Annotated in this window: 54 protein-coding genes (1 of these 54 cut by a window edge); 29 read left to right on the forward strand and 25 right to left on the reverse strand. The window is 66.2% G+C overall.

Going from position 1 to position 56,006, the window contains the following annotated elements:
• Window positions 1–109: 109 nt before the first annotated feature.
• A complete protein-coding gene (locus ACCQ04_RS13940) occupies window positions 110–814 on the reverse strand; it encodes an HAD family hydrolase (RefSeq protein ID WP_226427561.1) in 705 nt (234 codons plus the stop codon).
• A gap of 240 nt (window positions 815–1,054) precedes the next feature.
• Here ACCQ04_RS13940 and ACCQ04_RS13945 point away from each other — a divergent pair, with 240 nt between their 5' ends.
• Complete coding sequence (locus tag ACCQ04_RS13945; RefSeq protein WP_226427223.1) at window positions 1,055–1,819, forward strand: ankyrin repeat domain-containing protein; 765 nt, start codon at window positions 1,055–1,057, stop codon at window positions 1,817–1,819.
• Window positions 1,820–1,855: 36 nt separating this feature from the next.
• Complete coding sequence (locus ACCQ04_RS13950; RefSeq protein ID WP_226427224.1) at window positions 1,856–3,022, forward strand: Tle-like phospholipase domain-containing protein; 1,167 nt, start codon at window positions 1,856–1,858, stop codon at window positions 3,020–3,022.
• Between the two features lie 183 nt (window positions 3,023–3,205).
• On the opposite strand, the gene ACCQ04_RS13955 is transcribed toward ACCQ04_RS13950, so the two are convergent.
• The 8 genes from ACCQ04_RS13955 to ACCQ04_RS13990 all read right to left on the reverse strand — a co-directional run bounded on the left by ACCQ04_RS13955 (window position 3,206) and on the right by ACCQ04_RS13990 (window position 13,127).
• A complete protein-coding gene (locus ACCQ04_RS13955) occupies window positions 3,206–4,456 on the reverse strand; it encodes a DUF819 family protein (RefSeq protein ID WP_226427562.1) in 1,251 nt (416 codons plus the stop codon).
• 221 nt (window positions 4,457–4,677) lie between these two features.
• A complete protein-coding gene (locus tag ACCQ04_RS13960; RefSeq protein WP_024939372.1) occupies window positions 4,678–4,893 on the reverse strand; it encodes a hypothetical protein in 216 nt (71 codons plus the stop codon).
• A gap of 512 nt (window positions 4,894–5,405) precedes the next feature.
• On the reverse strand, window positions 5,406–6,014 hold the full coding sequence (locus ACCQ04_RS13965; protein ID WP_046343576.1) for a nucleotidyltransferase family protein: 609 nt from the start codon (window positions 6,012–6,014) through the stop codon (window positions 5,406–5,408).
• A gap of 738 nt (window positions 6,015–6,752) precedes the next feature.
• Window positions 6,753–7,769, reverse strand: coding sequence for an XdhC family protein (locus ACCQ04_RS13970; protein ID WP_226427225.1), 1,017 nt, complete (start codon window positions 7,767–7,769; stop codon window positions 6,753–6,755).
• Entirely contained in the window at window positions 7,766–9,973 is a 2,208-nt protein-coding gene (gene paoC / locus ACCQ04_RS13975) for an aldehyde oxidoreductase molybdenum-binding subunit PaoC (protein ID WP_046343579.1), read from the reverse strand. Before paoC ends, ACCQ04_RS13970 begins: the two co-directional genes overlap by 4 nt.
• A gap of 1 nt (window position 9,974) precedes the next feature.
• A complete protein-coding gene (locus ACCQ04_RS13980; RefSeq protein WP_039526229.1) occupies window positions 9,975–10,925 on the reverse strand; it encodes an FAD binding domain-containing protein in 951 nt (316 codons plus the stop codon).
• Window positions 10,922–11,572 carry an aldehyde dehydrogenase iron-sulfur subunit PaoA gene (paoA, locus tag ACCQ04_RS13985; RefSeq protein ID WP_181141115.1) on the reverse strand — a complete coding sequence of 217 codons (651 nt, stop codon included), beginning with the start codon at window positions 11,570–11,572 and terminating at the stop codon, window positions 10,922–10,924. Before paoA ends, ACCQ04_RS13980 begins: the two co-directional genes overlap by 4 nt.
• Window positions 11,573–12,119: 547 nt before the next feature.
• A complete protein-coding gene (locus ACCQ04_RS13990) occupies window positions 12,120–13,127 on the reverse strand; it encodes a zinc-dependent alcohol dehydrogenase family protein (RefSeq protein WP_226427226.1) in 1,008 nt (335 codons plus the stop codon).
• A gap of 270 nt (window positions 13,128–13,397) precedes the next feature.
• On the opposite strand from ACCQ04_RS13990, the gene ACCQ04_RS13995 reads away from it, so the two are divergent.
• On the forward strand, window positions 13,398–14,903 hold the full coding sequence (locus ACCQ04_RS13995) for a sensor domain-containing diguanylate cyclase (RefSeq protein WP_372358546.1): 1,506 nt from the start codon (window positions 13,398–13,400) through the stop codon (window positions 14,901–14,903).
• A gap of 304 nt (window positions 14,904–15,207) precedes the next feature.
• Here the strand turns inward: ACCQ04_RS13995 and ACCQ04_RS14000 are convergent, their stop codons facing one another.
• Window positions 15,208–15,732 (reverse strand): single-stranded DNA-binding protein, encoded by a 525-nt coding sequence (locus tag ACCQ04_RS14000; RefSeq protein ID WP_016902371.1) that lies wholly within the window; start codon window positions 15,730–15,732, stop codon window positions 15,208–15,210.
• Window positions 15,733–16,005: 273 nt separating this feature from the next.
• Here ACCQ04_RS14000 and ACCQ04_RS14005 point away from each other — a divergent pair, with 273 nt between their 5' ends.
• Complete coding sequence (locus tag ACCQ04_RS14005) at window positions 16,006–17,004, forward strand: polyprenyl synthetase family protein (protein WP_016902370.1); 999 nt, start codon at window positions 16,006–16,008, stop codon at window positions 17,002–17,004.
• Between the two features lie 270 nt (window positions 17,005–17,274).
• On the opposite strand, the gene ACCQ04_RS14010 is transcribed toward ACCQ04_RS14005, so the two are convergent.
• The 5 genes from ACCQ04_RS14010 to ACCQ04_RS14030 form a co-directional block, all read right to left on the reverse strand.
• Complete coding sequence (locus tag ACCQ04_RS14010; RefSeq protein ID WP_226427228.1) at window positions 17,275–18,075, reverse strand: dienelactone hydrolase family protein; 801 nt, start codon at window positions 18,073–18,075, stop codon at window positions 17,275–17,277.
• Between the two features lie 159 nt (window positions 18,076–18,234).
• On the reverse strand, window positions 18,235–19,644 hold the full coding sequence (murD, locus tag ACCQ04_RS14015; protein ID WP_226427229.1) for a UDP-N-acetylmuramoyl-L-alanine--D-glutamate ligase: 1,410 nt from the start codon (window positions 19,642–19,644) through the stop codon (window positions 18,235–18,237).
• On the reverse strand, window positions 19,625–20,980 hold the full coding sequence (gene murL / locus ACCQ04_RS14020) for a UDP-N-acetyl-alpha-D-muramoyl-L-alanyl-L-glutamate epimerase (RefSeq protein WP_226427230.1): 1,356 nt from the start codon (window positions 20,978–20,980) through the stop codon (window positions 19,625–19,627). The genes murD and murL overlap by 20 nt, the downstream gene beginning before the upstream one ends.
• Window positions 20,977–21,435, reverse strand: coding sequence for a membrane protein (locus ACCQ04_RS14025; RefSeq protein WP_024939383.1), 459 nt, complete (start codon window positions 21,433–21,435; stop codon window positions 20,977–20,979). The genes murL and ACCQ04_RS14025 overlap by 4 nt, the downstream gene beginning before the upstream one ends.
• Window positions 21,419–24,028 carry a bifunctional aspartate kinase/diaminopimelate decarboxylase gene (locus ACCQ04_RS14030; protein ID WP_024939384.1) on the reverse strand — a complete coding sequence of 870 codons (2,610 nt, stop codon included), beginning with the start codon at window positions 24,026–24,028 and terminating at the stop codon, window positions 21,419–21,421. Before ACCQ04_RS14030 ends, ACCQ04_RS14025 begins: the two co-directional genes overlap by 17 nt.
• Before the next feature lie 184 nt (window positions 24,029–24,212).
• On the opposite strand from ACCQ04_RS14030, the gene ACCQ04_RS14035 reads away from it, so the two are divergent.
• A complete protein-coding gene (locus ACCQ04_RS14035) occupies window positions 24,213–25,091 on the forward strand; it encodes a PhzF family phenazine biosynthesis protein (protein ID WP_226427231.1) in 879 nt (292 codons plus the stop codon).
• A gap of 31 nt (window positions 25,092–25,122) precedes the next feature.
• Window positions 25,123–26,004 carry a PhzF family phenazine biosynthesis protein gene (locus ACCQ04_RS14040; protein ID WP_016902363.1) on the forward strand — a complete coding sequence of 294 codons (882 nt, stop codon included), beginning with the start codon at window positions 25,123–25,125 and terminating at the stop codon, window positions 26,002–26,004.
• A gap of 128 nt (window positions 26,005–26,132) precedes the next feature.
• Here ACCQ04_RS14040 and ACCQ04_RS14045 read toward each other — a convergent pair whose 3' ends face one another.
• From ACCQ04_RS14045 to ACCQ04_RS14065, 5 genes are all read right to left on the reverse strand, one after another.
• Window positions 26,133–26,729 (reverse strand): glycine zipper 2TM domain-containing protein, encoded by a 597-nt coding sequence (locus tag ACCQ04_RS14045; protein ID WP_226427232.1) that lies wholly within the window; start codon window positions 26,727–26,729, stop codon window positions 26,133–26,135.
• A 144-nt stretch (window positions 26,730–26,873) separates the two neighbouring features.
• Window positions 26,874–27,314, reverse strand: coding sequence for an OsmC family protein (locus ACCQ04_RS14050; protein ID WP_016902361.1), 441 nt, complete (start codon window positions 27,312–27,314; stop codon window positions 26,874–26,876).
• 252 nt (window positions 27,315–27,566) lie between these two features.
• Window positions 27,567–28,514 carry an aspartate carbamoyltransferase catalytic subunit gene (locus ACCQ04_RS14055; RefSeq protein ID WP_016902360.1) on the reverse strand — a complete coding sequence of 316 codons (948 nt, stop codon included), beginning with the start codon at window positions 28,512–28,514 and terminating at the stop codon, window positions 27,567–27,569.
• A gap of 15 nt (window positions 28,515–28,529) precedes the next feature.
• Window positions 28,530–28,997, reverse strand: a complete 468-nt coding sequence (gene ruvX, locus ACCQ04_RS14060) for a Holliday junction resolvase RuvX (RefSeq protein WP_024939388.1) — start codon at window positions 28,995–28,997, stop codon at window positions 28,530–28,532.
• Window positions 28,990–29,556: a YqgE/AlgH family protein gene (locus ACCQ04_RS14065; RefSeq protein ID WP_011051924.1), complete on the reverse strand. Its 567-nt coding sequence runs from the start codon at window positions 29,554–29,556 to the stop codon at window positions 28,990–28,992. The genes ruvX and ACCQ04_RS14065 overlap by 8 nt, the downstream gene beginning before the upstream one ends.
• A 78-nt stretch (window positions 29,557–29,634) precedes the next feature.
• Here ACCQ04_RS14065 and ACCQ04_RS14070 point away from each other — a divergent pair, with 78 nt between their 5' ends.
• Window positions 29,635–31,479 (forward strand): DUF4153 domain-containing protein, encoded by a 1,845-nt coding sequence (locus ACCQ04_RS14070; RefSeq protein ID WP_226427233.1) that lies wholly within the window; start codon window positions 29,635–29,637, stop codon window positions 31,477–31,479.
• Window positions 31,476–32,021 carry a DNA-3-methyladenine glycosylase I gene (locus ACCQ04_RS14075; RefSeq protein WP_024940757.1) on the forward strand — a complete coding sequence of 182 codons (546 nt, stop codon included), beginning with the start codon at window positions 31,476–31,478 and terminating at the stop codon, window positions 32,019–32,021. The genes ACCQ04_RS14070 and ACCQ04_RS14075 overlap by 4 nt, the downstream gene beginning before the upstream one ends.
• 136 nt (window positions 32,022–32,157) lie before the next feature.
• On the opposite strand, the gene ACCQ04_RS14080 is transcribed toward ACCQ04_RS14075, so the two are convergent.
• From ACCQ04_RS14080 to ACCQ04_RS14090, 3 genes are all read right to left on the reverse strand, one after another.
• Entirely contained in the window at window positions 32,158–32,832 is a 675-nt protein-coding gene (locus ACCQ04_RS14080) for a YitT family protein (RefSeq protein ID WP_054591432.1), read from the reverse strand.
• A gap of 285 nt (window positions 32,833–33,117) precedes the next feature.
• A complete protein-coding gene (locus tag ACCQ04_RS14085) occupies window positions 33,118–34,248 on the reverse strand; it encodes a PilT/PilU family type 4a pilus ATPase (RefSeq protein ID WP_016902355.1) in 1,131 nt (376 codons plus the stop codon).
• A gap of 112 nt (window positions 34,249–34,360) precedes the next feature.
• On the reverse strand, window positions 34,361–35,398 hold the full coding sequence (locus ACCQ04_RS14090) for a type IV pilus twitching motility protein PilT (protein WP_003489919.1): 1,038 nt from the start codon (window positions 35,396–35,398) through the stop codon (window positions 34,361–34,363).
• 322 nt (window positions 35,399–35,720) lie between these two features.
• On the opposite strand from ACCQ04_RS14090, the gene ACCQ04_RS14095 reads away from it, so the two are divergent.
• The 7 genes from ACCQ04_RS14095 to ACCQ04_RS14125 all read left to right on the forward strand — a co-directional run bounded on the left by ACCQ04_RS14095 (window position 35,721) and on the right by ACCQ04_RS14125 (window position 40,732).
• The gene (locus tag ACCQ04_RS14095) at window positions 35,721–36,413 is read left to right on the forward strand and encodes a YggS family pyridoxal phosphate-dependent enzyme (protein ID WP_104543144.1); all 693 of its coding nucleotides are present in this window, start codon (window positions 35,721–35,723) and stop codon (window positions 36,411–36,413) included.
• Window positions 36,414–36,474: 61 nt separating this feature from the next.
• A complete protein-coding gene (proC, locus tag ACCQ04_RS14100) occupies window positions 36,475–37,320 on the forward strand; it encodes a pyrroline-5-carboxylate reductase (RefSeq protein WP_226427234.1) in 846 nt (281 codons plus the stop codon).
• Window positions 37,321–37,895: 575 nt separating this feature from the next.
• A complete protein-coding gene (locus tag ACCQ04_RS14105; protein ID WP_026064288.1) occupies window positions 37,896–38,321 on the forward strand; it encodes an HU family DNA-binding protein in 426 nt (141 codons plus the stop codon).
• 136 nt (window positions 38,322–38,457) lie between these two features.
• Complete coding sequence (locus ACCQ04_RS14110; protein WP_226427235.1) at window positions 38,458–39,078, forward strand: M23 family metallopeptidase; 621 nt, start codon at window positions 38,458–38,460, stop codon at window positions 39,076–39,078.
• Window positions 39,079–39,171: 93 nt separating this feature from the next.
• Window positions 39,172–39,480 (forward strand): DUF3861 family protein, encoded by a 309-nt coding sequence (locus tag ACCQ04_RS14115; protein WP_024940752.1) that lies wholly within the window; start codon window positions 39,172–39,174, stop codon window positions 39,478–39,480.
• A gap of 75 nt (window positions 39,481–39,555) precedes the next feature.
• Window positions 39,556–40,080 (forward strand): hypothetical protein, encoded by a 525-nt coding sequence (locus tag ACCQ04_RS14120; RefSeq protein ID WP_372358784.1) that lies wholly within the window; start codon window positions 39,556–39,558, stop codon window positions 40,078–40,080.
• A 55-nt stretch (window positions 40,081–40,135) separates the two neighbouring features.
• Window positions 40,136–40,732, forward strand: a complete 597-nt coding sequence (locus ACCQ04_RS14125; protein WP_016902348.1) for a YceB family lipoprotein — start codon at window positions 40,136–40,138, stop codon at window positions 40,730–40,732.
• 144 nt (window positions 40,733–40,876) lie between these two features.
• Here the strand turns inward: ACCQ04_RS14125 and ACCQ04_RS14130 are convergent, their stop codons facing one another.
• Together ACCQ04_RS14130 and ACCQ04_RS14135 are read right to left on the reverse strand one after the other, a co-directional pair.
• On the reverse strand, window positions 40,877–41,419 hold the full coding sequence (locus ACCQ04_RS14130; RefSeq protein WP_046343621.1) for a type 1 glutamine amidotransferase domain-containing protein: 543 nt from the start codon (window positions 41,417–41,419) through the stop codon (window positions 40,877–40,879).
• A gap of 106 nt (window positions 41,420–41,525) precedes the next feature.
• Complete coding sequence (locus ACCQ04_RS14135) at window positions 41,526–41,993, reverse strand: SET domain-containing protein (protein ID WP_016902346.1); 468 nt, start codon at window positions 41,991–41,993, stop codon at window positions 41,526–41,528.
• A gap of 174 nt (window positions 41,994–42,167) precedes the next feature.
• Between ACCQ04_RS14135 and ACCQ04_RS14140 the strand changes: the two genes are divergently transcribed.
• From ACCQ04_RS14140 to ACCQ04_RS14205, 14 genes are all read left to right on the forward strand, one after another.
• On the forward strand, window positions 42,168–42,626 hold the full coding sequence (locus ACCQ04_RS14140; RefSeq protein ID WP_016902345.1) for an SUF system Fe-S cluster assembly regulator: 459 nt from the start codon (window positions 42,168–42,170) through the stop codon (window positions 42,624–42,626).
• Window positions 42,627–42,642: 16 nt separating this feature from the next.
• Window positions 42,643–44,100, forward strand: a complete 1,458-nt coding sequence (gene sufB, locus ACCQ04_RS14145) for a Fe-S cluster assembly protein SufB (RefSeq protein WP_024938771.1) — start codon at window positions 42,643–42,645, stop codon at window positions 44,098–44,100.
• 109 nt (window positions 44,101–44,209) lie between these two features.
• A complete protein-coding gene (gene sufC, locus ACCQ04_RS14150) occupies window positions 44,210–44,974 on the forward strand; it encodes a Fe-S cluster assembly ATPase SufC (RefSeq protein ID WP_039519836.1) in 765 nt (254 codons plus the stop codon).
• The gene (gene sufD, locus ACCQ04_RS14155; protein ID WP_226427236.1) at window positions 44,974–46,236 is read left to right on the forward strand and encodes a Fe-S cluster assembly protein SufD; all 1,263 of its coding nucleotides are present in this window, start codon (window positions 44,974–44,976) and stop codon (window positions 46,234–46,236) included. The genes sufC and sufD overlap by 1 nt, the downstream gene beginning before the upstream one ends.
• The gene (locus tag ACCQ04_RS14160; protein WP_024938768.1) at window positions 46,233–47,477 is read left to right on the forward strand and encodes a cysteine desulfurase; all 1,245 of its coding nucleotides are present in this window, start codon (window positions 46,233–46,235) and stop codon (window positions 47,475–47,477) included. Before sufD ends, ACCQ04_RS14160 begins: the two co-directional genes overlap by 4 nt.
• Before the next feature lie 213 nt (window positions 47,478–47,690).
• Window positions 47,691–48,230 (forward strand): GNAT family N-acetyltransferase, encoded by a 540-nt coding sequence (locus tag ACCQ04_RS14165; RefSeq protein ID WP_226427237.1) that lies wholly within the window; start codon window positions 47,691–47,693, stop codon window positions 48,228–48,230.
• Window positions 48,227–48,556 (forward strand): non-heme iron oxygenase ferredoxin subunit, encoded by a 330-nt coding sequence (locus ACCQ04_RS14170; protein ID WP_024938766.1) that lies wholly within the window; start codon window positions 48,227–48,229, stop codon window positions 48,554–48,556. The genes ACCQ04_RS14165 and ACCQ04_RS14170 overlap by 4 nt, the downstream gene beginning before the upstream one ends.
• A gap of 548 nt (window positions 48,557–49,104) precedes the next feature.
• On the forward strand, window positions 49,105–51,423 hold the full coding sequence (locus tag ACCQ04_RS14175; RefSeq protein WP_065032568.1) for a TonB-dependent receptor: 2,319 nt from the start codon (window positions 49,105–49,107) through the stop codon (window positions 51,421–51,423).
• A gap of 48 nt (window positions 51,424–51,471) precedes the next feature.
• Window positions 51,472–52,158 (forward strand): Fe2+-dependent dioxygenase, encoded by a 687-nt coding sequence (locus ACCQ04_RS14180; RefSeq protein WP_054591444.1) that lies wholly within the window; start codon window positions 51,472–51,474, stop codon window positions 52,156–52,158.
• On the forward strand, window positions 52,151–52,909 hold the full coding sequence (locus ACCQ04_RS14185; protein ID WP_226427238.1) for a tetratricopeptide repeat protein: 759 nt from the start codon (window positions 52,151–52,153) through the stop codon (window positions 52,907–52,909). The genes ACCQ04_RS14180 and ACCQ04_RS14185 overlap by 8 nt, the downstream gene beginning before the upstream one ends.
• A 7-nt stretch (window positions 52,910–52,916) precedes the next feature.
• Window positions 52,917–53,555, forward strand: a complete 639-nt coding sequence (locus ACCQ04_RS14190) for a PepSY-associated TM helix domain-containing protein (protein WP_226427239.1) — start codon at window positions 52,917–52,919, stop codon at window positions 53,553–53,555.
• A 22-nt stretch (window positions 53,556–53,577) separates the two neighbouring features.
• Window positions 53,578–54,093 (forward strand): DUF2271 domain-containing protein, encoded by a 516-nt coding sequence (locus tag ACCQ04_RS14195; RefSeq protein ID WP_039519819.1) that lies wholly within the window; start codon window positions 53,578–53,580, stop codon window positions 54,091–54,093.
• A 171-nt stretch (window positions 54,094–54,264) separates the two neighbouring features.
• Window positions 54,265–55,068 carry a DUF4198 domain-containing protein gene (locus ACCQ04_RS14200; protein WP_102253727.1) on the forward strand — a complete coding sequence of 268 codons (804 nt, stop codon included), beginning with the start codon at window positions 54,265–54,267 and terminating at the stop codon, window positions 55,066–55,068.
• Between the two features lie 67 nt (window positions 55,069–55,135).
• Window positions 55,136–56,006: the 5' portion of an FAD:protein FMN transferase gene (locus ACCQ04_RS14205; RefSeq protein ID WP_226427240.1), read on the forward strand. Its footprint extends 104 nt past the window's final position; 871 of the gene's 975 nt are visible here — the first part of the coding sequence; it begins with the start codon at window positions 55,136–55,138; the stop codon falls past the right edge of the window.

Raw genomic sequence — 56,006 nt, forward strand, 5'->3', positions numbered from 1 at the left:
CTCTGTCATTGCAGGTCGATTGCACAGTCTGGCCCGGTCGGTTGCAGAATGAGAGGGCTGCGATTTCGCCACCATCGACACTGCATCCAAGACGTACTGCCGGCAGCTCTCAGCCAGCGCGTTTCTGCGCCAGCCGCTCGAACAACGCAGGCAGCTCGCGCATATCGTCGAACACCGCCAGCACACCGATGCGACGCAAGGTATCGGCGTGCCCCTGCGGAATATGGCTGGCGCCGGTAAACCCCAGCACCTGCATGCCGGCCACCAATGCGGCAGTGGCACCGGTGGGGCTGTCTTCGATCACCAGGCAGCGCTCCGGCGCAACGCCCAGGGTGCGTGCGGCCAACAGATAGACATCCGGCGCCGGCTTGGGCCGCTCGACCATGTCGGCACTGAAGATGTGCCCCGCCGCGCGTGCGGTGAGCCCTACCCGCTCGACCGAGGCGATCACATTGTGGCGGCGGCTGTTGGAAGCCACCGCCAGCGGCAACGGAATCTGCTCCAACGCGTCACGCACGCCGGCAATCGGCTGTACCTCCGCCTTGATCAAGGCTTCGCTGCGCGCCTGGATCTGTGCCAGCAAGGTCTCCGGCAGCCTTACTGCGAAGTGTTCCTGCACGCGCAGCAATACCTCGCGCGTGGTCTGCCCGAACGTTGTGCCGAGCAACCGCTCCAACGCCTCGGCCGGCACGAAGGCCGCCAGCGCCTCGCGCATCACCCGGTCGGCCAGTATCTCGCTGTCGACAAGCACGCCATCGCAATCGCTGATCAGTAATTCGTAGACCATTGCACCCATCTGCTCGCAAAGCACCATTATGCCGGCCGCGTTGTGACCGTTGGCTGTGGCGGAGTGCATGCGCGCGTGAGGCCCATCGTGATGCATCGGCGACATGCCGATACCACGACGACAAACGGCCTCGACCAGTGAAACCTGTGGCGCCGGCATGTCACAAAATCTTACCGCGCGTCGTCCAGGCAGCTGGTAGGATCGGCCCGGCTGCGGAAGGACACACCGCAGTGCCACCAGGAATGCGATCAGGAGAAGGAGATTTCGATGCAGACGCGATTCCCCACCCTGCTCGTTCTTGCGACCTCGTTTTTCGCGGTCTCATGCACCGCCTCGCCCGGTGCCAAGGAGCAAACCACCATGTCAGCTACGCTGCAGGACCACACCGTCGCCTTCCGCGACCCCGGCCTGACCGACATTGCCAACGCCATCGCGCACGGTGATGTCGCCCGAATCCGCGCACTCGCACCGACAGTCGATCTCGCCGCACACGGCGACCAGAACGTCACCTTGCTCGAGTGGGCGATCTGGAACGAACAACCCCGCTCCCTTGCGGCATTGCTCGATGCCGGCGCAGATCCGTCGTTGCCGGGCATGGACCAGGAAACGGTCGTGCATATGGCGGCCATGGCGAAGGATGCGGAATATCTGAACATCCTGTTGCAGCACAAGGCGCCGGTCGATGTGGTCAGCGCGCGTGCCGGGTGGACGCCGTTGTTCCGCGCCGTGCAGAGCAAGCGCGATGCGCAGATCGCGTTGTTGATCCAAGCAGGCGCCGATGTACAGCGCGTCGACAATACCGGCAACAGCGTGCTGCACCTGGCCGCACAAAGCGGCGCGGCAAGCCCGGCAGTGCTGCAATTGCTCAAGGCCGGGGTGGATCCCACGCTGCGCAACGCGCAACAGAAGACCTTCCAGGCGTATTTCTTCACCACCCCGGACCGCCTGCTCAATGCCGCCGGCCAGAAGACCAGGTCGGACGTGCGCGCATGGTTGAGCGCCCACAACATTCCCGTGGAAAGCAGCCGCTAAGCGGGCTTTTCGCACGACGAACGCAAGGAGCCGCGCATGAGCCCGTCAAATTCCTCGTCCACCCCATTCGCAGAGTCGATGCGGGGACAGCAACCGCAGCCGGAAGACCGCCAGTTCCCGGCTGTGCTGCAAGATCTCTACGCCACTGCCTCGCAGCGACGCGAAGGCGGCGCCGAAACCTTTGCGCAGCTGCCCAACGGCTGGACGCGCATGGACGACAGCACGCTGCAACGGGCGGGCATCGACCCCGGCCTGCTGCACGATGCCAAGAGCGGCTTCGATGCCGCGTTCTACCGCAACGAACAGGGCCAGGTGGTACTCGGCTTCTGCGGCACCGACGAAGGCAAGGACTGGAAGCACAATCTTGGCCAGGGCCTGGGCTTCGACGACGCGCAATACGCGTCTGCCATCCAGCTCGGCAGCCAGGCCAGGCAGGCGTTCGGCGACCAGGTGGTGATCTCGGGGCATTCGCTCGGCGGCGGCTTGGCGGCCGCTTCGGCGATGGTCAACGACATCCCCGCCGTGACCTACAACGCCGCCGGCGTCAACGACCGCACGCTGGAACGCCAGGGCCTGGATGCCTCGGCGGCCAAGGAGTACGCCAGCAGCGAGTTGATCCGCGGCTACCACGTCAAAAACGAGATCCTTACCCATCTGCAGGAAGACAGCATCCCCCTCAAATGGGCGATGCCCAATGCGGCCGGGCATCAGATCGAGCTGCCGGAACCGGACCCGTTGTCGTTCGGGCAGCGCCTGGTGCCGGGCAGAATGTTGATGCACCGCATGGACCTGCACGGCATGGACTCGGTGATGAAGGCGCAGGAGATGCAATCGCCCGGGCAGGCGCAAGGTGCAGGCAGCCAGTTGTTCAACGATGCGGTGGTGCGCCTGGACGGCCAGCGTGAACGCCTGGGTCTGCGCGACGACACCGCGTTTCTCAACACCGCCGCCAGTGTGGCCGCGCGTGCAAGCAGCGACGGCCTGCAGCGGATCGACCACCTGGTGCCCAACCGCGACGGCGACAGCCTGATTGCGGTGCAAGGCCGGATGGACGACCCGGCGCATCTGCGCAGCCATGTGCAGACCGCCTCGGCGGCCAACGAGCCGGCGCACGGCAATGTCGATCAGCTGCAGCAGCACAATCAGCAGCAGTCGCAGCAAAGCACGCAGCAGGAAGCGCAGCGGCGCGGCCTTCAGCAGTAATCATGACCGGGCACTGGCGCTGACCAGTGCCCGCCTTGAGGTGGCTGACAGCACCTCGCACGCGCTCGCCGAAGGGATGCAGCCGGTGCAGCCGGCACTGTGGCAATGCGTGACACCGCGAGGTAATCCCGGCACGTCCTGCCACACCTTCCCGACGACTACACCGACCGTGCGACGGTCCGGTCAGCCCGCTCCGGCCATCGCGCGCAAGGTGATGCCGACCAGATAGGCGAGGTACGTGCCGGTGGCGTAGCCCATCGTGCCCAGCAGCACGCCAACCGGCGCCAGGGCCGGGTGAAACGCGGCGGCCACCACCGGCGCTGAGGCCGGCCCACCGATATTGGATTGCGAGCCGATCGCGAAATAGAAGAACGGCACCCGCAACAGGCGGCCCAGGCCCCACAGCAACCCGATATGTACCGCGATCCAGATCAGCCCGAGCAGGAACAACCAGGGCCGGTCCAGCAGCGCCAGCAGATCCATCTGCATGCCGATGCAGGCGATCAGGAAGTACAGCAGCAGTGAACCGATCCTGGAAGCCCCGGCCCCTTCCAGCGTGCGCGCGCGGGTGAAGCTCAGCAGCAAGCCGATGCTGGTTGCCAGCACCACCACCCACACGAACGGCGTGTCCAGGCTGAACTGGCTGGACCAGCGCAGCTTGGCCTTGCACCACGCAGCCAGCGGACTGGCCAGCGCGTGCGCCAGCCCGACCCCGCCGAACGCCACCGCCACGATCACCATCAGGTCGGCCAGGCTGGGAATGCGCGCGTGTTCGGCCTGGAACCGCGCCATGCGCTCCTGCAGCGCATCCAGCGCGCGGGTATCGGCGCCGCTGCGCGCATCGATGCTGCGCGCGCGCCCGGCCAGGAAGATCAGCGCCGCCATCCACACATAACCGACGCCCACATCCACCACTGCAAACTGCCCGAAGGTGGTGGCATCCACATCGAACACCTCGCGCATCGCCAGCATGTTGGCCCCACCGCCGATCCAGCTTCCCGCCAGCGCGGCCATGCCGGCCCAGGTATCGCCGGCCACCGTGGCCGGATGCACCCAGCCCATCACCCAAAACGCCACCACCGCGCCCAGCATGATGCTCAGTGACGCACCCAGGTACATGGCGACCAGCTTGGGCCCCAGCCCCAGGATGGCGCGCAGGTCGATGCTCAGCGTGAGCAGGATCAGCGCGGCCGGCAACAGCACGTCGCGCGCGATCGGGTTGTACAGGCGGGTATTGGCACCGTCGATCAGGCCGACGGTGTTGTAGATGCCCGGCAGCAGGTAACACAGCAGCAGCGCCGGCACCACGGCGTAGAAGCGTCGCCACATCCCCTGCTCGCGCGAGGAGGTCCAGAACACCGCTCCCAGCGTGGCGGCGATCAGGCCGAAGACCACGATATCGTTTTGGATCAAGGCAGAACCGGCGGCATTCACTAGGGGCGACATTCTCGACAGGGGCCGCCAAGGTGCGGATCGCAGCAAGAATGGCCGATCGGTCGTGTCCAGTCGACTGGATCCGCAGGCGACTCCCGGCGTGACTGCAAGGCCGCCGGCTGGCGCACTGCGCTAGGGTTGCCGGGTGCATGTGGTCGGCCACCCTGCCCGGGCAGGATCGTCAGCGTTTTCCTTGCGCTTCCTGCAAGCGGCCGGCTCGGTCAGCCGTAGCGACGCACCACGCGTTCGCCTTCGGCGGTCTTCAACACCACGCCGCTGGGCTGACCGGTGGTCATGCAATGCAGCTTGGCCATCAATTCGGCATTTTCCAGCGCGCCCTGCTCGCGCAGATAACGCAGCGGCGACCACTGCGGCCGGGTCACCCACCAACCGCCCTGTTCGGGATGAATACGCACAACATAACGGGACTCGTCCATCAGGGCCTCCGGCCGGCAGATGCAGCGGTACAACGACGGAAGTGGGCAGCGCGCAATGGCGCAGCGCACCAGCGATGGGAGTGCCGGGGTCCCGTTGGGGATGCCGGCGCGCCCTTACTCAAGGGGCCGCGGGAGAGTGGCCTAGGGCCCCGCGTCCGGCATAGCCAGCATGTCTTTTTGCTAATGCCAACGCCGTCGGGCGGACACTGGCATGAAGGTAGGAAAATTCTTACGTGACACCGATCGAAGCTGGCGCTAAATTCGCGCTCGAGCGGCGACCAGACGTCGCGGCTGGCCGTCAACGGGCGCAGACGGCGCGGGGGAATTCGTCGCTCTTGAAGATGCCTCGGGGGAGGGGTCACATGCATCTGCTCAGGAAGTTCCAGTTTCCGGTCAAGACCGCAATGGTGGTGGGCTATGTCCTGGTGATCAGGGAAGCGCTCGTGCTGTGGTCGTGAGACAACCTAGCCCCCAGGCTGCCGGATAGCGCGTCAAGCACCCGTCACGGTGTCTCAATCCGCGTCCACCCAGCCACGCTGTTGCGCTGCGACCAAGTCGGCGGGCGTGTCCACGTCCAGCGCGAGCGCCGGGGCGCTGACGCAGCCCAAGCTCTGCACGTCCAGGCCGGCGAACAAGCCGCGCAGGCCGCTGTCACCGTGGAGCGGCACGTCGGCCCAGGCCGCATGGGTGACCACCGCCGGGATACCACGCACACCGGCGTACCCGCTGGTGGCGCATCCGGATGCGGCCCGGTCCGCTTCTTCCAGCAAGGCGCGCAGATGCGGCGTATCCAGCGCGGGCTGGTCGCAGCCCAGGATCAGGCTGCGCCTCAGCGACGTATCGTCCTGCACATGCTGGCGCAGCGCCGCCAGGCTGGAGCCCATGCCGGCCGCCCAGTCGGCATGACGTAGCACTTCCACCTCCAGACCTTGCAGGACCTCGCTCAACGCGTCGGCATCGGCGCCCAGCACCACCACGCAGCGGCGCGGCGCCGTCTGTAGCGCGATGCGTGCGAAGCGCCGCAACAACGGTTCGCCGTCGCGCAACAGCAATTGTTTGGAACGCCCTAGCCGACGTCCTGCACCCGCGGCGAGCAGCAGCGCAACGTGATCGCTGCTCATGCGTCCGATGCCAGGGCGCGCGGCGAACGATGGCGCGACGTGCGCAAGGTCGGGCACACATCGACGAGCGCACTGCTCCGGACCTGGCCGAGATGACCGGCAACAAAAGGCGACGGCAATCGAGCTGCGTCGCAAGAGACGTCGTCGTAGTGATCAAATAATTCGGTCATGGCGACGTGGTGTGCATATTGGGGATGCGCCAGCCTAAAGAGGTAACTGTGCGCGCGGAGTGACTAAATGCAACGCATTCTCCGATCCAGGGAATGACGCTTTCCGACGTCTACCACCCGACCGTTGCGCATTGCACTGCTGCGCCAGCATGACGAAGAAATGTGCGGAGCTGCGGTAGCGCTGCGATCAGGACGGCAGCGACTGATTGCCAGCATTGGATGGCGCAGTTACCGGCAGAAGCGCGGATCACAAGAGCATGCCTTAAAAGGCATATCAAAAATTACTTAACTTCCAGACGGATACTTTTCAGCATCAGAAACTTCATCGACAACCACGCATCCACCATCTGGCGACTGCACATTGAAATTCGTATCGAAGTTAATGCAAACGCGCGATTGCAGTGCCCTGCCCTTTCTCGCGGCGGCACGGCTCGGAGTGGCTAACGGAACGTAGCGAGCGGTCGTCAAGCCGATGCGGATGGCGCCGAGCAATCGCAGTATGAGTGGTACCTACGACTACTGTCCGCGCTCTGCATGGCGGTTAGCGCCGCCGTCTTGGTGGCCATTCCTAGCCAGCCAACGCAGCAGCAGCCTGCCCATCGGCGACCGCCTGGGTGGCTTCGGCAATGATGCCCAGTGCAATCGTATGCGGGGAGGAGCGCCCCATGCGCCAGCCCGCCGGCAACCGTAATCTGGTCAGCGCGGCATCGTCATAGCCGAGCGCACGCAGTGCCTGCAGGCGTGCTTCCCGCTTCTGGCGGCTGCCCAGGATGCCGATGCAGGCAGCCCTGGAGGCGAGCCCGCGGCAGGCGACCTGCAGGTCGCTGTCGCCGTCATGTGCGAGGCTGTAGAGCGCCGTGTCCGCATCCAGATGCAGGTCCTGCAGCGCGTCGCCCAATGCACGGCGATCGTAATGGTCGGCGGCCAAGCCGGGCGGTGGTTCGCTGGGACCATGCGGCCGCAGCACGCGTACCTCGATACCCATCTGGCTGGCCAGCGACACCAGCACCAGCAGCGCAGGATCGGCACCGACCAGCACCAGCCGCAGCGGCGGCCGGTGCGTACGCAGGAATTCATCGGGATGCATGTCCTGCGCGCTGACCGGGTAACGGACGGCGCCGGTGCTCCGATCCAGCGCGACATGGAACGGGCGACGGTGCTGGCGCGCATTGCGCCAGCGCGCCAGATGCTCGCCCAGGTCCTGGACCGGCCAGACCAGCACGCCGATACGGCCGCCGCAGCTGAGCTGGATGTCCAGCACCTGGCTGCCCTCGCCGTAGTCCAGCCAGCGCGGCATGCCGTCGCGCAAGGCGGCGCTGGCCTCGTGCGCCACTGCCGCTTCCACGCAGCCGCCGGAGACGTAGCCAGCTACCCGGCCATCGGCGCTGATGGCCATCTCGCTTCCCAATGGGCGCGGCGACGAGCCTTGTACGTCGATCAAAGTGGCAATGGCCACGCGCTGCCCCGCCCGATGCCAGGCGGTCAGCGTGGGCAGCAGGTCATCGTGCAGTGCATAACTCGGCCATGCCGGCCACGCCGGCTCGGCCGGCGCTGCATGCGTGACCGGGGCCACCACCGCACTCACGCGCGCAGCAACTCGGGCAGATGCGGCAGCAGCTTGTCCAGCGTCACCGGGTAATCGCGAACGCGCACGCCGGTGGCGTTATAGACCGCATTGGCGATCGCCGCTGCCACGCCGCAGATGCCCAGCTCGCCGACCCCCTTGGCCTTCATCGGCGACGACATCGGGTCGCTTTCTTCCAGGAAAACCACTTCCTGATGCGGGATGTCCGCATGCACCGGCACTTCATAACCGGCTAGGTCGTGATTGACGAAGAAGCCCAGCCGCTTGTCCACCGCCAGCTCTTCCATCAGCGCCGCACCCGCGCCCATGGTCATGCCGCCGATGACCTGGCTGCGCGCAGACTTGGGGTTGAGGATGCGTCCGGCCGCGCACACCGCGAGCATGCGGCGGATGCGCACCTCGGCGGTGGCGACATCCACGCCGACTTCGACAAAGTGCGCGCCGAAGGTGGACAGCTGATGTGTCTTGGAAAGCTCGCCGAACTCGATCTTGTCCTCCACTACCAGGGCGCCATTGGCCGCGGCATCACCGAGCGCGATACGCTTGCCACCGGCACGCACATGGCTGTCGGCGAATTCGGCCTTGGCCGGGTCCAGCCCCAGCTGCTTGGCGACGGCTTCGCGCAGTTTCACTGCCGCGGCATACACACCGGCTGTTGAACTGTTCGCACCCCACTGTCCACCGGAACCGGCCGAGGCGGGAAAGCTGGAATCGCCCAGGCGCACGTCCACCCAATCCAGCGGCACGCCCATCATCTCCGCAGCGGTCTGCGCAATGATGGTGTAGGAGCCGGTACCGATATCGGTCATGTCGGTTTCCACCACCACCCGGCCGCCCTGCTCCAACCGCATGCGTGCACCGGAGGTCATCACCGGCGCATTGCGGAACGCGGCCGCCACGCCCATGCCGACCAGCCAGCGCCCATCGCGGTTGCTGGCCGGCTTGGCCTTGCGCTTGGACCAGTCGAAACGCTTTGCGCCGTCTTCCAGGCACTTGACCAACTGACGCTGCGAGAACGGACGCTGCGGGTTTTCCGGATCCACCTGGGTGTCGTTGACGATGCGGAACTTGACCGGATCCATGTCCAGCTTCTCGGCCATCTCGTCCATGGCCACTTCCAGCGCCATCAGACCCGGCGCTTCGCCCGGCGCACGCATCGCGTTGCCTTCGGGCAGATCGAGCACCGCCAGGCGCGTGGAAATCAACCGATTGGCGCCGGCATACAGCAACTGGGTCTGCGCGGCCGCGATTTCCGGGCCGCCCTCGGGCAGGTCGCCGGACCAGCTCTCGTGCGCGATCGCGGTGATCTTGCCATCGCGCTGTGCACCGATACGGATGCGCTGCACGGTGGCCGGGCGGTGCGTGGTGTTGTTGAAGATCAACGGCCGCGGCAGCATCACCTTGACCGGGCGTCCGACCTGGCGCGCGGCCAGCGAGGCGAGCACCGCATCGGCACGCAGGAACAATTTACCGCCGAAGCCGCCACCGATGTACGGCGACATCAGACGCACGTTTTCGCGCGGGATCCCCAGCGTCTTGGCCAGATCGCCCGCGCTCCAGTCGATCATCTGGTTGGAGGTCCATACGCTCAGCTTGTCGCCTTCCCACATGGCGATCGATGCGTGCGGCTCCATCATCGCGTGCGAATGATCGGGCGTGGTGTATTCGGCATCCAGCTGCACCGGCGCTGCCACGAAGGCGCTATCGAAATTGCCGACCGCACTGTTCGGCGCCCCGCCCTCCTTGGTGACCTTGGCGCCATCGCGGGCTTTTTCCAGATCGTAGGCGCCGACGTGGCGACCGTAGTCGACCTTGATCAGCTGGCCTGCAGCACGTGCCTGCTCGAAGGTCTCGGCAACCACCACCGCAATGGCCTGGTGGTAATGCTGGATCTCCGGGCCGCCGAGCAGTTTGGCCGTGTTGTATTTGCCTTTCTGCAACTTGCCTGCATTCTGCGCAGTCACGATGCCGAGCACGCCCGGTGCATTGCGCGCGGCGCTCAGATCGATGCTGCGAATGCTGCCCTTGGAGATGCCGGCGCCAACGATATGGCCATAGGCGGCACGGCCAGGTAGATCGTGATGCTCGTACGCATACGGCGCCTGCCCGGTGGTCTTGAGCGGACCGTCGATACGATCGACCGGCTTGCCGACCACCTTGAGCTGGTCGATGGGATTGGTACTGGCGGGAGTATCGAATTTCATATCAGGCCCTCGTGTCGGCCAGGATCGCGGTCAAGGTGCGCTCAACCAGCGGCAGCTTGAAGGCGTTGTGTTCGGTGGGTTGTGCGCCGTCGAGCAGCACGGAGGCAATCGCACGTGCGCCCTGGCGCGACTGTGCTTCGGCCGCCTCGCTGCGCCACGGCTTGTGGGCGACACCGCCGACGCCGACACGCACGCTGCCATCGCGTTGCACGACCGCCGCAACCGACACCAGGGCGAATGCGTAGGAAGCGCGATCGCGCACCTTGCGGTAGACATGCGTGCCGCCGAGCGGTTTGGGCAGGCTCACCGCGGTGATCAATTCGCCGCGTTCCAGCACCGTTTCCAGGTGCGGCGTCTTGCCAGGCGCACGGTAGAACTCGGATAACGGCACCGCACGCGTCTGTCCATCCGGACGCACCGTTTCAACCACCGCATCCAGCACGCGCATGGCAATGGCCATGTCGCTGGGATGGGTGGCGATGCACTCCTCGCTCACGCCGATCACCGCCAGCTGACGGTTGAAGCCACCGATCGCCGCGCAACCGCTGCCCGGCAGGCGCTTGTTGCATGGCTGGTTGGTGTCATAGAAATACGGGCAACGCGTGCGTTGCAGCAGATTGCCTGCGGTGGTGGCGCGGTTGCGCAACTGCCCCGACGCACCTGCCAGCAATGCGCGCGACAGCACGGCGTAATCGCGACGCACACGGGCATCGGCTGCCAGATCGGTATTGCGCACCAGGGCGCCAATGCGCAGGCCGCCATCGGGTGTTTCCTCGATGGTATCCAGGCTCAACCCGTTGACATCGATCAGGTGCGAGGGCGTCTCGATCTGCAGTTTCATCAGATCGAGCAGGTTTGTACCGCCAGCGATGAACTTGGCACCCGGCTGGCGCGCCGCCTTGGCCGCAGCGTCGGCGGGCGAAGTCGCACGCTCGTAGCTAAACGCCTTCATGCGCGCTCTCCCGCAACATCAGTGATCGCATCGACGATGTTGGAATACGCACCGCAGCGGCAGATGTTGCCGCTCATGCGCTCCTGCAATTCCGGCGTGGTGAGCCTGGTCTTGGCGGTCAGATCGTCAGTGACATGGCTGGGGATGCCGCGCTTGACTTCGTCCAGTACCGCCACCGCCGAACAGATCTGCCCGGGCGTGCAGTAGCCGCACTGGTATCCATCGTGCTTGACGAAGGCCGCCTGCATCGGATGCAACTTGTCCGGCGTGCCCAGTCCTTCGATGGTGGTGATCTTGCCGCCCTGATGCATCACCGCCAGCGACAGGCAGGAATTCATCCGCTGCCCATCGACAATCACGGTGCAGGCGCCGCATTGGCCATGGTCGCAGCCTTTCTTGGTGCCGGTCAGATGCAGGTGTTCGCGCAGGGCATCCAGCAAGGTGGTGCGATTGTCCAGGGTCAGCGTCACCGGCTTGCCGTTGACTTCGAATGCGACCTGGCTCGATGCGTTGGCAGGCTCGACTGCCTGCCGCTGCGACATCGCATTAGCTGCAGTGGCGGCCATCGACTGGGTTGCGGCAACGCTGGCTGCCGACGCCGTGCCAGCGATCAGTACCTCGCGACGGGTCATCTTGATATCTCTCATGGCTGGCATCTCCAACAATGCTGGCTTATACATTTCTTAAATAATGTGCAGCGCGGCCGGTCACAATCGCGTGAGCATGCGGCGAGTGTGTGCGGGCGCGAATCGGCGGTATGGCCCGATTCTAGAGGCGCTGCAGGCGGGCATTGACGGCATGGACTGCATGCGCCTATGAAACGCGCTCATCATTGCTGGAATGGCTTGCGTATTCGCTGCACGACACTGGTGTGTGCCGGCAGTTCGCGTTTTGCAGCGCGCCTCAGGTTCTTGAAGTGGTTCGAGACCTTTCCAAGTGCTGACAACGACGATGTCATCTGCGTGTGCGCGCGTGCTTCCATCTACACGCCGCGGTGCTCCATTGCATCCGGATACGCTGCATTGAGAACATCCGGACACGAACGACCGCTCTTGAGCGGCGGCCAGCGCGTGGCGATCGGCCGTCAGGCGAGTGTGGATAGCGTGGAATTGCGATGTGTGCGAGTGATCCATTCCGATCCCACGCAGCGGCCGCGCCCGCCTGACGGCAAGCGCGGCACGTTTTTAACCGCTTCTAGAATTCCAGCACGATCTTGCCCAGATGGCCGCCTGCCTGCTGCAGCGCGAAGGCGTCGGCGATATCGTCGAGCGCGAAGGCGCGATCGATCACCGGCCGCAGCGGCAAGGCATCCAGTGCACGCACCAGCTGCTGTTGATGCGTGCGACTGCCGACCACCAGCCCCTGCAGGCGCTGCTGCCGGCCCATCATTTCCGCGGTCGGCACCGGGCCCGCGGCGCCGGTCAATACGCCGATCAAGGCGATATGTCCGCCAACGCGCGCAGCGCGGATCGATTGCGCCAACGTGCCCGGCCCACCGACCTCGACCACGTGATCCACGCCACGGCCATTGGTGATCTCCAGCACCTGCGCCGACCACTCGGCATGCTGTCGATAATTGATGACATGGTCTGCGCCCAGCGCGCGCGCCTTGGCCAGTTTTTCGTCGGACGACGATGTCGCGATGACGGTGGCACCCATCGCCTTGGCGAACTGCAATGCAAAGATCGATACGCCGCCGGTGCCGAGCACCAGCACGCTGTCGCCGGCCTTGAGTCCGCCGTTGACCACCAGGGCGCGCCATGCGGTGACGCCGGCCGTGGTCAGGGTCGCCGCTTCGGCATGGCTGTAGCCGGCCGGGGCGTGTGTGAACGCATGGGCGGCGGCCACCACCGCAGAGCGTGCATAGCCATCGACGCCATCGCCGGGCGTGGTGGCAAAGCCGGCATGCAGCGGCTCGCCATCCAGCCACTCGGGGAAGAAGGTGGACACCACATGATCGCCAACGGCGAACCCATCCACCTCAGGCCCGACGGCCTCGACCACGCCGGCACCGTCGGACATCGGGATACGGCCGTCAGCGGTCGGCATCTGCCCTGACACCACGCCAAGGTCATGGAAATTCAACGAGCTTGCATGCAGCCGCACCCTGATCTGACCGCGTGCCGGCTGCCCGGGGTCGGGCAAGGCAACACTATGTAATGCATTCAGGCCTGCAGGCTGAGCTAAACGAATCGCGCGCATGGGGGCGCTCCTTACTGTGATCGATCTTCGGGATAACACGCCGGGCGTTATCCGCATGCAGTCGAGCTGGCTTTCGACTCCGTTATGAGCTGGTGATCTTCGCAGCATTTAGCACGGTGATGAGAGCAGGCGGGACAGCAGCGCAGTCGCACACCGGGCGAGCCGCCTTAATGCATGAGGCATCAATCACAGATCGGCATTGCGCCTCACGATGCAAACGATTCCACCCAGCGCCCACGGCTAAGCTGGCACGGCGGTTGCAACGTTCTGATGTCCAGACAGGTAACTCCCGTGACATCACCCGGCAAGCGGCGACGGCAACGAGCACAACGCATCGCGCTGCACTTCGTGCTGGGCATTTCGTGCCTGCTGCTGCTTGGTTCGGAATACTGGTCCATCCACGACGAGCGTACGAGTGCGCTGCGTACCGCCGAAGCGCAATCGTTGAACCTCGCCAATTCGCTGGCGCAGCATGCCAGCGATACCCTGACGATCGCCGATGCCGTGCTGTCGGGACTGGTGTCGCGGGTGGAGCACGACCAAGGCTCGGCCAGTGCGGGACCGGTCATGCATGACTTCCTGGTGCATGAAGCGCGTCGCTCGGACCGGCTGCATGGCATTTTCATCTATGCAGCCGACGGCGACTGGGTGAGTTCGTCACTGGACAGCACGCCCAGGAAGCACAACAACGCCGATCGCGCCTATTTCAAATATCACCGCGACCATCGCGACGCCTTGTCGCTGGTCGGGCCGCCGGTGCAGAGTCGCTCCGATGGCAGTTGGGTGCTCACCTTGAGCCGGCGCCTCAACACCCCCCGCGGCGAATTTGCCGGCGTGGTCCTGGTCACGCTGCAACTGAAGTATTTCCAGAACTACTACAGCACCTTCGAGGTCGGCCCGAACGGCACCATCGGCATGACCAATGACGACGGCATCGTGCTGGTGCGCCGGCCCGACAAACCGGGCGTGATCGGCACCTCGATCGCAGGCACTTCGATCTACGTCACCATGCGTGCGCGCAGGCATGGCACGGCCACCTATCGTTCGCCGATCGACGGCGTGGAGCGCATTTCCAGCTTTGCGCCAGCGCAGGCCTATCCGTTGACCGTATTGACCGGGGTCGCGGTCGATGACGCGTTGGCCAACTGGCGGCAATCCGCACGTCAGCGGATCCTGATCGCTGCCCTGGGATGCGTATTGTTGTTGGGCGTCGGTATCTGGCTGGATCTGCAACTGCGCCGCATGCATCGCAACGAGGACAAACTCAGCTCCGAAGCCTGGATGGATGCACTCACCGGCATTGCCAACCGCCGTGCGTTCGACCACCGGCTCTCGCGTGCCTTGCAGCAGGCCGTGCATCGACAGGCACCGCTGTCGGTGCTGATGATCGATGTCGATCATTTCAAGCTCTATAACGACACCTATGGTCACGTCAACGGTGACGCCTGTCTGCGCCTGGTCGCAGGCGCGATTGCCGGTTGCTCACGGCGCAGCGAAGACATTGCCGCGCGCTACGGCGGCGAAGAGTTCGGCATGATCCTGCCGCAGACAGATGCCGCCGGCGCACTGCGGCTGGCCGACGCAATTCGCAGCGCCGTCGCCGGGCTCGGGCTGATGCACCAGTCCAGCCCGACCAGCGCACACGTCACCGTCAGCGTCGGCGTCGCGACGTTCGAACCGGGCGAAACGCCACGCACCCCGGATGCCTTCGTGCACGACGCCGACTCGGCGTTATATCGCGCCAAGCAGAACGGCCGCGACCGGACGTCGGCGTAGCGCACCTGACAGTAAAAACTGCGCGCAACGCCAGGTGGGCGCGGCCCATGTCCGGAATCGGCACGTGTCAGGCAGACACCCCATAGGTGCGCGGCGTTCTCAGCCACCTGACGATTGCGCGCGGGGTGCTGTTAGCCACGCTTGGTGGACAGGTCAGTGGCGCCGTCGTACTGGTCAGGCAACCTGCGCGTCCAGGGTGCTTCGGATCCGAACAGCCCGGCCCGCGTCGATATCACCGGTGCAGAGCAAGCAAAAGGCCCGCGCGATGCGGGCCTTTTGAATGACAACCAAGGCTGGCTACCGATCAGAACGGGATATCGTCGTCGGCAAAATCGTCCATCGGCGGTGCCGACTGCTGCTGGGCCGGCTGCTGACGACGCGGGGCGTAATCCTGACCGCCACCCTGACCACCACCGCCACCGCCTTGCTGCTGGCGCGGCGCCTGGCTGCGCTGCGGGCGATCGCCGCCCATGCCGCCACCGCCGCCGCCTTCTCCACGGCCGCCGAGCATCTGCATCTCATTGGCGACGATGTCGGTGCTGTACTTCTCCACGCCGTCCTGGCCGGTGTACTTGTCGTAGCGCAGTTCGCCTTCGACGTACACCTGCGAGCCCTTGCGCAGGTACTCGCCGGCGATCTCGCCCAACTTGCCGAAGAACACCACGCGGTGCCACTCGGTGCGCTCCTGGTTGTTGCCATCGCGGTCCTTGCGCATGCTGGTGGTGGCCAGACTCACGCGCGTGATCGCCATGCCGGCCTGGGTGTACTTGGTGTCGGGATCGTTGCCGAGGTTGCCGACGAGGATGACTTTGTTGATGCCGCGGGCCATAGATGCTTCCGAGATGATGCGCCGGCGCCAATGGGCGCGGCGGTGAATGTCTTGGTGCCAATGTTACCGCACCTGCCGGCCACGGTCCCGGCGGATCGCCGCAGCGCCGGGCCGGGAAATGCCGCGCCGGCAGGTCGGAATCCGGGCGCTCCGGGACAGGCCCGACGCTGGCGCCGCAAGGGTTTGCGGCCACGCTGGAGGCCGTCGGACACGGCCAGCGGGACGGATCTGGCCCAGACACCTATAATCGGCGCACATCACGAACGCCTGCGCATGACCATCGCCGAAGACCTCCCCACCGTCCTGGGCCTGCCCCAGATCCAGTCCCTCGCCGCGCCCGACATGGCCGCGGTCGACGCGCTGATCCGCCGCCGTCTGGCCTCGGATGTCGTGCTGATCAACCAGATCGCCGATCACATCATCTCCGCCGGCGGCAAGCGCCTGCGTCCGATGCTGGTGATGCTGGCCGGCCACGCCGCTGGCGGCTCCGGCCCGGAGCACCATCAACTGGCGGCGATCATCGAGTTCATCCACACCTCCACCCTGCTGCACGACGACGTGGTGGACGAATCGGACCTGCGCCGCGGGCGCAGCACCGCCAATGCGCTGTGGGGCAACGCGCCCAGCGTGCTGGTCGGCGATTTCCTGTATTCGCGCAGCTTTCAGTTGATGGTGGAGCTGGATCGCATGGAAGTCATGCAGATCCTGGCCGACACCACCAACCGCATCGCCGAAGGCGAGGTGCTGCAGCTGCTGCACGTGCACAACCCCGACACCGACGAAGCCGCCTACCTGCGCGTGATCGAGCGCAAGACCGCGGTGCTGTTCGCCGCCGGCACCCGCCTGGGCGCGCTGGCCTCGGGCGCGGATGCGCAGGTGCAGCAGCGCCTGTACGACTACGGCATGCAGTTGGGCTTTGCCTTCCAGATTGCCGATGACGTGCTCGACTACGCTGCCGACGCCGCGGACCTGGGTAAGAACCTGGGCGACGACCTGGCCGAAGGCAAGGCGACCCTGCCGCTGATCCACGCCATGGCGCACTCGGATGCGGGCACCCGGGAGCGCCTGCGCCAGATCGTCGAACAAGGCGATGCGAGCGCAATGCCCGAAGTGCTGGCGGCGATTCATGCCACCGGCGGCCTGGATTACAGCCGCCAGCGTGCCGCCGAATATGCCGCCGCTGCCGAACAGGCGCTGGACACGTTGCCGCCCAGCCCCGCAGTTGCCGCATTGCGCGGCCTGGCGCGGTATGCGGTGCAACGCACGCATTGAGCCGGGCGGCGGCAGGTTCGCCTGCCGTGCTCACTGAACGGGCTGACAGCCGACGGTCACCCTCGCCTTTCCGGCGGAAACGCTGCCGCAACCCATGCCAGGGTTGCGGCGCCTTGTCACACGGCCTCTGAACGCGTCACACACCGATGCTGCGTGCGCCATCCGCTCCATATACGGGATCGGCATCTCGCTCCCGGACCGCGTGTCCGCGCGCCACCCGCCACATCCGACGACTGCCAGTGCGGCGGTCAGCCGCCTCTGGCCACCTCGTCAATCGCCAAAGCGTTCGTCGAAGAAATCGCCGAGCATGCGGTAGGCACGTTTCGCCGCACGCGGGTTGTACAGGCAGCCTGGCGTGCTGTTGGCATCGGCTTCGGCAAAGCAGTGCACCGCACCGCTGAAATTGACGAACTGCCAGTCCGCGCCGGCCGCATTCATCTCGGTTTCGAAGGCGGCGATGTCCGCCTTGCTCACGCTCTTGTCGTCGGCGCCATTGAGCACCAGCAGCGGCGTCCTGGCCGAACCGGCCGTCGCCGGGCTGGGCGTGGCGATGCCACCGTGCAGGCTGACCACACCGGCCAGCTGCGCACCGGCGCGCACCAGCTCCAGCACCGTGGTGCCGCCGAAGCAGAATCCCACCGCACCGATGCGCGATGCATCCAGCGGCGCCCTGCCGGCCTGCGCCTTGAGCACATCCACCGCCTTCAGCGCGCGGGCGCGCAGCGTCGGCGGGTCCTTCTTCAGCGCACCGGCAAACTGCCCGGCCTCGCTGTCGTTGGCCGGACGTTTGCCCTTGCCGTAGACGTCGGCAACCAGCACTACATAATCGTCGCCAGCCAGTTGCTTGGCCTTGGTGACCGCCGAATCGTTGACGCCGCGCCAGTTCGGCACCATCACCAGCCCTGGGCGCTTGGCGGTACCGGCGTCGTCGTAGACCAGCACGCCGCTGAAGGTGTCCTTGCCGATCGTCCATTCCAGCGGTTTGGCCTGCATCGCTGCGGCGGCGGGCAACGCCAGCGACGCCAAGACACCGAACAACCCAACGCCACGCCATCTCCATTGCTTGTGCATGTGCCTGCTCCCGGGAAGGTCCGGCGAGTGTAGGCGCTGCCGCCGTGCACACCGGGTCAGCGTGGACGCAGACGGACCGATCGCATCGGCTTTCTGCCAAGGCCGTCGAAAAAACCCGGTGCGGATGGCGCCGTCGCTCCGCGCGCGAGCAACGCAGCGCTACTGCACGCCCAAGCCGGGAATCGCGCTGATCGCCGCCGGATCGAACCCGGCCAGCTGCGCAAAATGGCGGCCGCGCGCAACGTAGTCGCTATAGGCGCCGAAGCTGGGCGCACCCGGCGACAGCAGCACCACGCCGCCCTGCTCGCCCAGCGCCTGGCGCGCCAGCCGCATCGCGTGCTCCAGGTCGGCGGCGGCATGCAGGCCGAAGCGACCGCTTACGGCCAGCGGCGCTAGCAACGCATGGATCCGCGGCCCGTTCGCGCCCATGGTGACGATTTCCAGCGGCGCCTGCTGCGCCATCTGCGCGGCAAAATCCTGCCAGTCCAACCCGCGATCGTGGCCACCGACCAGCAAGGCCACACGACGTTGCGCAAAGCAGGCCAGCGCCGCCAACGAGGCATGCGGGGTGGTGCTGATGGAGTCGTTGACGTAGCTGATGCCGTCCACGCTGCCGAGCAACTGCAGGCGGTTCGGCAACGGGCGGAAGCTCGCTGCGGCCGGTGCCAGCGCCGCAGCGTCCAACCCCAGGGCTTCCAGCGCTGCCAGCACCGCGCACAGGTTGCGCCGATTGTGTTCGCCGGGCAGCGGCACGTTGGCGGTGTCGAACACCGGCTGCTCGCCGCGATACACCACATCGCCGCGCAGATGCCAGCCATCGGGATGGTTGAACCAACGCACCTCGCTGTCGGGCAACTGCAACTGGGTCAGATGCGGATCGGCGGCATTGAGCAAGGCAATGCGCGGGCGGCCTTCGGTGACCAGCGCCAGCTTGTCGCGCACGTAGCGCGCCTCGTCGCCATGCCAGTCCAGATGCTCGGGAAACAGGTTCAGCACCAGCGCCAATTCCGGACGCGCGCCGCTGCGCCCCACTTCGCCGGTCTGGTAGCTGGACAACTCGATCGCCCAATAGCCCGGCGGCGGTTGCGGCGCCAGCACTTCCAGCAAGGGTTGGCCGATATTGCCGACCAGGGCGGTGCGATGGCCGGCCGCACGCAGCAGATGCGCCAGCAGCGCGGTGGTGGTGCTCTTGCCCTTGGTGCCGGTGACGCAGATGGCGCCAGGCACATAGCCGTCAGGCTGCGCATGCTCGGCAAACCACAATGCGGTGCCGCCGATGAAGTGCGTGCCGTGCTCGGTTGCGGCGGTGTGCGCCTCGGAGCGATACGGGCTGATGCCGGGCGATTTCACCACCACATCGAACCGGCCCAGCGCCTGCGTACTGGCGTCGGTTTCCACATGCAACGCAGCATCGGCCAGCGTCTCGAGCTCGCGCGCTTCGTCGGCGTTGCAGAACACCGTCAGCGTTTGCGTCGGCAACGCGGCGCGCAGTGCGCGGTACGCGGCGCGCCCTTCGCGCCCCCAGCCCCATAACGCAACCGCCTTGCCCTCAAGCTGCGAAATTCGCACGCACGCGCTCCCACAGCGCCGACGGAATCCGGTGTTCGCCGTCGATGGCCAGCAACGGCTCCAGCTGCAGCGCCTGCTGGTCCAGCTGCGGCTGGATCTCGCGGATGAAACGCAGCACCAGCGCGTCTTCCTTCCATTCGGCACGGCTGGCCAGCACCGCCATTGCCGCACGCGATTCGCGCCCTTCACCGACGCATTCGAACGGCTTGTGGTCCTGGAATTCCAGCAGCGCATCGTAGCCGCCGGCCTGGGTTGCATCGTCGAGCAGATTGCGTCCGAAGATCTTGACCAGCCGCGTCTTGGGCATGAACGGTGCCAATGCCAGGAACACGAAATGGCACTTCGGGCAGACCCCGCACCAGCGGTGCACCGGGCGCTCGCCCATGATGTGGAAGTTGCGGTTGCAGCTGGAAAAATGCGCGTCGTAGTGATCGGTCTTGGCGAACTGGCGCGCCACCGCCAGCTCCGACAACGGCCGCAGCAGCGAGTAATAGCGCAGGTCGGCCGCCACATGCCGCTGCACGTAATCGCCGAACGCCTGCTCGAACGCCCAGCCCTTGGACCACTGGTGATTGACCTCGCCGGTGCCGGGAATCTGGCTGCCGTAACTGGCCGAACGTTCGTTGGAAAACACCACCTGGTCCACGCCATTGAGCAAGGCCGACAACACCAGGATGGCCGAGTTCACCGCGGTGACCGGGATATGCCCGTTCCAGGCGCCCTGGCGATTGAGCTCGAACAATTCCGGCGCCAGCACGCGGCCGATATTGAGCACTGGCAGGCCGGTGCGCTCGGCGCAGGCACGGATCAGCTGCGAGCCGCCGATCCAGCTGACGGTCTGGTCAATACCGGCATGCCGCAGCGCTTCGATGCTGACCAGCGAATCCTTGCCGCCACCGATCGCAACCAGGGCATGCTCGCGCAGGCCCAGCGCCGGCGAATCGGCAGCAGCCGGTGCAGCCACCGGCAAGTGGATCTTGCCGTGCAGGTTCAAGCCATTGCGATAGGCGAACTCGCCCAGGCCGTGCAGGTAGACGCTTTCCACCAGCGCAGCGGTATCGGCATCGATGCTGTAGCTGTCGATGGCAATGGTCGGCGGCACTGCGGCCTTGTAGTAACTCACGCCCGCAATGAGGTGCAGCAACTGCAAGGCCTGTTGCACGGCGGCGGCACGCGCGCCGTCCAGCACGAATGGCGCGCCGGGCACGGCAACGGTTTCCACAAGTTCCGGCCCCTGATCGAAGGCATACACCAGCGTCGCCACGCCGGTCTGCGCGTCGAGTGCGCAACGCACGAAACGGAAGGTGGAAATCTGGTGTTTGTCGAAAGCGCTCATGGACTACCTGCAGGAACACGTACGCGACGCAGATAACGCCGGCACAGGACATATTCAATCATGGAAAACGGCACCGCAGCCCACAGCAGCGGCAGGCAACCGAACAGCACCGCCAGCAACAGCACATCCGGACGTGCAGTCGTGGCATCGCCGGACACCGCGAAGGCGATGGCGAGATACAGCGCCACCACCGGCACATAACTCAGCGCGCTCAACAGCACCGTGCGCACCGCCATCCCGCCACTGCGACGCGTGGGACCCCGCGCGTCGCGCCGACGTTGCCAACGCCCGGCCAACCATGCGCCGATACCGGCGGCGACCAGCGCGGGTAGCGCCCATTTGAAGGTGTCGCTCCATGGCATGCCCAGGCTCAGTTGCTGCAGCGCGGTGGCGAACACGATCGCAGCACCACCGGCCAGCGTACTGAGTGCAATGAACTCAGCCTGCGGGCGCATCGATCACCTCTTCGCGCGGCAATTCACGCTGGTTGTAAGTGCTGGCCATCGAGTAACCGTAGGCACCGGCATCGGCCAGCAGCATCACATCACCCGGCGCGGTGGCGGCAGGCAGACGACGGCGCTTGCCGAACACATCGGAGGATTCGCAGATCGGCCCGACGATATCGAAGCTGCCATCGGCTGGCGCATCGAGCTGGCTGAGGTTTTCGATGTCGTGCCAGGCGTCGTACAGCGCGGGGCGGATCAGCGTGTTCATGCCTGCATCCAGGCCCACGCGCTGCACGCCGTCCTTCTCGATCACCTGGGTCACCTGCGCCAGCAGCACGCCGGCTTCGGCCACCAGGTAACGGCCCGGCTCGATCGCCAGCCGGTAGCCCGGATGCACCGCCTTGACCTCGGCCAGGCCCTTGGCCCACAGCTCCAGATCGAACGGCTCGTCCTCGGCGCTGTACGGAATCGGCAGGCCGCCACCGATATCGATGGTCTCCACCGTGCCGATGCGGCGCGCGAAGCCGGCCAGTTCGTCGTACATCATCCGCCAGTGTTCGCCGGTCTCCACGCCACTGCCCAGGTGCGCATGCACACCGGTGATGGTGACCTCCAGCGTGCGCGCCACCTCCACGAACTCATCCACGCGCGTGGACGACAAGCCGAACTTGGACGCCTTGCCGCCGGTGTTGACCTTCTCGTGATGCCCGTCGCCATGCCCCAGGTCGATGCGCAGCCACACGTTGCGGCCACGGAACACCTCCGGCCAGCGCCGCAATGCTTCGACGTTGTCCACGGTGACGGTCACGCCCAGCGCAAATCCCGCTTCGTATTCGGCCTTGGGCGCGAAACTCGGGGTGAACAGCACGCGTCGCGGCGACAGCTCGGGCAAGGTATCGAACACGCGGCGCAGCTCGCCGTGCGAGACGCATTCCAGCCCGAACCCGGCCTGTTCCAGCGCCATCAGGATCGCCGGATGCGCATTGGCCTTGATCGCGTAATAGCGCTGATCCACCGCCGCGATCTGCGCCAGCGCCTGCGCCCGCGCACGCACCGTGGGCAGGTGATAGACGTAACGCGGCGTGCCGGCCTTAGACAGTGTCAGCAGGTGCGCGCGCTCGGCATGCCACCACGGCGTGGGCCGCGGGCGCACCGAGCCGATGATCTCGCGCCAGCGCGGCCCGAACACCTCGCCTTCGCTCACCGGCATCGCACCGCTGTCGATCAGTTCCGCATGCAGGATCGGCAGCAGACCATCGGCATCGGCTTCGTCGATGACGAAGGTCAGATTCAGGTCGTTGGACGACTGCGAGATCATGTGCACGCGCTCCTGTCCGAACGTGGCCCACACGTCGGAGAGCTTGTGCAGCAGCGAGCGCATGCCGCGCCCGACCAGGGTGATCGCCGCACACGGCACAATGATCTTGACCTTGCAGATCTGCGACAGATCGGCCGACAACGCCGCCAGCACATCGGTGTTGACCAGGTTCTCGGACGGGTCCAGCGACACGGTGACATTGGTCTCGGCCGAACCGATCAGGTCCACCGACAGGCCATGTTTCTTGAACAGGGTAAACACATCGGCCAGGAAGCCCACCTGCTGCCACATGCCGATGCCTTCCATCGACACCAGCACGATGCCGTTGCGCCGGCTGATCGCCTTGACGCCCGGCACCGGCTCGGCATTGCCGTCGATGCTGGTGCCGGGCAGATCGGGGCGCTCGGTATCCAGGATCGCCATCGGCACGCCGGAATCGCGGCATGGCTTGATCGACCGCGGATGCAGCACCTTGGCACCGGTGGTGGCGATTTCCTGCGCCTCGTAATAGTCCAGGCGGGTCAGCAGCCGCGCGTCCGGCACGTCCTTCGGGTTGGCGCTGAACATGCCGGGCACATCGGTCCAGATTTCCACCCGGCTGGCGCCGAGCAGCGCACCGAAATACGCCGCCGAGGTATCCGAACCGCCACGCCCCAGGATCGCGGTGCCGCCATCGGCGTGCCGCGAAATGAAGCCCTGGGTGATCAACAGGCGCGTGGGCTGCGCAGCGAAACGCGCGCGCCAGTCGGCGTCGGACTGCCACTGGCAGGACACCGACAGGCGCTTGGACCATTCGCTCTGATTGGGCTGCGGCGGCAGCGCCGACAGCCACTGGCGCGCATCCAGCCAGCCCATGTCCAGGCCGCTGGCATGCAGATACGCCGCACCGATGGTGGAAGACAGCAACTCGCCCTGCCCCAGCACCTCGGCCTGCCAGTCCAGCGTGCGCGTCGCCGCGCGCGCATCGCCGATCAATGCATGCAGCGCGGCAAGGCGCTCGCCCAGCACTGCATCGGCATCCAGTTCCAGCTCGGCCAGGAACTCGCGATGACGCTGCTCCAGCGCCGCCACGCGCTGCGCGCTGTCGGCGGCGCCATCGGCAATCGCGGTGAGTTCGTTGGTCACGCCCGACAGTGCGGACACCACCACCAGCACGCGGCCGCCGGTCTCGTTGGCCCGTTTGCTCGCCAGTTTTCCAATCGTGTCCCAGCGATGACGACGCGACACCGAGGTGCCGCCGAACTTGAGGACGATCCAACGATCGGTAGAGTGGGGAGCTGACATGGAGATAGGCGTTTAGGATGAGGGGGAAGACGCCCGGTACGCCGGGCGGAACCTCCGATTCTACTGCCAATGCCGCCCGCATGACCCCGTGTACGGTCACAGCCTGCCGGCAGGCACGGCCATCACCGCAACGGTTTGCGCTGCAATCATCGACGCGCCTTCCATCGACCGAGATCCATTCCCCATGAGCAAGCACCGCTACCTGCAACTGGATGTGTTCGGCGGCCAGGACGGCCACGGCAATCCGTTGGGCGTGGTCCTCAACGCGCAGACGTTGTCGTCGGAGCAGATGCAGCAGATGGCCGCCTGGCTGAACCTGTCGGAGACGATCTTTTTCCTGCCGGTCAGCGCGCCCGATGCGGATTACCACATCCGTATCTTCACGCCACGCGCCGAGCTGCCGTTCGCCGGCCATCCCAGCGTCGGCGCTGCATGGGCGGCGGCAACGCACGGGCTGGTGGCGTTCAAGCCGGACGGCCGGATGCGCCAGCAATGCGCGGCGGGCGTGCTGCCCGTAGAGGTGATCGACCGGCACGGCGCCGTGCTGGTGCGGCTGCGGGCACCGCGTGCGCAAGCAGTCGAAACCGGCGATGCGCATGTTGCGGCATTGCACGAGGCCTGCGCCGGCCTGCGCATGGCCGAACGCCCCGCCACATTGTGGAACAACGGCCCCGGCTGGTGGCTGCTGGAACTGGCCGACGCGCAGGCGGTACGCCAGGCGCTGCCCGATCTGGCGGCGATCAGCCGCCTGACCCAGGCCAGCGCAGCCACCGGCCTGGCTATCTACGCGCCGCAGGCCGGGAGCGATGCGGACCTGGTGGTGCGCGCCTTCTGCCCCGCCGACGGCATCCCGGAAGATCCGGTCACCGGCAGCGCCAACGCCTGCATTGCCGCGCGCCTGCACGGCGAAGGCCGCGTGCCCGGTCAGGCGTCGCGCTATGTCGCCAGCCAGGGGCGCGAAGTCGGCCGCGACGGCCGTGTGCACGTGGAAGTGGATCACGAAGGCGAAGTCTGGATCGGCGGAACGACCAGGCAAGTGATCGAAGGCCGCATCGATTGGTAAGCTGCCGCGCCCTGTTCGCGGACCCGCCACCATGACCACCCGCCGTTTCCTGCAACTGGATGTGTTCTCCGCCCGCCCCGGCAGCGGCAACCCGCTGGCAGTGGTGCTGGATGCCCAAGGCCTGGACGATGCCGCGATGCAGGCCATCGCACGCTGGACCAAGCTGCCGGAAACCACCTTCGTGTTTGCGGCGCCGGATGCGCACAGCAGCTATCGGCTGCGGATGTTTTCCCCGCAAAAGGAAGTGCCGTTTGCCGGCCACCCTAGCGTCGGCACCGCCCACGCGGTGCTGGAAGCCGGCCTGGCCGCACCGGACGACGGCGTGCTGATCCAGGACGGCATCGCCGGCCAGCTGCCGCTGCGCGTGGAGCAGATCGCAGGCCACCGCAGCATCGCCATCCGCACTCCGCGCGCGCGCGTGGCCGAGCAGGTGGAGGCCGACGACCCGCGCCTGCGCGATGCGGTGGGCGGCTGGCCACTCGGCAGCCTGCCGCCCGCCTTGATGGACGGCGGCCGCACCTGGTGGGTGGTGGAGCTGGCCAGCGAAGCGGCGCTGCGCGGCCTGCAGCCGGACTGGGACGCGATCGCCGCGCTGGCCGAATCCACCGGCAGCATGGGCGTGTTCGCCTATGCCCGCGCCGCAGCGCCCGGCGCCTACGATCTGGCGGTACGCGCCTTCGTCGGCAATGGCCGGCGCTTCGAAGATGCCGCCTCCGGCGCGGCCAATGCAGTGCTCGCCGCCTGGCTGGACAGCCGCCAGGCACTGCCGGGCAAGGAACGGCGCTACGTGGTCAGCCAGGGCCGCGAGATCGGCTTCGACGCCTTGCTGGAATTGCGCATCGACGCCAATGGCGATGTGTGGTCTGGCGGCCAGGTGCAGACGGTGATCCGCGGCACGCTGGATTGGGCGTAATCGCGCCTGATCCCGCAGGCTGAAGAGTGCTTGCGCGGAAACAAAAAACGCTGCGGTGGCCCGCAGCGTTTTCGTCATTCCATCGGCCGATGTCGATCGTCTGAGAGCAGCGTGCGGCAGCGCGGCGGTCAGTCGGGGCGCACGTCCACGCGCACGCGGATGCGGTCGCCCGGGTTGTAGTCGCTACGCGTGTGATAAGTGCGGCCGGCGTATTCGTAGGTCACGTCGTAGCCATCGACACGATCGCGTTCGCGCCGGTAGGACACCGGCTCGCAGACGCTGACGTTGCCCTGATAGTTGCGATTATTGGCTTCGTAGATCGAGCGGCCCGCCGCGACGCCGGCCATGGTGCCGACCGCGGTGCCGACCAGGCGGCCATTGCCGCCACCGACCTGGCTGCCAAGCACCGCACCGGCGATACCACCGATCACGCTGGCCACGCCACGGTTGGACACACCAGCCTGGCCATAGCTGCCGCCATCGCGGTAGTAGCCGTCGTTGCGGGTGTAGTAGCCATCGGCCGGGCGGTTGTAGCAGCGCTCGCTGCTGCGCTCGTTATACGAATCGGTCACGATGATCGGGTCCACGCGCACTACCCGCGCATATTCGTAACGACCATCCTCATCGCTGCCACGTCCGTTGTAGCCGCTGTCATAGCGCTGCGCCGTTGCATTGCCTGCAACTGCCAGACCCATCACCAGAGCACCAAGCACAAGAGTTTTCATTGCAGCAGCTTCACAGGGAGGACACGCTGCCGATGCTCGGCCTGCGCCAGTGAAACCGCCCTGAACCAAACCGCCCTTGCAACGCCCTATTCAGGTCGCCGCCAGCTGCGTGCGCCGGCAGCCATCGCCGGCGCACGCAGGGAATCACGCCTGGTTGGAAAACTCGCTTTCCAGACTGATCGGCACAGCGCTCAGCGCCTTGGACACCGGGCAGTTCTTCTTCGCGGTGTCGGCCAGTTCTCGGAACTTGGCTTCGTCGATCCCCGGCACCACGGCCTTGAGCTTGAGACGGATCTGCGACAGCTGCGGGCCGCCTTCCATCGACAGATCCACGTCTGCGCGCGTATCCAGCGAGGTCGGCGGAAAACCGGCTTCGCTCAGCTGTGCCGACAGTGCCATGGTGAAGCAGCCGGCGTGCGCGGCGGCAATCAGCTCTTCCGGGTTGGTGCCCTTCTCGTCGCCGAAGCGGCTGCTGAAGGCGTAGCGGGTCTTGTCCATCAGCCCGCTTTGCGGCGTGCTGAGCTGGCCCTTGCCGGTCTTGAGGTCGCCTTCCCAGTGAGCGGTGGCGTGACGCGAAATACCCATTGCGATCTCCTGCGATGAAAGGAGCGGCCACGATAGGCGAGTGGATGTTATGGCGTGGTGGCTGGATTCGGGATTCGGGATTCGGGATTCGGGATTCGAGAATCGGGAATCGGGAATCGGGAATCGGGAATCGTAAGAGCAGGCCGCGTGCGGGTTCTGATGGCAAGGGCTTTGCGAGCGTCTGCGCGAAGACGCTCGGCCGGCGGCGACCGCGACCGCAGTGTGGGTGCGCAGTCGCGTCGCCGGGCTCGCTCAACCCAGCAGGGTTTCCAGTACGGCCATGCGCACCGCCACGCCGTTGGCGACCTGGCGCAGCACGCACGATTGCGCGCCGTCGGCGACTTCGTCGGTGATTTCCACGCCGCGGTTGATCGGGCCCGGATGCAGCACGGCGGCGTCGCGGCCGGCGCGTGCCAGGCGCTCGCGGGTCAGCCCATAGACGGCGTGGTACTGCTCCAGCGACGGCACCAGGCCTTCTTCCATGCGCTCGCGCTGCAGGCGCAGCATCATCAAGGCGTCAGCACCTTCCAGCATGGCGTCGAAGTCCTGCCCGACCACGCAACCATCCAGCATGTCGTCGTCGGGCAGCAGGCTGGCCGGACCGCAGACGCGGATCTCGCCGGCGCCCAGCGTGCGCAGTGCATGCAGGTCCGAGCGCGCAACGCGCGAATGCTTCACGTCACCGACAATCACCACCTTGAGCTTGGAAAAATCGGTGCCCTTGGCCTGGCGCAGGGTGAGCATGTCGAGCAGGCCCTGGGTGGGATGCGAACTGCGTCCGTCACCGGCGTTGATCAAGGCGGTGCCCTCGCCTGCGGCCGCCGCCAGCGCTTCCACCGCACCGTCGTCGGGATGGCGCACCACGAAGCCGCGCACACCCATCGCCTCGAGGTTCTTCAGCGTATCGCGCGCGGTCTCGCCCTTGCGCGTGGACGAGGTGGAGGCATCGAAGTTGAGCACGTCCGCGCCTAGCCGCTGCGCAGCCAGATGAAACGAGCTGCGCGTGCGCGTGGACGGTTCAAAGAACAGCGTGCACACCGCGGTGCCAGCGAGCACGCTGCGCTTGCCCACGCGCCCCACCGCCGCATCGCGGATCTGGCCGGCACGATCGAGCAGCTGCAGCAGCGTGGTGCGCGGCAGTCCTTCCAGGGTGAGCAGGTGGCGCAGGCGTCCGTCCGAATCGAGTTGCATGGTGGTCATCGCAGGTCGGGAGTGTCAGGGAAGAAGAGTGGCTTGGTCGGGCGCGGCCAACCAGCGTTCGACGATCACCGCCGCCGCCATCGCGTCCAGTGCCTCGGCATCGCGGCGGCGCTTGCGCCCGTCGGCGCGCTCGCGCGCGAAGCGCTGCGCGGCTTCGACCGAACTGGAGCGCTCGTCGATCAGCACCACCGGCAGCGCATAGCGCTCGCGCAGTTGGCGGGCGAAGGCATGCGCACGCTTGCGTGCGGGCTGGTCCTTGTCGTCCAGGGTCAGCGGGTCGCCGACCACCAGGCCGTCGGGGCGCCATTGCTTGTGCACGCGGTCCAGCGCGACCCAGTCCGGGCCATTGGCATGCACATTGATGACGGCAACTGCACGCGCACCGGCACCGAGCGCAGTGCCGATGGCCACGCCGATGCGGCGCGACCCCACGTCGAAGCCCAGCACCGTGCCATCCGGGCGGATCGCGCCCGCCTCAGGCATGCCCGGAATAATCCGTCAGCCGGAACAGATCCACGCCGATGCGCCCGGCAGCGGTCTGCCAGCGATCTTCCAGCGCGGTGGCGAACAGCACATTGGCATCCGACGGCGCGGTCAGCCAGCTGTTCTCGCCCAGTTCGAATTCCAACTGCCCCGCGCCCCAGCCAGCACAGCCCAGCGCCACCAGCGCATTGCGCGGCCCTTCGCCGGCCGCCATCGCTTCGAGAATGTCGCGCGAGGTGGTCAGGTAGACACCCTGCCCCACTTCCAGGCTGGAATCCCAGTCGCGCGCATCGTCGTGGATGACGAAACCGCGCTCCGGGTGCACCGGCCCGCCGCTGAGCACGATCTGCTCGCGCAGGTGCTCGTCGACGGTATCGATGCCCATTTGAGACAGGACCTCGCCCAGCGTGTATTCGGAGGGCCGGTTGACCAGCACGCCCATGGCGCCGTTCTCGTCATGCTGGCAGATCAGCGCGACGCTGCGCGAAAAGGTGGGATCGGACAGCGCCGGAAGCGCGATCAGCAGTTGGTTGGCCAGAGGCGTGGGCAAAACAGACATGGCCGCATTCTAGCCGTTCGCTTCGCCGCGCGCAGAGCCGCTGCGATACTGGGGGCAGACTAACGCCAAGGACCGACGATGCAGATCACACCAGAATCCGTCACCGCGCTCGCCGATGCGCCATTGCCCCGCCTGACCCGCACATTCATCGTGCTGATCGCACTGCTGCAGGGCGGCCTGCTGTATCTGGCCGCACTGGGCCAGCAACACGGCGTGTGGCCCTTCACCGACTTGGGCGCGCGGATCTGCTGGTACACCGTGGTGCTGACGGTGCCTGGCCTGGTGCTGCTGAGCGTGCAGGATCTTCGCGATTGGCGGTTGTGGCAGCACGTGGCGGCAAGCACGCTGGTATTGGCCGCCCTGGGCAGCTGGGCGGCGTGGAGCGCCACCGGCGCGCCGACCCTGCAGATCGCCACGGTGCTGTGGTCGTTCGGCTTCACCGTCACGGTCGGCTGGTTCGTCGCCCTGCCCTGGCTGCAGCACCGGCAACTGCACGGTCATTGGCGGGCGGGCTACCACGCCCTGTTCGAATACGCCTGGCAGAACGCGCTGACGCTGGCGCTGGCACTGCTGTTTGTGGGGGTGTGCTGGATGGTGCTGGGGCTGTGGGCCAGCCTGTTCGCGCTGGTCAAGATCAGCTTCTTTGCCGAACTGTTCCGCGAACAGGCGTTTGTTTACCTGGCGACCGGCGTCATCACCGGGCTGGGCATCCTGATCGGGCGCACCCAACACCGCGCGGTGCAGGTGTTGCGGCAGATCCTGTTCGCCCTGTGCACCGGTCTGCTGCCGCTGCTGGCCGGCATTGCGCTGCTGTTCCTGCTGGTGCTGCCGTTCACCGGGCTGCAGGCGCTCTGGCAGACCCGTTCGGCCGCCACGATCCTTATCAGCCTGGTGTTCGGGCTGGTGCTGTTCACCAACGCGGTGTACCAGGATGGCAGCGGGCTGCCGCCGTATCCGCGCTGGTTGCGTCGGATGATCGAGGCCGGCCTGCTCAGCCTGCCACTACACGCAGCGCTGGCCGCATACGCGGTGGGCCTGCGCATTGCGCAGCACGGCTGGACCAGCGACCGCGTCTGCGCCGCATTGCTGGCCGCACTGGCGCTGGCCTATGCGGTGGCCTACGCGTTGGCGGTGTTGCGACCACGCGCCGATCGTTGGCTGCCGCAGCTGGCCGGCGGCAACAAGGTGCTGTCGTGGGTGGTGATCGGCCTGGCCGTGCTGGTCAACACTCCCGTGCTCGACCCCTACCGCATCACCGTGCAGAGCCAGATGCAGCGCCTGGCCAGCGGCACGCAAGAGAGCGTAGACAAGAACCTGGAATTCCTGCGTTTCGAAAATGGCCGCCGCGGCTATCTGGCGGTGCAGTCGCTGCGCCAAACCCCCGCCTTTGCCGGCAACCCCGCACGCAAGCAGAAGCTGGAACAGCTGTTGGCGCGCACCAGCCGCTGGGGCGGCAATGACAGCGTGGAAGATCAGAAGGACAAGCAGCTGACCGACCTGGCCAAGATCCGCCAGCATGTGACCGTGGCAGCCGGCCAGGCAGACCCGCCGGCGGACTGGTGGCAGTACCTGATGAGCTCCAAGCCGCTCTCGGGCGCTTGCACCCAGGGCAACAGCAACTGCGTGGTCAGCAGCAGCGACATCGATGGCGACGGCCAGCTCGATCTGCTGCTGTGCAATCTCAACGGCGACTATGCGGTCGCCTGCGAGCTGCAGACCCGCAACCGGCATGGCTGGTATCAGGCCGGTACGGCACAGCTCTATTCGCTCGACGACGAGGCCATGAGTGAAGTGAGCCAGGCGCTGCGCAAAGCTCAGATCCAGACACGGCCCACCCGCTGGCCGGACCTGGCGCTGCCGGGAGACCGACGCATCCACATCCGACCCAGCGAAGAAGGCATCCGTCCGGAGTCCCGGCCATGAGCGGCTATTGCGCCATCGCACCGGGCCATCCGATTCATGGCCATTACCACGACCACGAATACGGCTTCCCGCAGCGCGAGGAGCGCGAGCTGTTCGAGCGCCTGGTGCTGGAGATCAATCAGGCCGGGCTGAGTTGGGAAACCATCCTGCGCAAGCGCAGCAACTTCCAGCGCGCCTACGACGGCTTCGACGTGGACACGGTGGCCGCCTATGGCGAGAGCGACATTGCGCGGCTGCTCGGCGATGCCGGCATCATCCGCAACCGGTTGAAGGTGCTGGCGGCTATCCACAATGCGCAGGTCATCCAGCAGTTACGCGCTTCGCACGGCAGTTTCGCGCAATGGCTGGATGCACAGCATCCGCTCGACAAAACCGCCTGGGTCAAGCTGTTCAAGAAGACCTTCCGCTTCACCGGCGGCGAGATCACCGGCGAATTCCTGATGAGCCTGGGCTACCTGCCAGGCGCGCACCATGCCGATTGCCCGGTGTTTAAGCGCATCCAGGCGCTGTCGCCGCCGTGGCTGCAGCACGGCAAGGCCTAACGGCGGCATCAGCGCGCAGACGCCGGCAGGCAGTTGCCCTGCCGCAGCTGCCGCGGGCATGCGCATATACCGCTCCGGCGTGATGGGTGCCGCTGCCGATCGCAGCGGCACCAAGGGCTTCAGGTAACGCGTTGGATCAAACGCCCATATAACGATGCGGGCGGTGATTGAACATCAGCACCAGGCTCAGCATCAACGCGCCCAGCGCCGAATACAGCACCTTGTCCGGGGTGAGGACACTGAAGGCGACCAGCATCAGCATCGCATCGAAACTCATCTGCACCTTGCCGGCGCTCCAGCCACGCTCGCGCTGCAGGTACACCGCCAGAATGCCGATGCCGCCCAGGCTGCCGCGATGGCGAATGAAGAACAGGATGCCCAGGCCCGCCAGCGCGCCGCCGACGATCGCCGAAAACAGCGTGCTGATGTGCGCGTAATCGGCCCAGCGCGGCAGCAGGTCGGTGAGCGCACCGCAGGCGCCTACCGCGGCAAAGGTCTTCAGGGTGAATTCCCAGCCCATGCGGCGCACGCTCAGCCAATAGAACGGCAGGTTGACCAGCACGAACACCAGGCCGAAGTTCCAGTGCAGCGCGTAATGCAGCAGGAACGCCACGCCGGCCATGCCGCCGATCATCAGGCCGCCCTTGGCGAAGATCGCCAGGCCCAGCGAAGCCACCAGCGTCGCCAGCACCATGCCCTGCACGTCCTCGGCCACCGAGTGATGAAACGCGTGGTCGTCGGCCGAGGTGCCGGCCGAATCCGGTGGCGGCGTCAACGGACCGGAAGTCATCACTGTACCGTCGTCGGGCAACGGCTGTTGCTCCGGACGGAGATCGGAATCGGGAAGGCTCACGGGCTGGGCACTGCGGTGGGGTGCGGATATTAGACACTATCGGCCCGCCTGGTTACATCTGAAACATCACCCCACGCGTGCGTTGCGCCGCTGCACGTTCATCGGCCATGGCGGCGCCCGCCGCCGGCATCGCGCGCGAAACAGCTGCAAGCAGCACGCTGGATCGGATCCAGCGCAGACCATCCCGCTTCCTTCCATGCACGCCTGGCCATCCGCCACGGCGTGCAGCGCTCAGGCAGGGGCTCAGCGAACCTCGGCGATCTCCACGCCATCCAGGCCCTGCGCCAGGGTCTTGGCGTCGCCGCCCTGCGACAGCTTGATGCGCAGGCGCACCTCGTTCTGCGAGTCGGCGTAGCGCAGCGCGTCTTCGTAGCTGATCTCGCCGGCCTGGTACAGCTCGAACAGGCTCTGGTCGAAGGTGCGCATGCCCAGGTTGGTGGATTCCTTCATGATCTCCTTGAGCTTGTGGATCTCGCCGTCGCGGATGTAGTCCTGCACCAGCGGCGTGCCCAGCATGATCTCCATGGCCACGCGCCGGCCGCGCCCATCCGGGGTCGGAATCAACTGCTGCGCGACCACGCCCTTGAGATTGAGCGACAGGTCCATCAACAGCTGGTTGCGCCGGTCTTCCGGGAAGAAGTTGATGATGCGGTCCATCGCCTGGTTGGCGTTGTTGGCGTGCAGGGTGCACAGCACCAGATGGCCGGTTTCGGCGAAAGCCACGGCATGATCCATGCCTTCACGGGTGCGCACCTCGCCGATCATGATCACGTCCGGCGCCTGGCGCAGGGTGTTTTTCAGAGCGTTTTCCCAGCTGTCGGTATCGATGCCGACTTCGCGCTGGGTGATGATGCAGCCCTCGTGCTTGTGCACGAATTCGATCGGGTCTTCGATGGTGATGATGTGCCCGGTGGAATTCTGGTTGCGGTAACCGATCATCGCCGCGAGCGAGGTGGACTTGCCGGTGCCGGTGGCGCCGACGAAGATGATGATGCCGCGCTTGGTCATCGCCAGCGTCTTGATCACCGGCGGCAGACTCAACTCTTCCACCGTGGGGATGCGCGTTTCGATCCGGCGCAGCACCATGCCGACCTGGTTGCGCTGATAGAAGCAGCTCACGCGAAAGCGCCCGACCCCGGACACGCCGATGGCGAAATTGCACTCGTGGGTCTTTTCGAATTCTTCGCGCTGCGACGGCGTCATCACGTTCAACACCAGATCGCGGCTCTGTTGCGCGGTCAGCGGGGTCTGGGTGATCGGACTGATCTTGCCGTGCACCTTGATCGCCGGCGGCATCCCCGAGGTGATGAACAGATCCGACGCCTTCTGGTGCGCCATCAGCTTGAGGAAGGAGGTGAAGTCGATGGTGCTCATGGCGTGCTCCTCGGGAGCAGGGATTCGGGATGGGAGATTCGGGATTCGCAAGAGCGGGGTCCGGTCAGGGAGCCGCCGTTGCGAATCCCCAATCCCGAATCCCGAATCCCGGCTACTCGAATATCCGCTTGTCCTTGGCGTACTCGCGTGCCTGGTTGCGCGTGATCAGGCTGCGCTTGACCAGGTCCTGCAGATGCTGGTCCAGCGTCTGCATGCCGTATTGCTGGCCGGTCTGGATCGAGGAATACATCTGCGCCACCTTGTCCTCGCGGATCAGGTTGCGGATGGCCGGGGTGCCGACCATGATTTCCCAGGCTGCGGTGCGTCCGCCGCCGACCTTCTTCAGCAGCGCCTGCGAAATCACCGCACGCAGCGACTCGGACAGCATCGAGCGCACCATCGGCTTCTCGCCGGCCGGAAACACGTCGATGATGCGGTCGATGGTCTTGGCCGCCGAGCTGGTGTGCAGGGTGCCGAACACCAAGTGGCCGGTTTCGGCGGCGGTCAGCGCCAGGCGGATGGTCTCCAGATCGCGTAATTCGCCGACCAGGATGATGTCCGGATCTTCGCGCAGCGCCGAGCGCAGCGCCTCGTTGAAGCCGTGCGTATCGCGGTGCACTTCGCGCTGGTTGATCAGGCACTTTTGCGAGGTATGCACGAATTCGATCGGATCCTCGACCGTGAGGATGTGGCCGTATTCGTTCTTGTTGATGTAGTCGATCATGCCGGCGAGCGTGGTCGACTTGCCCGAACCGGTCGGGCCGGTGACCAGGATCAAACCCTGCGGCTGGTCGATCAACTGGCGGAAGATCGGCGGGCAGCCCAGGTCCTCCAGCGTCAGCACTTCGGACGGAATGGTGCGGAACACCGCACCGGCGCCGCGGTTCTGGTTGAACGCATTGACGCGGAAGCGCGCCAGCGACGGAATCTCGAACGAGAAGTCGACCTCGAGGAATTCCTCGTAATCGCGACGCTGCTTGTCCGACATGATGTCGTAGACCAGCGCGTGCACCTGCTTGTGGTCCAGGGCCGGAATATTGATGCGACGGACATCGCCATCGACACGGATCATCGGCGGCAAGCCGGCCGACAGATGCAGGTCCGATGCCTTGTTTTTGACGGAAAACGCCAATAGTTCAGCGATATCCATGCGCTGCTTTTCCCCTAGGCTGCGATTGGAAGGTACTCCCCGAGCGGCAGTATAGCGTTCTGGCTGCTGGCGGGAAGCGGCGCGCGGCCGGTTCAGGCCGGCACCGTCGGGCGCGCCTGAAGGCGTTGGTTTGGGCACGCGGTGCGGGCACGGTCCTTGCCTGGGCCAGCGGCGCGCCGATCGCCAGCTCGCCCCGCCTGTGGGCAGGCTCGGCGCGGGCTGGCGCCACTGCAGCGTCATCGCCGGCCCGATCCGACGCGCCGGCTGGAAGGACGCAGCCGGGGGCGGCACTATAGCGTTCCTTTCCCGCCTGGATTGCCACGTGCCGGCTTCGTCGCTGCAGCAGATTCTCGATGCCATCCACGCCGCCGCGGCTCGGCACGCGCGCGCCGATGTGCGCCTGCTGGCGGTGTCCAAGACCCGGCCGGCAGATGCGGTTGCCGCGCTGGCGGCGCAGGGCCAGCGCGCATTCGGCGAAAACTACGTGCAGGAAGCGCAAAGCAAGATTGCGCAACTGCAGACGCTGGGACTGGAGTGGCACCTGATCGGCCACCTGCAATCCAACAAGGCCGAACTGGCCAGCCAGTGGTTCGACTGGGTGCAGACCGTGGACCGCGCCAAGCTGATCGCGCCGCTGGCCAACCACCGCCCGGCCGGTCGCGCACCGTTGAATGTGCTGATCCAGGTCAATATCGACGACGAGGACAGCAAGCACGGTTGCGCGCCGGAGGCGGTCGACGGCCTGGCCGCGGCCATCGCGCTGCAGCCGCGGCTGCAACTGCGCGGCCTGATGGCGATCCCCGCGCCATTCCCCGAGCAGGCGCGCCGCATGGCAGCATTTACCCGCATGCAGGCACTGTTCGAAGAGCTCAAGCGCCGCTACCCGCAGGTGGATACCTTGTCGATGGGCATGAGCTCGGATTTTGCCGAAGCGATCGCGGCCGGCGCGACCATGGTGCGGGTCGGGACTGCGTTGTTCGGCGAACGCGGCTCGTCGGCTGCTGCAGCATCCTGACCGTCCGTCCCGATCGACTTCGCGTAGCACATCGCCGTTTCCTCTTACTTAAGGTGTCGCAATGACTCTGCCCTCCTCGCCCGCGCCTTCCGCTGCAATCACCGCATTCATCGGCGGCGGCAACATGGCGCGCAGCCTGATTGCCGGGCTGATCCGGCAAGGTATGCCCGCAGCCAGTATCCGCGTCGCCGAGCCGGTGGCTGAACTGCGCGATGCGCTGTCGCGCGACTTCGGCGTGCATGCGGTGAAGCAGGCGCGCAGCGCCGTGGACGGCGCAGCCATCTGGGTGCTGGCGGTCAAGCCGCAGGTGCTGCCAGCGGTATGCGCGCAGCTGGCCGATCTTGCGCAGGCGCAGCAGCCGCTGCTGCTGTCCATCGCCGCCGGCATCACCGCTCCGCAGCTGGAGCGCTGGTCCGGCGGCGAGCTTGCGGTGGTGCGCGCAATGCCCAACACACCCGCCCTGCTCGGTGCCGGCGTCACCGGCTTGTATGCCAATCCACGCGTCTCCGACGCGCAACGCGCGCAGGCAACCGGCCTGCTGGAGAGCGCCGGCGTCACCGTCTGGATCGACGACGAGGCGCAGATGGATGCGGTGACCGCGGTCTCCGGCAGCGGGCCGGCCTATGTATTTCTGCTGGCCGAAGCGATGGAAGCCGCCGCGCAGGCGCAAGGCCTGCCAGCCGACACCGCACGCACGCTGGTGCTGCAGACCCTGCTCGGTGCCTCGCGCATGCTGACCGAATCGGGCGAAGCACCGGAGCTGCTCCGCCGCCGGGTGACCTCGCCCAACGGCACCACGCAGGCGGCAATCGAGACATTTCAGGCCGGCCAGTTCGAAGCGCTCACCGCCAAGGCGATTGCCGCAGCGACCGAGCGCGGCCGTAGCCTGTCGGCGGCCAATGATTAGTCGACCGGTGACGGGACATCGTCCAAAGCAGGAATGTCTCGCAGCGGCCAGCCGTGCCGCGCGCGGGAGTGCCACGGCGACCGTGCAGTGGAACCGTCACGACACGTCGCGCATCGGCGCCTGCCAGGTGCAGGAAAAAACCCGGCGCACGTGACTGGCGCAGATGGCAGCAACAGCGCGAACGCAGCGGGTCGACGGATCGAAGCCGGCAACGCCAGACGTCTCCTGCAAGGCGTAGCCACGCAGCAACGCTGATCGCGGCAGCGAACGCCACCGCCAGCTGCACGCCGTAGCCACTCCTCAGCGGCGAGCTCGATGCAAAACGCACACACGACTTCGCGCAAACGATCTGCTGCTATGCGTCAGACACCGCATCGCCCTGCGCCTCGCAGCCGTGTCGACCGCGCTTTCGCGGAGGTTTTCTGCCGCCGGTGAACGAATCCCCGTCAAAAGACGCTTTTTTTCGGTTGTTTCATCGTTTCCCTATTGGCGGCGCGCAGCAGTTGCCCTACATTTCGCGTTGCCGACTGGGTCGGCAGACCCAACACCACCAACGATCACGGAACACATAACTCATGGCAAAAACCGCCGCTAAGAAGGCTGCCCCCAAGAAGGCAGTGAAAAAGGTCGCCGCGACCAAGACCGCAAAGCCGGCCAAGGCCGCTGCTGCCAAGTCCGCTGCGCCGAAGCCGATCAAGGAAGCGCTGAGCAAGACCGGCCTGGTCGCGCACATTGCCGAATCCACCCAGCTGGCTCCGAAGGACGTCCGCGCTGTTCTGGCTACGCTGGAATCGGCCGCTCATTCGTCGCTGAGCAAGAAGGGCGCCGGCTCGTTCACCCTGCCGGGCATGCTGAAGCTGACCAGCGTCCATGTGCCGGCCAAGCCGAAGCGCAAGGGCATCAACCCGTTCACCAAGGAAGAGCAGACCTTTGCAGCGAAGCCGGCCAGCTTCAAGGTCAAGGCTCGCCTGCTGAAGAAGTTGAAGGACGCCGCGCTCTAATCGAGCACGCCTGCGTTGTCACGAAGGCGGCCTGCGGGCCGTCTTTTTTGTGCGCGCGCGTAACCGCCCGCATCACTCCCCCACATGCCGCTCATCGCCCCTTGCCTACCCTGCACGCTGATTTGCAACGCAGCAGGTGCATGTGACCGATCCGTCGTCTCCTCGCCCATCCACACCGCCGTCATCGGCAACCCGCAGCCCCGCGCGCCGGGTGCGCCGGCTGCTGGTGTCGATCGCGCTGCTGTGCGCTCTGGGTGTGGCCGCACGCTGGGCATGGCAGTTGCCGGTTGCCGAACAACTGCGTACCAGTTGGGAGCTGTCGCGCATGCCGCCACCCGTGCAATTGTCGGTTCCGGTCGAAAGCGTGCAGGCGCGCCGCATCGCCGACACCTTCGGCGCACCGCGCGGTCGCGACCGACGCCATGCCGGCGTGGATATCTTCGCGCCGCGCGGCACGCCGGTGCTGTCCGCGACACGCGGGGTGGTCAGCGCCATCCGCGATCAAGGCCTGGGCGGCAAGCAGGTCTGGGTGCTCGGGCCGGCGATGGAGCGCCATTACTACGCGCACCTGGACGATTGGGCCGCCGGGTTGGCCGTTGGCGATGTCGTCGAGCCCGGCACAGCGCTCGGCATGGTCGGCACCACCGGCAACGCGCGCGGCACGCCGCCACATCTGCACTATGGTGTCTATGGGCGCAACGGTGCGTACGATCCACTGCCGCTGCTGCGCAAACCCGTGCCACAGCCGGCACAGTGAGCATGCTGGAACACTGCGTCATGGCCTGAGCTATCGAGGCCGTTGCTGGCTACGCCTATGGTGGAGTCAGCCCAAGGAACGACGCCTCCCTCCATGTCCCGAAAACGCTATCGCATTACGGTCACGCCCATCGAGAGCGATGGCCGCCCCTGCAGCGATCGCTGCACCATCGAATTCGAACAGCGCTCGCGGGCCGACTGGATGCGGCTGCTCGAGGAGCTGCACCTGCGACGCGATCTGAGCAGCGACGAATGTGCGGCGCTCACGGTCGGCTCGCAGCTGCTGGAAGACCTGGCCGCCCGCCCGCGCGCGCAGCCAAGCGATGCACTGGAGGCCTTGCGGCCAAAACTGCAGTTGCTGCTGGAGCGCCTGCAACGCGTGCAACCGGCCGCCGGCACCTGAGACCGGCGTCGCGGCGACCGCTACACTGCGCGCATCGGGGACAGGAGATGCGCCATGCGAGGGTTGGGGATCGTCATGCTGGCAGCGGCAATCGCCGGTTGCAGTTGCCATCGCAGCGCTGACAAAGAAACGGGCAACGCGGCAGCGTCCTCGCACGTTGCAGCGGCGACGCAAACGCCGACTACCGCCACCACAGACAACACGCCCGCACGACCCACAAGCGATGCAACCCCTGACGATGCGGTTGCGCGCGCCAACTTCGCCAAAGCAAGCGCGACCGTGCAGCGATACCTGGGCGCGTTGCCAGGTGCGGCACGTGGTGATGCCGATGCACTGTGGAGCGGCGGTCGTCCTGCCCCGGTGCCGGACGATGCGGCGCTGCGCGGTATCGGCAATATCCAGTCGATGCGTATCAATAACGACGCGCCCATCGCACTGGATCAGGAACAGCCCCCGCGCCGGATCGAAGTGCCGGTGCAATTGATCGTGCGCACCGACACCGGCACCCAACGCCTGGTCGGCGCCTACCGGCTGCAGCCGCGCAGCGGCAGCGACGACTGGGAGATCTACTCGGCCACCCTGCACCCGGTATTGCGCTAACCCACGGTTCACCGGCAACGACTAAGGTGATCGCACCTGTTGCCGGAGTCACCCGATGAAACTGCGTTCGCTTGCCGGATCCATGCTTGCCCTCGCTCTGGCGCTACCCACGACCAGCGCGTGGGCAACGCCGCAGATCCAGGGACACCAGATCAGCGTACAGGGCAGCGACCTGCAGCAATTCCTGGGTGGCCGCTTCCCGCAAACGCACGATGCGCTGGGCGGCCTGGTCGAGATGACGGTCAGCAATCCGGCACTGTCGCTGCCGCCGGGCGACCGGCTCAAGATGGCCTTCGACCTGGCGCTCGCCACTGCCGGCGGCGCGCCTGCACCGGTCGGCAATGTGACCTTGACCAGCGCACTGCGCTACGACACGGCCAAGCAGGGCTTTTATCTCGATCAGCCCACCATCGATGATTTCCGGCCGGCCAACGCTGGTGCAAAACTCGACCACAGCACCCGCCAGCTGCTCAACGCCTGGCTGGCCGATTACGCGCGCAAGGAGCCGATCTATCGCATCGATCCGGCCATCGCAGCGGTGATGGGCAATGTGCAGGTGGAGTCGGTCGGCATCCAGAACGGCCGCGTCGCGGTGAATTTCAACCAGAACATCGAGCAACTGGTGCCGGCCGCTGCACTGTCCGGGAAATAAGCTGACGCGCCAGTTGCGACGCATGGCTTGAAACACGCCGTCATGCCGTCGCGCCGGTCTGCGCAAGCGGCCCTCGGATCAAGACAAAGGCCCGGCATCACCACGCCGGGCCTTTGTTTTCATCTCAACGTTGCAGGGGACCGATCAGGCCACCAGGGCCTTGGCCACTGCAGCGGTAAAGGCCGGGATATCGTCGGGCTTGCGGCTGGTGATCAGCGACCCGTCGACAACCACCTCCGCATCCTGCCAGCGTGCGCCAGCATTGCGCAAGTCGGTCTTGACCGACGACCACGAGGTGACGTCACGGTCGCGAACTAGATCGCTTTCCACCAGCAGCCACGGGCCGTGGCAGATCGCGGCAACCGGCTTGTCGGCACTGGCAAAGGCCTGGATGAATGCGATCGCCTTGGCGTCGCCGCGCAAGGTATCGGGGTTGAGCACCCCGCCGGGCAGCACCAGCGCATCGTAGCTGTCGACCTTGGCCTGATCCAGCCGCTGGTCCACCGGCACCGAATCGCCCCAATCGGTTTTGTTCCAGGCGCGAATCTGCGCAGCGTCGCCGGGCGCAATCACATCGACCTTGGCGCCCCAGGATTCCAGCAGGCGCTTGGGCTCAATGAGTTCGGATTGTTCGAAGCCATCGGTGGCCAGCACTGCGATGGTCTTGCCGGAGAGCGAATACGACATGCGGGAGCTCCTTACTGAAAAGAAGCCCGCACGCTAGGCGCGTACCTGTTGCGCACGAGTGAATCGATGTGTGCGCCGCGTCAGTGCGGCGCCAGGACACTGCTGCTCAGCGCTTGGGCTGCAGCATCGTACCTGTGCAGTTCTTCGACCCGCAGCGGCATGCCCAGATCTTCTTCAGACGCGGCGTGTGCCGCTCGGCTAGGGTGATGCCGTAGTTGTAGGTGAGCTCTTCGCCGGCCTTGATCGCGCGCTTGGCCTCGATGAAGATCTTGTCCTTGCTGCGGTCATCGCCCTCGGCCTCTTCGATCACCGCCTCGCAATTGGGGTTGCAGCTGTGGTTGATCCAGCGCGCGACATTGCCTTCGTAATTGGCATCCAGCACGTAGTCGTCGCTGAGCGTGAACAGGAAGGTGTGGCCGCTCTCCACATCGCCGGTGTCATCGGCATCCACTTCCGCGTGCGTGCGCAGGCGCCCCTTGTACTGGATGATGCGCTCGCCCTTGCGGAGCGCGGCGAGGGCGAACATGCCATTGCCGTGGATACGTGACTTGCGGGCGGCAACTTTGCGCGACATGAAGGGGTCCAGTGATGGGGCCGCTCATTGTGACTGCAGCGCGACGATGCGCCAAGCACAAGCGCAGCAGTACCCGCAACGGCTGCTGCTTGCCGGCGGCTGAACCAGGCAGGTGGCCCTGCCCTGGCTAAAAGCGTACAATTTCGGTCCGCTTTAGGATTTATCGCCTTCCTCATGTTGCGCGTCACCAAACTCACCGATTACGCCACCGTCGTGTTGACCGTCCTGGCAGCGCGCTGCGGCCAGGTGCTCAGCGCCAGCGAACTTGCCGAGCAGGCCGGCCTGGAAGCGCCGACCGTGAGCAAGATCCTCAAGCCGCTGTCGCAGGCGGGCCTGGTCGAAGGGCTGCGCGGCGTGCACGGCGGCTACCGGCTGGCGCGCGCGGCCAGCGAGATCACGCTGGTCGAAATCGTCGAGGCGATGGAAGGCCCGCTGGCGATCACCGAATGCAGCCAGGACCACAGCCAGTGCGGCATCGCGCAGACATGCGGGGTGCGTTCCAACTGGCGCCTGATCAACGACGTGGTCGGCGATGCATTGCGTCGCGTCACGCTCGCACAGATGTTGCAGCCCCTCTCTCTCCCTGGCGACAGCCGTCGGCGCTCCATCGCCGCACGCGTCGCGACCACCTGACCCTGTAGGCAGCCCAATGGCCACCGAACTTGCACCCCCGCAGAATGCCGAAATTATCGAACGGCTGGGCCGACGCTACGACGCCGGCTTCATCACCGAGATCGAATCGGACTCGCTCCCGCCCGGCCTGGACGAGGACGTCATCCGCGCCTTGTCGGCCAAGAAGGACGAGCCGCAATGGATGACCGACTGGCGTCTTGAGGCGTATCGGCACTGGCTGAAGATGCCGATGCCGGAATGGGCGAAGCTGAAGGTCTCGCCGATCGACTTCCAGGCGCTGAGCTATTACTCCGCGCCCAAGGGCCCGAAGTACGCCTCGCTGGACGATGTGCCCAAGGAACTGCTCGACACCTACGACAAGCTCGGCGTGCCGTTGCACGAGCGCGCCCGGCTGGCCGGCGTGGCGGTGGATGCGGTGTTCGACTCGGTCTCGGTCGGCACCACCTTCCGCAAGGAACTGGCCGAAAAGGGCGTGATCTTCTGCTCGATGTCCGAGGCGATCAAGGAACATCCGGAGATCGTCAAACAGTATCTGGGCAGCGTGGTGCCGGTCGGCGACAACTATTTTGCCGCGCTCAACTCGGCGGTGTTCTCCGACGGCAGCTTCGTGTTCATTCCTGCGGGCGTGCGTTGCCCGATGGAACTGAGCACCTACTTCCGCATCAATGCCGGCCATACCGGGCAGTTCGAGCGCACCCTGATCGTGTGCGAGGACAAGGCCTACGTGTCGTATCTGGAAGGCTGCACCGCACCGATGCGCGATGAAAACCAGCTGCACGCGGCGGTGGTCGAGCTGGTGGCGCTGGAAGATGCCGAGATCAAGTATTCGACCGTGCAGAACTGGTACCCGGGCGACGAGGAAGGCCGCGGCGGCATCTACAACTTCGTCACCAAGCGTGCCGAATGCCGTGGCGCGCGCAGCAAGGTCACCTGGACCCAGGTCGAAACCGGCTCGGCGATCACCTGGAAGTATCCGTCCTGCGTGCTGATCGGCGACGACTCGGTCGGCGAGTTCCACTCGGTGGCGCTGACCCACCACCGTCAGCAGGCCGACACCGGCACCAAGATGATCCACATCGGCAAGCGCACCAAGAGCAAGATCGTCAGCAAGGGCATCAGTGCAGGCCGCGGGCAGAACACCTATCGCGGTCTGGTCAAGGTGGACCGCAATGCCGACGGCGCGCGCAACTACACCCAGTGCGATTCGTTGTTGATCGGCAAGCAGTGCGGCGCGCACACCTTCCCCTATATCGAGGTGAAGAATCCCGGCGCCACCGTCGAGCACGAGGCCACCACCTCCAAGATCAGCGACGACCAGCTGTTCTATTGCCGCGCGCGCGGCATCAGCCAGGAAGACGCGGTGTCGCTGATCGTCGACGGCTTCTGCAAGCAGGTATTCCGCGAGCTGCCGATGGAGTTCGCGGTGGAAGCCAAGAAGCTGCTGGAAGTCTCGCTGGAAGGCAGCGTCGGCTGACGCTGCCTGCAGGGATTCGGCATTGGAGATTGGAGATTCGCAACGTCCCGCTCCCTGCCATCCCGGCTCTTCTGCTGTTACCAATCCCAAATTTCGAATAACCAATCCCATGCTTACGATCAACAACCTCCACGCCAGCATTGCCGGCAAAGACATCCTCAAGGGCCTGTCGCTGGACATCCAGCCGGGCCAGGTGCACGCCATCATGGGCCCCAACGGCGCCGGCAAATCCACGCTGGGCAACGTGCTGGCCGGGCGCGACGGCTATGAGGTCAGCGCCGGCACCGTGCAGTTCGAAGGCAAGGACCTGCTCGAGCTGCCGCCGGAAGAACGCGCGGCCGCCGGCCTGTTCCTGGCCTTCCAGTACCCGGTAGAAATTCCCGGCGTCAACAACACCTACTTCCTGCGTGCCGCACTCAATGCGCAGCGCAAGGCGCGTGGCGAAGACGAGCTGGACTCGATGCAGTTCCTCAAGCTGGTGCGGCAGAAGCTGGCCGTGCTGCATCTGAAGGACGAGCTGCTGCATCGCGGCGTCAACGAAGGCTTCTCCGGTGGCGAAAAGAAGCGCAACGAGATCTTCCAGCTGGCCGTGCTCGAGCCCAAGCTCGCCATCCTGGACGAGACTGATTCGGGACTGGACATCGATGCGCTCAAGAGCGTGGCCGACGGCGTCAACGCGCTGCGCTCGCCGGAGCGTTCGTTCCTGGTGATCACCCACTATCAGCGCCTGCTCGACTACATCACCCCGGACGTGGTGCATGTGCTGGCCGAAGGCCGCATCGTGCAGAGCGGCGGCCCGGAACTGGCGCTGGAGCTGGAAAAGCACGGCTACCACTTCCTCAAGGACCGCGTGGTGCCCGAGGCGGCTGCCTGATGAGCGCCCTGCTGGAATCCCTCGCCCGCGGCTTCAGCGGTAACGATGCGCGCCGGGTCGAACTCGATGCCGCGCTGCAGGCCGGCCTGCCCGGCCCGCGCGCCGAAGCCTGGAAGTACACCTCGCTGCGGCAGCTGGAGCGGCGCAGCTTCCAGCCCGCGCCGCTGGTGCCGACGCTGATCGATGCCGCGCTGCTGGACGAGATCCCGTCCCCGCGGCTGGTGTTCGTCAACGGCCGCCCGTCCGACGCATTGAGCGACCTGTCGACACTGCCGGACGGCGTGCAGCTGGACACCTTGTCAGCGTCGCTGGCCGCCGGCGACGAGGCGCAGCAGTTGCTCGGCCGCCGTTTCGACGGCAGCGATGAAATCTTTGCGCGCCTCAACGCCGCACTTGCCGACGAAGGCGTGCTGGTGCGCGTGCAGGACGGCGCGCAGATCGAGGCGCCGCTGCATCTGGTCTTCATCGGCGTGGCCGGCGAGCACGACCTGTCCTGGCACCACCGTCACCTGATCGAACTGCGTGCCGGCGCGGCACTGAACGTGGTCGAGCACCACCTGCATGTCGGCGATGCCGCGCATCTGCACAACAGCCTGATGCATGTGCATCTGGCCCAGGATGCGGTGCTGTCGCATGCGCGCGTGCAGGCTGACAGCGCGCACGCAACGTCGCTGCTACGCACCGATGCGGTGCTGGCGCGCAATGCGCGCTACCAGCGCGTGGACCTGGAACTGGGTGCCAACCTGTCGCGCCACGAGCTCAACGTGCGCCTGGAAGGCAACAACGCCCAGCTCACCGCCAATGGAGTGCTGCTCGGCAACGGCCGCCGCCATGTCGATACACGTCTGGGCATCGCGCACATCGCACGCGACACCACCTGCGAGCTGGTCTGGCGCGGCGTGGGTGCCGATCGCAGCCGGGTGGTCTTCCACGGCGGCATCAACATCCGCCCGGGCGCCGATGGCACCGACGCGCGGCTGTCGAACAAGAATCTGCTGCTGTCGGCCAATGCCGAGATCGACACCCAGCCGGTGCTGGTGATCGATGCCGAGGAAGTGCAGGCCGCGCATGGCGCCACCGTCGGCCAGCTCGACGACAATGCCTTGTTCTATCTGCGCTCGCGCGGCCTGCCGCAGGCCGAGGCGCAGCGCCTGTTGAGCGCGGCGTTCTGCCACGAGCCGCTGCGCGTGCTCCCCGCCGCGCTGACTGCGGTGCTGGCGCTGCAGCTGGACCGCGCACTGGCCTCGGCAGGCGTGGCATGAACGCGCCCGCCGCCACGCAACTGGCCGCGCCGGACTGGGAGCGCGTGCGCTCGGATTTCCCGCTGCTGATGCGGCAGGTGCATGGCAAGCCGCTGATCTATTTCGACAACGCCAACACCGGGCAGAAGCCGCTGCAGGTCATCGCCGCAACCGACGAGTTCTATCGCCGTCAGAACGCCAATGTGAGCCGCGCGGTGCATGCGCTGGGCACCGAGGCCACCGACGCCTTCGAAGGCGCGCGCAGCAAGCTCGCCCGCTTTCTCAACGTGCGTGCCGACGAACTGGTGCTGTGCAGCGGCACGACCTTTGCAATCAATTTGGTGGCCTATTCCTGGGCGCTGCCGCGCCTGGGCGCTGGCGATGTGATCCTGATCTCGCGCATGGAGCACCACGCCAACATCGTGCCGTGGCAGTTGGTAGCACAACGCACCGGCGCGACCATCCGCGTGGCCGAGATCACCCCGGACGGCGCGCTGGATCTGGACGCCTTGCGCAAGGCGATGACGCCGGAGGTCAAGCTGCTGGCGATCACGCATGTGTCCAATGTGCTGGGCACGGTCAATCCGGTGCGCGAGATCTGCCGCGAGGCACGCAAGCGTGGCATCGTCACCGTGGTGGACGGCTCGCAGGCGGCGCCGCATCGGCGTATCGACGTGGCCGGCATCGGCTGCGATTTCTACGCCATCACCGGCCACAAGATGTGCGGGCCCACCGGCACCGGCGCACTGTGGGCGCGACGCGAACACCTGCAGGCGATGCCGCCGTTCCTGGGCGGCGGCGAGATGATCAAGGAAGTCAGCTTCGAGGGCACGGTGTTCAACGATGCCCCGCACAAGTTCGAAGCCGGCACCCCCAACATCGCCGGGTTCATCGGCCTGGGCGCGGCAGTCGATTACCTGGAGTCGGTCGGGCTGGCGCACGTGGAAGCGCGCGAAGCCGAGCTGCTGGCGCATTTCACCGAAGAACTGCAGCGCATCGACGGCCTGCGCATCTTCGGCACCACGCCGGACAAGGCCGCGGTGGTGTCGTTCCTGATCGAAGGCGCGCATGCCCACGACCTGGCCACCCTGCTCGACCTGGAAGGCGTCGCGGTCCGCTCGGGCCAGCACTGCGCGCACCCGCTGCTGCAGTACTACGGCGTCGCCGCCACCTGCCGTGCCTCGCTGGCGTTCTACAACACGCATGACGAGATCGAGCGCTTCGTTGCTGCGTTGGTGAAGGTGCGTCGCCTGCTGGGTTGACGGCGGGGATTGGGGATTCGGGATTCGGCATTGGGGATTCGGAAGACCCCTTCGCCGCCTTGCAGCGCGTGCGCCAGACCTCCGTGCGTTGGCGCACGTGCCCATGGCAAGACACAGAGCAACGCCCCAATCCGGACATCCGACTCCGTGCAAGAAACAGCGTTCTCACGCTTTTACGAACCCCCAATCCCGACTCCCGCTAAACTGCTCCCCATGCAGACCACCACCTTCCGTACCGCCACCGTCGACGATATCGACGCCCTTGTGTCGCTGGTGACCTCGGCCTATCGCGGCGATGTCAGCCGCGTTGGCTGGACCACCGAGGCCGATTTTCTCGACGGCGCGCGGATCGATCCTGGGGTGCTGCGCGAGGACCTGTTGCGCGACCGCAGCCTGGTGCTGCTGGTCGAACAGGACGGGCGCCTGCGGGCCTGCGCGCATATCGCCGACGACCACGGTGCCGGCTACTTCGGCATGTTTGCGGTGGATCCCTCGCTGCAGGGCGGCGGGCTGGGCAAGACGCTGCTGGCCGAGGCCGAGCGTATCGCCTACACCGAGTGGCAGCTGCCGGTGATGCGCATGACGGTGATCGACATCCGCGACGAGCTGATCGCGTTCTACGAGCGACGCGGGTATCGCCGCACCGGCGTCTTCAAACCGTTCCCGTATGGCGACGCGCGTTTCGGCGTGCCGCTGCGCCAGGACCTGCGCTTCGAGGTGCTGGAAAAACCGCTTGGCGGCGCAGCGCCGTGAGCGACACGTGGACCTTTGTCTGCGCCAGCGAGGCGCTGCTGCCCGGCGAACTGCAGACCGTCTGGGATGAGGTGACCGACACCCCGATCGTCATCTTCAACCTCGACGGCGAGCTGTACGCGCTGGAAGACCGCTGCAGCCACGAAGACTACGAATTGTCGCCGGGTACGTTCGACCCGGCAGAAGGCAGCATCGAGTGCCTGCTGCACAGCGCCCGCTTCGACATCCGCGACGGCCGCCCGCTGTGCGCACCAGCCTACACCGCGGTGCCCAAGTTCCCGGTCAAGCGCGAACACGGCGGCATCTGGACCCGCGACGACCGCTGACACCGGCCGGACCCGTGGGTGACACGGCCGCCATGAGCGCAGACCGCTCAGGACACTGATCCGCAGTCCCGTCCCGTTCGGCGCGTGCCCGGCGTGCGCAGATCCGCGCCCCGCAGGACGAAGACGCGCCTGCCACGCCAGCAAGCGACACCTTGGCCCACCACCAGGCGCAATCCCGCGCGGCTGCCCATGCAACCCGCATGGATCGCCGCAACGGCCTGACACCTCAGCCAGCGCGATTGCCCGGTGCATGGCGGTAGCCGACAAAGATTGCAAAGAAGAATGATTTGCATTTAAGATCGCAGCCCTTCAGGCCTTCTTAACAACTGGCCTGCCCTGCGATCCCATGCGCCCAGCTCTGCTCGACACCTTTTTCCCGATCCTGCCCCGCATGCGCCTTGCTGCGCAGCGCCTGTGCGTGTCCGGAGACTGGTCGGGCCGACTGGCCGCCTCCGGCTAGCGGGCACGCGTTCCCCGATCCGCTTCCCATCCCGCATCCGCCGAGCCATCGCCAGGCCGGAGCCTCTCTTTCTTCTTCGAGACGCCTCATGACTCCCAGGATTTCCCCGCTCACCTCGGCCGTGTTGCTGACGCTGTCCGCTCCTGCCCTCGCCCAGCCTGGCGATGCGCCGGCGCCTCCGGGCGCGGTCGATCTGGACGCCATCCGGGTGCAGCAGGAACGCGCGCAGAAACCGTCCTCGCCCAAGTACACCGAGGTGCTGCGCGACACGCCGCAGACGATCACCGTGGTCACCAAGCAGACCATGGACCAGCAGAACCTGCTGTCGCTGCGCGATGTGCTGAGCACCCTGCCCGGCATCACCTTCGGCGCCGGCGAAGGCGGCGGCGGCTATGGCGACAGCATCAACCTGCGCGGCTTCACCGCCAGCAGCGACATCACCACCGATGGCGTGCGCGACAGTGCGCAGTACAGCCGCAGTGACACCTTCAACCTGGAAGCGGTGGAGCTGATCAACGGCGCCAACTCGGCCATGTCCGGCGCCGGCTCGGTCGGCGGCAACATCAATCTGGTCACCAAGACCGCCGGCCAGGGCGACTTCACCCACGTCGTGGTCGGTGGCGGCAGCGACCGCTATGGCCGGCTGACTGCCGACAGCAATTACGACTTCGAAAACGGCACCGCCGTGCGCCTGAATGCGATGGGCCACACCCAGGACGTGCCGGGGCGCGACGAGGAGTTCCGTCATCGCTGGGGCTTTGCGCCGTCGGTGGCGTTCGGCCTGGGCTCGGATACCCGCTTCACCCTGAGCTACCTGCACCAGCACGACAACAACCTGCCGCAGTACGGCGTGCCGTTCGCGCTCAGCCCATTCAACGACGGCCCGCTGCCGGGCGTGGACCCGGAAACCTTCTTCGGTTACCGCAATACCTCGCGTCAGGAAATCGACGTGGACATGCTGACCGGCGTGCTGGAAATGGATTTCGACGACAACGTCAAACTGCGCAGCCTGGCGCGCGTGCAGCGCGTCGACCAGACCACCAATGCCACCGCACCGCAGGGCACCTGGTGCCTGCCCAACGGCACCGACCCGTACACCGGCCGCGCCTGCGTCGGCCAACCGGCGGCCAGCTGGAACCCCAACAGCGGCCCGCGCGGCCTGGTCCGCGAGACGGAAAACTTCATCGCGCACAGCCAGACCGACCTGACCGCCACCTTGCATACCGGCGCCATCGAGCACCGTGTGGTCGCAGGCGTGGCCTTCAGCAAGGAAGACTTCGAACTCAATAGCGGCACCACCTTCCGCAATGCCGATGGCTCCACCACCGGCATCACCTACCCGGTGCAGTCCTTCGACAATCCGTACAACATCTGGACCGGACCGCAGAATTACTTCCGCACCGGGCGCAGCAAGGGCAGCCTGACCAATCAGGCGGTGTACCTGTTCGACACGCTGCAGTTCAACGAACAGTGGATGCTCAACCTGGGCGGCCGCTACGAGCACAACGAAGGCGACAGCACCACCTACACCGTCAACGCTGCCGGCAACGTCACCGGTGTGAGCGCGGGCTTCCCGGCTGGCAGCGAAGAGGACCTGTTCTCGTATCGCGCCGGCCTGGTGTTCAAGCCGGCCGAGAACGCCAGCCTGTATCTGTCCTACGCCAACAGCAAGACGCCGTCCAAGGCCTCGGTCAACGGCTCGTGCACGCCGATCGCCACGGCCACCGCCGGCGCCAACTGCAATGTCGAGCCGGAGACGGCTGTCAACATCGAACTGGGCGGCAAGTGGGACGTGCTGGACCAGCGCTTGGCACTGACCGCTGCGCTGTTCCGCAACGAGCGCGAAAACTACAAGGTCAACAGCGGCGATCCGCTGATCCCCGAGCAGGTGCTGGACGGCAAGGCACGCGTGGACGGCATCGCGCTCGGCGCCGCCGGTTATCTGACCGACCGCTGGTCGATCTTCGCCAACTACACGTTCCTGGACAGCGAAGTGCTGCAGAGCGTGTCCAACCGCACCGAGAGCCTCACCGGCGACCCGGTGGCCGGACGCGACCTGGTGCAGACCCCGCGCAATGCCGGCAACATCTGGACCACCTATACGCTCAATCAGTGGACCTTCGGCTACGGCGTCACCTATCAGGGCGGTTTCTATCCCAACAACGCCTCGGCCGCGGCCTATCGCAAGACCGACGACTACTGGGTGCACCGCGCGATGGTCGGCCTGCGCGTCAACGACTGGCTCAGCCTGCAGTTGAACGTCAACAACCTGTTCGACGAGGAGTACTACACCAGCGTGCGCAACAACCTCACCGTCAATGCGGCCGGCACCGTCACCGCCGGCAGCGGCTGGGCACTTCCGGGCGAAGGCCGCTCGGCGGTGTTGAGCGCCACCTTCAGTTTCTGACCCACTGGCACGCCGTCCGCACGACGCGGGCGGCGTGGAGACCACCGCATGTTGCTGCCCATTCCTGATGTTCTCAGCACCGCCCAGCTCGCCGAGCTGCGCGCGCGGCTGGACGCGGCCGACTGGGCGGACGGCCGCATCACCGCCGGCCATCAGTCGGCGCAGGCCAAGGACAACGCACAACTGCCCGAAGACAGCGCCATTGCACGCGAGGCCAGCGCGCTGGTACTGGACGCGCTCTCACGCAGCAGTACATTCTTTTCGGCGGTCTTGCCGCGGCGCATCTATCCGCCGCTGTTCAATCGCTACAGCGGCGGGCAATCGTTCGGCTACCACGTCGACAACGCGATCCGCTACGACCGCAGTCGCGGCGGCGCAGATCCCGTGCGCACCGATGTTTCGGCCACCTTGTTTCTCAGTGACCCGGACAGCTACGACGGCGGCGAGCTGGTGATCGAAGACACCTACGGCACGCAGTCGGTGAAGCTGCCGGCCGGGCACCTGGTGATCTATCCCGGCACCAGCCTGCATCGGGTGATGCCGGTGACCCGCGGCGCGCGTGTCGCCTGTTTCTTCTGGACCCAAAGCATGCTGCGCGACGATGCGCAGCGTCGCCTGCTGTTCGAACTGGACGTGTCGATCCGGCGGCTCACCCAGGACACCCCCGGCCATCCGTCGCTGATCCAGCTCACCGGCGTGTATCACAACCTGCTGCGGCAGTGGGCCGATGTCTGAGCCCGCACTGGACCCGGCGCAGCTGATCCAGCTGCTGCGCACGCAGCCCGATCGCGCGGTCGCGCTGCTGCGCAAGGCCGCCGAGCGCCAGGATCTGGCGGCGCAACTGCTGCTCGCCCAGCTCTACGCCGAAGGCCGCGGCATCCCCGCCGATCCAGCCATGGCGATGCTGTGGTACGAGGTCGCCGCCAATGCCGGGCATGCGGAAGCGATGAACCAGTTGGGGCGCTGCCACGAACTGGGCTTCGGCACCGCGTGCAATGAGGTGCTGGCGGCGCTGTGGTACCGCCGCGCCGCCGAGCATGGGCTGGATTGGGGCATGTACAACCTCGCCCATCTGTACGGCTCCGGCCGCGGCGTGGCGCAGGACCACGCGCAGGCGTTGGCGCTGTATCGCACCGCCGCCGAACGCGGACATGCCAAATCGATGAACTTCGTGGCGCGCTATCTCGACCAGGGCCTGGCCTGCGCTGCCGATCCGGTCGCCGCGCGCCACTGGTACCGACGTTCCGCCGAAGCCGGCGATTTCCGCGGCCAGGCCGGTTACGCGACCTTGCTCGCAGACGCCGGCGACATCGATCAGGCCGAGCGATGGATGCGCCGTGCGATCGCCGGCGGGCATGCCGGCTTCCTGCAACAACTCACGCCATTGCTGGCGGGTGCAACGCAGCCACGTCTGCGCGCGTTGCTGGGCGAAGTGGCCGCGCGGCAATCTTACCTGCAGCCGTCGCTTGCGGCGGGTGTGGCCTGAGCGCGCCATGGCGACCTCCAACGACACTCTTGCCACCACCCAGCAACGCCGCGGTTTCTGGCTGCGCATGCTGCATCAATGGCATTGGATCAGTTCGGCGCTGTGCCTGATCGGCATGCTGCTGTTCGCCATCACCGGGCTGACCTTGAACCATGCCGCGCGCATCGAAGCCAGCCCCTCGACCGAACACCGCACGCTCACGCTGCCGCCGGCCCTGCTCAAGTCCCTGGGCAGCCGCGAGGACGGCGATGCCCCGCTGCCGCCACGCGTGGCGCAATGGCTGGGGCGTGAGCTGGATATCAGCATCGGCACGCGTGCCGGCGAATGGTCGGCCGACGAGGTGTATTTGGCGCTGCCGCGTCCTGGCGGCGATGCCTGGCTGAGCCTGGACCGCGGCACCGGCGCGATCGAATACGAGCGTGCCGGGCGCGGCGCCATCGCCTATCTCAACGATCTGCACAAGGGACGCAATGCCGGGCCGGCCTGGGGCTGGTTCATCGACGTGTTCGCCATCGCCTGCCTGGTGTTCTGCATCACCGGGCTGTTCCTGCTGCATCTGCATGCGCGCCAGCGCCGCATGACCTGGCCATTGGTCGGCCTGGGTCTGCTGATTCCGTTGCTGCTCGCCCTGCTGTTGATCCACTGACTTTTTCCTACCGGAGACGATCATGCGCGCCACCCTGACCATCGCCCTGAGCGGCCTGCTCGCCATGCCGGCATACGCCGCCACGCTCGACATCAACGTCGAGATCCCCAAGCTCAACGTCGCCGAATATCACCGCCCATACGTGGCGATCTGGCTGGAAGGTGCGGACCAGAAGGTCGCCGCCAATCTGGCGGTCTGGTATCAATCCAAGGACACCGCCGAAGGCCACGGCACCAAGTGGCTGCCGGACCTGCGCCAGTGGTGGCGCAAGAGCGGGCGCACCCTCGAGGTGCCGGTCGACGGCGTCACCGGCCCCACCCGTCCGGCCGGCGCGCATGCGTTGTCGTTCTCCGACACCAAGGGCGCGTTGAAGTCGCTGCCGCCCGGCCAGTACACGCTGGTGGTGGAAGCCGCGCGCGAGGTCGGCGGCCGCGAGCTGGTCAAGGTGCCCTTTACCTGGCCGGCAAAGTCTGCGCAGACCGCCAAGGCCAGCGGCAGCAGCGAGCTCGGCGCCATCAGCCTGGTCGCAAAACCCTGAGCATTGCCTGCTGATGGCGGCCGCGCGCAGCACACGCGGCCGGCCACGGCGCAGCTGCGCAATGCATCGCGTTGCCAGACACATTCGCTTCCCACGCATCCACGCAGCGCCATACCTGCGCGCTGATCAGACACGTGACCCACTGTCCTCATCGTCCTTCAAGGAGTTGTCATGAAACGTTCGCTCGTCCTGATCGCCATGCTCGCCGCACTGCCGCTCAGCGCACTCGCCCACAAGGCCTGGTTGCTGCCGTCGCAGACCGTCATCGCCGGTGAGGCGCCGTGGATCACCGTGGATGCAGCGGTGTCCAACGACCTGTTCTACTTCAACCACGTGCCGCTGCGCCTGGACAACCTGAGCATCACCGCGCCCGATGGCAGCGCGCTCAAGCCGGAAAATCCGGCCACCGGCAAGTACCGCAGCGTGTTCGACCTGCAGCTCACCCAGCCGGGCACCTACAAGCTGAGCATCGTCAACGCCGGCCTGTTCGCCAGCTGGAAGGAAGACGGCAAGCCCAAGCGCTGGCGTGGCGACGAAACCCGCTTCGCCACCGAGGTGCCGAAGAACGCGCAGGATCTACAGGTCTCGCAGTCCTTCAATCGGGTGGAGACCTTCGTCACCCGCGGTGCGCCGACCACCACGGTCTTCAAGCCCGCCGGCAAGGGCATCGAGTTGATTCCGGTGACCCATCCCAACGATCTGGTTGCCGGCGAAGCGGCACAATTCACGCTGCAGCTGGATGGCAAACCGGCCGCCGGGCTGGAGATCGAGATCGTGCGCGGCGGCACCCGCTATCGCGATGCGCAGAACGAGATCAAGCTCAAAACCGATGCCAAGGGCGGCTTCAGCGTGACCTGGCCGGAGCCGGGCATGTACTGGCTGGAAACCACCACCGAAGACACCAAGACCTCGCTGCCGCAGGCCAAGCAGCGCCGCCTGGGCTATGTCGCCACCCTGGAAGTATTGCCGCAGTAATCTGCCGGCACGCGGCAGGAGCGCACACAGCGTGCATCCTGCCGCCCCATCCTCATAAGACCCGTCCATGCCCGCATCGTCTTCCGCCGACCACGCCATTGCCACGCTCGGCGGCCGCAGCATGGGCACCACCTGGAGCGTGAAGCTGGTGGCGCCGCGCGGACGCGATCTGCACCCCTTGCATGCGTGCATCCAGGCCGCGCTGGATCGCGTGGTCGCGCAGATGAGTACCTGGGAAGCCGATTCGGATATCAGCCGTTACAACCGCGCACCGGCGGGCAGCTGGCATCACCTGCCCGACGAATTCCACGCAGTGCTGAGCGCAGCATTGGAGACCGCACAGGCCAGCGAGGGTGCCTTCGATCCCACGGTTGGCCCGATGGTCGAGCTATGGGGCTTCGGCGCCGCCGGCACGCGCCGGCGTGTGCCGGAAGCGCAGGCGATCGCATTGGCGAGCCTGCGTTGCGGCTGGCAACGCCTGCAGCTGGATGGCAAGCGTGTGCTGCAGCCGGGCGCAGCGGCGCTGGATCTGTCCGGCATCGCCAAGGGCTTCGGTGTGGACTGCGTGCATCGCGCATTGCTGCAGTCGGGTATCGACAGTGCATTGATCGAGGTCGGCGGCGAATTGTTCGGCTACGGACGCAAGCCCGATGCCAGCGCGTGGCGCGTGCTGGTCGAATCCGCCCCCGACGAAGACGCCGGCAGCGCGCTGCCGGCACGCGTGCTGGTGCTGGACGGTCTGGCGGTCGCCACCTCCGGCGATCGCTGGCACCGCTTCGATGCCGACGGCACACGCTATACGCACACCTTCGACCCACGCACCGGCGCGCCCGTTCCGCATGCCCCTGCGGCGGTCACCGTACTCGCGCCCGATGCGATGCAGGCCGATGCCTGGGCCACCGCGATGACCGTGCTTGGCGCCGATGCCGGTCTTGCCC

Source organism: Xanthomonas sp. NCPPB 2866 (assembly GCF_041475745.2).
Taxonomy (GTDB): domain Bacteria; phylum Pseudomonadota; class Gammaproteobacteria; order Xanthomonadales; family Xanthomonadaceae; genus Xanthomonas; species Xanthomonas arboricola.

Bases quoted from the DNA above. Each gene is read 5' to 3' on its own strand.
- ACCQ04_RS13990 (WP_226427226.1), bottom strand. From the start codon at position 13,127: ATGCGCGCGATTCGTTTAGCTCAGCCTGCAGGCCTGAATGCATTACAT.
- ACCQ04_RS14130 (WP_046343621.1), bottom strand. From the start codon at position 41,419: ATGTCGTATTCGCTCTCCGGCAAGACCATCGCAGTGCTGGCCACCGAT.
- ACCQ04_RS13940 (WP_226427561.1), bottom strand. From the start codon at position 814: ATGGTGCTTTGCGAGCAGATGGGTGCAATGGTCTACGAATTACTGATC.
- ACCQ04_RS14165 (WP_226427237.1), top strand. From the start codon at position 47,691: ATGCAGACCACCACCTTCCGTACCGCCACCGTCGACGATATCGACGCC.
- ACCQ04_RS14050 (WP_016902361.1), bottom strand. From the start codon at position 27,314: ATGGGTATTTCGCGTCACGCCACCGCTCACTGGGAAGGCGACCTCAAG.
- ACCQ04_RS13965 (WP_046343576.1), bottom strand. From the start codon at position 6,014: ATGAGCAGCGATCACGTTGCGCTGCTGCTCGCCGCGGGTGCAGGACGT.
- ACCQ04_RS14195 (WP_039519819.1), top strand. From the start codon at position 53,578: ATGCGCGCCACCCTGACCATCGCCCTGAGCGGCCTGCTCGCCATGCCG.
- ACCQ04_RS14040 (WP_016902363.1), top strand. From the start codon at position 25,123: ATGACCACCCGCCGTTTCCTGCAACTGGATGTGTTCTCCGCCCGCCCC.
- murL (WP_226427230.1), bottom strand. From the start codon at position 20,980: ATGAGCGCTTTCGACAAACACCAGATTTCCACCTTCCGTTTCGTGCGT.
- ACCQ04_RS14055 (WP_016902360.1), bottom strand. From the start codon at position 28,514: ATGACCACCATGCAACTCGATTCGGACGGACGCCTGCGCCACCTGCTC.
- ACCQ04_RS13960 (WP_024939372.1), bottom strand. From the start codon at position 4,893: ATGGACGAGTCCCGTTATGTTGTGCGTATTCATCCCGAACAGGGCGGT.
- ACCQ04_RS14000 (WP_016902371.1), bottom strand. From the start codon at position 15,732: ATGGCCCGCGGCATCAACAAAGTCATCCTCGTCGGCAACCTCGGCAAC.
- ACCQ04_RS14200 (WP_102253727.1), top strand. From the start codon at position 54,265: ATGAAACGTTCGCTCGTCCTGATCGCCATGCTCGCCGCACTGCCGCTC.
- ACCQ04_RS14035 (WP_226427231.1), top strand. From the start codon at position 24,213: ATGAGCAAGCACCGCTACCTGCAACTGGATGTGTTCGGCGGCCAGGAC.
- ACCQ04_RS14160 (WP_024938768.1), top strand. From the start codon at position 46,233: ATGAACGCGCCCGCCGCCACGCAACTGGCCGCGCCGGACTGGGAGCGC.
- ACCQ04_RS13980 (WP_039526229.1), bottom strand. From the start codon at position 10,925: ATGAAGGCGTTTAGCTACGAGCGTGCGACTTCGCCCGCCGACGCTGCG.
- ACCQ04_RS13950 (WP_226427224.1), top strand. From the start codon at position 1,856: ATGAGCCCGTCAAATTCCTCGTCCACCCCATTCGCAGAGTCGATGCGG.
- ACCQ04_RS14115 (WP_024940752.1), top strand. From the start codon at position 39,172: ATGTCCCGAAAACGCTATCGCATTACGGTCACGCCCATCGAGAGCGAT.
- ACCQ04_RS14045 (WP_226427232.1), bottom strand. From the start codon at position 26,729: ATGAAAACTCTTGTGCTTGGTGCTCTGGTGATGGGTCTGGCAGTTGCA.
- ACCQ04_RS14030 (WP_024939384.1), bottom strand. From the start codon at position 24,028: ATGTCAGCTCCCCACTCTACCGATCGTTGGATCGTCCTCAAGTTCGGC.
- ACCQ04_RS14065 (WP_011051924.1), bottom strand. From the start codon at position 29,556: ATGTCTGTTTTGCCCACGCCTCTGGCCAACCAACTGCTGATCGCGCTT.
- ACCQ04_RS14075 (WP_024940757.1), top strand. From the start codon at position 31,476: ATGAGCGGCTATTGCGCCATCGCACCGGGCCATCCGATTCATGGCCAT.
- proC (WP_226427234.1), top strand. From the start codon at position 36,475: ATGACTCTGCCCTCCTCGCCCGCGCCTTCCGCTGCAATCACCGCATTC.
- ACCQ04_RS14005 (WP_016902370.1), top strand. From the start codon at position 16,006: ATGACCATCGCCGAAGACCTCCCCACCGTCCTGGGCCTGCCCCAGATC.
- ACCQ04_RS13945 (WP_226427223.1), top strand. From the start codon at position 1,055: ATGCAGACGCGATTCCCCACCCTGCTCGTTCTTGCGACCTCGTTTTTC.
- sufD (WP_226427236.1), top strand. From the start codon at position 44,974: ATGAGCGCCCTGCTGGAATCCCTCGCCCGCGGCTTCAGCGGTAACGAT.
- ACCQ04_RS14070 (WP_226427233.1), top strand. From the start codon at position 29,635: ATGCAGATCACACCAGAATCCGTCACCGCGCTCGCCGATGCGCCATTG.
- ACCQ04_RS14125 (WP_016902348.1), top strand. From the start codon at position 40,136: ATGAAACTGCGTTCGCTTGCCGGATCCATGCTTGCCCTCGCTCTGGCG.
- ACCQ04_RS14185 (WP_226427238.1), top strand. From the start codon at position 52,151: ATGTCTGAGCCCGCACTGGACCCGGCGCAGCTGATCCAGCTGCTGCGC.
- ACCQ04_RS14010 (WP_226427228.1), bottom strand. From the start codon at position 18,075: ATGCACAAGCAATGGAGATGGCGTGGCGTTGGGTTGTTCGGTGTCTTG.
- ACCQ04_RS14135 (WP_016902346.1), bottom strand. From the start codon at position 41,993: ATGTCGCGCAAAGTTGCCGCCCGCAAGTCACGTATCCACGGCAATGGC.
- ACCQ04_RS14190 (WP_226427239.1), top strand. From the start codon at position 52,917: ATGGCGACCTCCAACGACACTCTTGCCACCACCCAGCAACGCCGCGGT.
- ACCQ04_RS14120 (WP_372358784.1), top strand. From the start codon at position 39,556: ATGCTGGCAGCGGCAATCGCCGGTTGCAGTTGCCATCGCAGCGCTGAC.
- ACCQ04_RS14175 (WP_065032568.1), top strand. From the start codon at position 49,105: ATGACTCCCAGGATTTCCCCGCTCACCTCGGCCGTGTTGCTGACGCTG.
- ACCQ04_RS14085 (WP_016902355.1), bottom strand. From the start codon at position 34,248: ATGAGCACCATCGACTTCACCTCCTTCCTCAAGCTGATGGCGCACCAG.
- ACCQ04_RS14105 (WP_026064288.1), top strand. From the start codon at position 37,896: ATGGCAAAAACCGCCGCTAAGAAGGCTGCCCCCAAGAAGGCAGTGAAA.
- ACCQ04_RS14140 (WP_016902345.1), top strand. From the start codon at position 42,168: ATGTTGCGCGTCACCAAACTCACCGATTACGCCACCGTCGTGTTGACC.
- sufC (WP_039519836.1), top strand. From the start codon at position 44,210: ATGCTTACGATCAACAACCTCCACGCCAGCATTGCCGGCAAAGACATC.
- ACCQ04_RS14025 (WP_024939383.1), bottom strand. From the start codon at position 21,435: ATGCGCCCGCAGGCTGAGTTCATTGCACTCAGTACGCTGGCCGGTGGT.
- paoC (WP_046343579.1), bottom strand. From the start codon at position 9,973: ATGAAATTCGATACTCCCGCCAGTACCAATCCCATCGACCAGCTCAAG.
- paoA (WP_181141115.1), bottom strand. From the start codon at position 11,572: ATGAGAGATATCAAGATGACCCGTCGCGAGGTACTGATCGCTGGCACG.
- ACCQ04_RS13995 (WP_372358546.1), top strand. From the start codon at position 13,398: ATGTCCAGACAGGTAACTCCCGTGACATCACCCGGCAAGCGGCGACGG.
- sufB (WP_024938771.1), top strand. From the start codon at position 42,643: ATGGCCACCGAACTTGCACCCCCGCAGAATGCCGAAATTATCGAACGG.
- ACCQ04_RS14180 (WP_054591444.1), top strand. From the start codon at position 51,472: ATGTTGCTGCCCATTCCTGATGTTCTCAGCACCGCCCAGCTCGCCGAG.
- ruvX (WP_024939388.1), bottom strand. From the start codon at position 28,997: ATGCCTGAGGCGGGCGCGATCCGCCCGGATGGCACGGTGCTGGGCTTC.
- ACCQ04_RS14090 (WP_003489919.1), bottom strand. From the start codon at position 35,398: ATGGATATCGCTGAACTATTGGCGTTTTCCGTCAAAAACAAGGCATCG.